This window comes from Pseudomonas sp. PME37.24/006, from assembly GCF_055556635.1.
Window position 1 is genome coordinate 946,763 of the sequence record NZ_JBVHNL010000003.1, and the last position, 56,753, is coordinate 1,003,515.

The following is a 56,753-nucleotide window of genomic DNA, read 5'->3' on the forward strand; positions in this document are numbered from 1 at the left end:
ACACCTCAGGGTGGCCCCAGGCCCACAGGAGGTTGACGTACATCATCGGGTTGCCACCAGCTTCGTTAGTGAAGAAGTGGAAATCCAGGTAGCGATCCAGAGTCAGCATGCCGAGTACGGCAGTCAGAATCGGGAAGGCGCCGCAGATGATCACGCTGGTGCACAGGATGGTCCAGGTGAAGATCGGCATTTTCATCAGAGTCATGCCAGGGGCACGCATTTTGATGATGGTCACGAAGAAGTTCACACCGGTCAGCAGCGTACCGATACCGGATATCTGCAAGGCCCATATGTAATAGTCGACCCCGACTCCCGGACTGTACTCGATGCCTGACAACGGCGGATACGCAACCCAGCCGGTCATGGCGAACTCGCCCACGAACAGCGAAATGTTGGTCAGCAGTACACCCACCACGAACAGCCAGAAGCTCAACGAGTTGAGGAACGGGAAGGCAACGTCACGCGCACCGATCTGCAGTGGCGTCACGATGTTCATCAGGCCGACCACCATTGGCATGGCCACGAAGAAGATCATGATCGTACCGTGAGCGGTGAAGATCTGATCGTAGTGGTGTGGTGGCAGATACCCTTCAGAGCCACCAGTGGCGATAGCCAGCTGGGTACGCATCATGATTGCGTCGGCGAAGCCACGCAGCAGCATGACCAGGGCGACGAGGATGTACATCACGCCGATTTTCTTGTGGTCGACCGAAGTCAGCCATTCATGCCACAGGTAGCCCCACTTCTTGAAGTAGGTCAGGGCGGCGAACAGCCCGAGACCACCCAGAACCACAGCAATCATCGTGATTACCAGGATGGGCTCGTGCAGCGGTATTGCGTCTAGCGTCAGCTTTCCGAACATCGTTTATTCCTCCGCACCTGAATCGTGCGCGGCTTCGCTCACGGGGTTGCTCTTGTAATCGATGTACTGGCCGAGGATCTGACGGAACAGACCTGGCTGAGCGTTGAAGTACTCGACTGGGTTGTTTTCACTCGCTTTGGACAGCAACTGATAGCTGCCATCGAAGGTCAGCGTGTCTGGCGACTGCTTGACCTTGGTCACCCACTGCTCGAACTCTTCGTTACTGGTCGAATGCACCTTGAACTTCATGCCCGAGAAACCATGACCGCTGTAGTTGCCAGACAGGCCGAAGAACTCGCCTGGCTCGTTGGCAATCAGGTGCAGTTGGGTGCGCATGCCGCCCATGGCGTAAACCATGCCGCCCAGCTGCGGGATGAAGAAGGTATTCATCACGCTCTGCGAGGTGATCTGGAAGCTCAGCGGGGTATTTTCTGGTATGTACAGTTCATTGACGGTAGCGATGCCCTGCTCCGGATAGATGAACAGCCATTTCCAGTCCAGCGAAACCACCTCAACGACCAGCGGTTTGACATCGGACTCGATTGGCTTGTACGGGTCGAGCTCGTGGGTAGTTTTCCAGGTGATGACTGCCAGCACGGCAACAATCACGCAGGGAACGCCCCAGACGATAACCTCGATCTTGTGCGAGTGAGCCCACTCAGGCGCGTAGGTCGCGTCCTTGTTCGAGGAGCGATAGCGCCAGGCGAACAGAATGGTCATGAAAATGACGGGTACCACCACGATCAGCATCAGCAGAGTGGCGGTAATGATGAGGTTGCGCTGCTCAATGCCGATCTGGCCTTTCGAATCGAAAAGAATCCAATCGCAGCCACTCAGGGAGACGGCCACGACAATCGTCAGAAGCGTGCGGAACAAGCGGTGGTACTTCTCTTCTCTCATTTCACGACCTTCAGCAAAGTGATATCCCACATAGCGTTCTGTTCAGCCTGATACCCAATACGGCAGGGCATGCCAGGAAAACGGTGCACAGGCGCACCGAAATCGTTTCAGCATCGAAACTACTAAACGGAGGGGGCGACATTTTCGGTTACGCAGCCAAAAAAACCAACCGCATAACGACGATGGGTCTACAAATAGTCGGGGTGTATAGCTCGCCCCGCAATGCCCCAGCCCTACACCGCCGGCCGCAACCCTGCGCCCGGTGACATCTCGCTTAACTCGCAAAGCCCCATATGACCGCACCTACAGCGCGAGACAAAACCGCGGCCCGCTGACGGGCTACGGATAAATGGATATGTTGCGACTCATAATAGTGGCTCATATCACCAGAATTGCGCGGCAATATGTCGCACAGCAATACCCCTTCAAAAGCCAGGGAATTGCCTGAAAATCAGGATCCTTCTGCCGGTTTCCAGTCGCAGTAGCAACCTACTGCCATGGTATTGGCTGCGGAAACGCTACGATTGGCTGAAAGCGCGTCGAGGATCGGTTCTACGAAACTGTTCGAGGAGTTGCACACCAGCCCCTCGCTATAAGGGCCGGCATAGGCCAGACGGCCTTGCTGATCCCAGATGGCGATGGCCGGGCTGGCCGGAATCGACTCCATACCTTCCAGAGACTCCAGCGGCGTGAGCTTGCCGCGCAGGAACGGCAGCATTTCGCCCTCGCTCCCCGGCTTTTGCACGCTGTAGAACTCGACCCCGGAGAAACGGTAGAGGCTGATCAGATAATTGAGGTGAGCGTCGGTTTCCTTGTGGCACGGGCACTGGGGATCCCAGAAATGCACCACGCGAATCTTGCCAGGCCCGGCGAGCTCGGCCGGCAGTTTGAGCCCGCCGCCCTGAAAGAATACCGCCTGTTCCTGATCGCCGAAGGGGCGCAGGTACGCGACACCAAAACGCCCCCACACCCACGCGCCGATCGCCAGCACGATGGCCAGCAACAGCAGGCACAGAATCAGCAGAAAGCGCTTCGACGGAGCGGTCTGATCCTTGATCATCTACTCGGGCTCACGACCGTATTTGATACGGAACTGCTTTTCCATTTCCTTGCAGCTATCGGTCGCGAAAGCGCGCGAGGTTGGCTTGGCCGTGGGGTCGTTTGCCTTGATCCAGCAAGCCTGAATAGCACTTAGTTCATTGGCTTGAATATCGGCAGTCTGCTCACGAGTGATGGCATAGATGATGATGCCGAAGACCAGCACGATAAAAGCCAGACCTAGCAGGGTCAGCCACAGGCAACCGCCGCGCTTGCCAGTATCCAGCTGCTCTGTGGATGGATTGCGTGCCTTATCGTCGCTCATGATCTACCCCTGCCGAAGAGGGTGCGGAACATAGCATTTTTACTCTGGCCGGGGCAGAGGCCAAAAAGCACACACAAAATGAAGGGCTAACACCCTCCCCTGTCTTAATAAGGCCTATAAAGCCTGCCATTGAAGGCCTCAGGGGCAAAGCACCACAAAGTCCATTACGCACAATCGACATACCTCGTTACGACCCATGGCCTAGTGCCGAGAACGCCTGGAGCATCCTGCCCACAGTGGCTATGGCAGGATCATCATGGCTCTCGACGAGGCGATGGCGGCAAACGGCAAATTTCTGGTCAAACCTATTGGGGTGAACTTCACTCATACCTTGTGAGGGCTGAATTGAATTGCGGAAGCCGCACGATCCAGACTGATCAGCTCTCGGATATCTCATACCGGCACGAATGCTGGAGCCAGAGGAGAAGAGTCATGATCAACCACATTTGGGGACTGCTGGCCAACCCAGGCAGCGAATGGCGCAACATCGACCGGGAAAAGGAGAGCATCACGCACCTTTACGCCCATCACGTACTGCTGATGGCGCTTATCCCGGTAATCAGTGCCTTTATCGGCACCACCCAAATCGGTTGGCAGTTGGGTGGAGAGGCTTACAAGGTAGCTGTGCCGACAGGAGCGGTACTGGGCCTCGTATTTTATATTCTGATGCTGTTCGGCGTCGCCATCATGGGTAATGTTATCCACTGGATGTCAGACTCTTTCGCCAGCCGCCCTAGTCGCCGCCGCTGCATCGTTTTTGCCGGCTACGTCGCTACGCCGCTGTTCATCGCTGGCATTGCACTGCTCTACCCGAAAGCCTGGTTGCTGCTGGTGGTTGGAATCATCGCTCTCGCCTACAGCGCTCGCCTCCTTTATATCGGCATGCCGGCATTCTTGCGCATCCCGGTTAATGAGGGGCTGACCATCTCTGGCGGTACCCTAGCCATCGGAGTGCTGCTGCTGGAGCTGATTCTGGCACTGACCGTAGCGCTCTGGGGGCTGGGCTTCAACGACTATGCAGTGAGCTGGTCACTGTTCCGTTAGGGCAGCGAAAAGCTTAGGGGCATGCGTAAAGCGTCAAGCTTGTGGCTTAGAACGTCTTCATAGAAACCAGCGATACTCGCGGGCACTGATGCTCTCCATGAACGCCAGGTGATCCTGGCGTTTGTTCTCGCAATAGACCATAACGAACTCCTCGCCCAACCCGGCGTTCACCGCCGGATGGTGACGCATGGCAGCGACCGCGGAAAGCATGTCCATGGGGAAGTCGATACCGCTCTGACGGTTCTCGTTCAATGGTGCGATGGGCTCAATGCGCTGCTCCAGACCATGTTCCATGGCCGCCAGAATCGCCGCCAGCACCAGATAGGGGTTGGCGTCGGCACCTGCCAAGCGGTGTTCGATGCGCAGGTTACGGGCGTCCGAATCGGGAATACGCACGCAGGCATCGCGGTCTTCATAACCCCAACTGGCACGACTCGCGGCATTCACCCGTGAGCCGTAGCGGCGATAGGCGTTGTGGTGCGCAGCGAAGATCGGCATGCAGTGCGGTAGCCACTCCAGGCAACCCGCCACCGCGTGACGTAGCGGGCGCTGCTCATCGACAGCCAGCAGGTTGTTGCCCTGCTCGTCATAGAGGCTGACGTGCACGTGCATGCCGCTGCCCGGAGCATCGAGGTAGGGCTTGCTCATGAAGCTGGCCCGATGGCCGTTCTTGAGCGCCACGCCGCGGGTAAGCCGCGTGAAGAGCGCCGCCCAGTCCGCCGCCTGCAGGCCATCATCACAATGGCCGAAGTTGATCTCGAACTGCCCGGGACCGATTTCCGCGGTGATCACGTTGGCATCGATGCCCTGCTCCTCGGCCGCCTCGACGATCTCGTGCAGCACTGTGGAAAACCGAGACAGCCGGTCGATGTGCAGAGTGGGCTGATCATCCTCATCGCCACACAGGGTGTCGCGCGGATACTGCGGCAAGCCGTCCTTGAGCGTACGGTCGAACAGATAGAACTCCAGCTCGAAGGCCACCACCGGGCGAATGCCCTTGGCCGCCAGCCGTTGCAGCACCCGCGACAGCACCTCCCGTGGCTCGAACTCAATGGGCGATTCGGTGCCATCGGAGCTGATCAGCATCTGACCCAGCGGCTGGCTTTCCCAGCGTACCGGCTTGAGCGTGCCGGGAATCAGCCGGCGCGTTGCGTCGGGGTCGCCATCGTTGAAGCAGTAGTCGCCGATCACGTGCAGGCCGCCCTGGGCGCCGAGCAGCACGCAGTTCTGCGGCAGCTTGAGCAGGCTGCCGGCCGCGACTTTCTCCAGCATGTCGATGGGATAGCGCTTGCCGTAGAAATGCCCGGGAATGTCCAGACAGATCAGATCCACATAACGGACGTCAGGGTGAGCGGCGCGAAAGATACGGACTTCGTCGAGCAGGTTGTCGGTGGTCATGGCGAGGTTCCTGTGTCCGCTCAGCGGAACACCCAGAGTACCCGTGCGGGCTGATCAGTGAGGTTGGCGTAACGAAAGTGGCGATGGGGCGGCAACTGGAAGCTGTCGTTGGGGCCCAGAGTGACGGGATCCGGCTGATCGTCCAGCCAGATGCTCAACTGCCCTTCGAGCACGAAGCCGCCCTGCTCGGAACTGTCGTTCAGGTGCCCGTCACCACTGGTGGCACCAGGCGCCAGGTGACTTTCCAGCATGGAGAACCCGGCCGACATGCTCGGCGAAACCAGCACATCGGTGATCCCACCGGCGTAATACAGCGTGCGGCGCTCGCCAGGCCGGGTAACCCAAGGCAACACGCGCGGCTTGGCGAGGCTATAGAAATAGGTGGTCGGCACCCCCAGAGTCTCGCTGATGGCGGTCAAATCGGCCACGGTCGGCCGCGACAGGCCGCGCTCGACCTGGGACAGAAAGCCCACCGAGCGACCGATACGTGCCGCCAGCTCACCCAGCGTCAGGTTCTTGTGCTTGCGCAGGTCGCGAATCAGGATCGCGAGCCCCTCGATTTCTTCTTGCATGTCCATGGCGCTGTCCTTCAGATACTGTCGCGCAGCCGGTACCAGGCCTTGCCCGCCGCTTCGAGCGGCGCAGCCAGCCAGGAGCCACCGGGAAAACGCGGATTGCCGACGCGTTGATAGAGCGCCAGCAACTGCTCATCGCCGAGAATAGAGTCGCTCACTGCCCGCGCCGCAGCCAGGGTCGGCAGCACGCCGTGCCCGGAGAACCCCTGCAGCCAATAACGCTGGCCCTGCCGGCCAATGTCGGGGGTGCGCTTCATGGTGACATCGATATGCCCGCCCCAGCCGAACTCGATATCTATACCGGCAAGCTGTGGGAACACCCGCTCCAGATAGGGCCGGGTCGCTGCAGGCACGTCCTTGGGCAAACCACCCAGGTAGGTGCAGCCGCCGCCGAACAGCAGGCGGTTGTCCGGCGTGAGGCGGAAATAGTCGGGGACGAACTGGTTGTCGATCACGCAACTGTCATGGGGCAGCAGCGAACGCGCCAGCTGAGTGTCGAGCACCGCCGTCGCCACCTGATAGGAGCCCACCGGCAGAATGCGCCGGGACAGGGATCTGTCCAGATCATCGAGATAGGCATTGCACGCCAGCACCAGCACATCGGCCCGCACTTCACCTCGAGCGGTACGCGCACGATAGCCGCCAGGCACCTCTCTGTAACCGAGCACCTGGCTCTGCTCGAAGATCAGCCCTCCAGCCTTTTCGATGGCCCTCGCCAGGCCCTGGGCCAATTTCAGAGGATTGAGATGAGCACCCCGGGCGTCATGCAGCGCCGCGATGTAGCGTGGGCTATCGACCCACCCGCGTAGCTCCTCGCCCTCGATCAGGCGCAAGTCTTGATAACCCCACTTGTGCTGCGCGTCGCTCTGGGCATCGCGCAACTGAGCGACACGGCGCGCCTGTACGGCAGTCCACAAGCTGCCGACCCGATAATCCACGTCGAAACCATGGCGACCAGGCAGCTCGCGCATTTCCTCGGCAGCCCAGCACATGCTGTCCCAAAGCCGCTGCGCGCCCTCCAGGCCAAGCGCCTTTTCCAGCGGCGGCATATCGCAGGACCAACCCAATAAAGCCTGCCCACCGTTACGCCCAGAGGCCGCCCAGGCGATACGGCTGGCCTCCAACAGCACCACACGTTTGCCGCTCAGCGCCAGCCGCAGGCCGGTATGCAACCCGCTGAAGCCGGCGCCGATGATCAGTACGTCACAATCGAGGCTAGCCTCCAGAGCAGGACGAAGTGGAATCGGGCCGGGGTAGGTGCCGGCATAGTAAGTACCGACATGCTGGGCGGATTGCTTGAACATAAAATGAAATTATCGAAATATATTTCATGAAAAAATACACGGTTAATTTCACAACGCCAAGCCGGTTCGACTTTTACCCAGATGAACGAACCGTTGAGCTGCAACCGGGTCGAACCCCCCACAACAATCGAAGCACTGGCGGCTGCGTGACCAGAACCGGTCACCGAGCACAGCCCGTCCTTGCCCTGGAGCCAAGCAATGAACCGACTTTCACACCTGACCACTCCCCTGTTGCTCGTATGCGGCATCCTGCTGATCGCCGGTTGTGCCAGCCGGGAAGATTCAGACAAGGCACCCGCCACCACCCAGGATCCAGCCGCAGCGGTGACGCCCGAACAGCAGGCAGGAGACGCCGACTTCCAGCGCCTGAGCAGCCTGGCGCAACGCGGCGACCTGGACAGCCAGTTCAAGCTCGGCAGTTTCTACTTCGTCGGCAACCCGAAAAAGGATCTCAAACAGGCCGAATACTGGTGGAAACAGGCAGCCGATCGCGGCCATGCCGAAGCGGCCGTCAGCCTCGCCTATCTGTACACCGGGCGCGACAACCCTGAGTTCGGCAACCCGCAGGCCATGCTCAAGTACCTGAACCAGTCCGCCAGCAGCGGCAATCCCATGGCTCAGCACATTCTCGGCAACCTTTATATGCGCGGCATCCAGGGCGTCGAACGTGACCCGAACCAGGCCCGCCGCCTGTTCCAGAGCGCCTGCCGGCAGAACTACGCGGCCAGTTGCAAGGCGCTGGACAGCAAACCGGGCGCCTAAAGTGACCGCAGCCCTGCGCAGGCAGGGCTAGAACGCCCAGCTAAGCCAACGCGTGCAAGGCGTCATCCAACGCCGAGACCAATAGGTCGGCATGCTCCTTCTCGAAGGCCAGCAGTGGGCGAATCTTCAGGATGTTCTCCAGCGGCCCGGCCGCGCTGATCAGCACACCAAGTTCACGCATGCCGTTGACCACCCGCCGCGTCTGCTCCGCCGCCGGGGCTTTGCTTTGCCGGTTGCTCACCAGTTCCACGCCGAGGAACATTCCGGCGCCGCGTACATCGCCGATCAGCTCGTGACGCTCGCTGAGCTTGCCAAGCTCGTCGAGCAGATAGCCACCGACCTGCGCCGAACGCTGCTGCAGGCCTTCGTCGCGAATCACATCCAGCACGGCCTGGCCAGCGGCGCAGGACACCGGGTTGCCGCCGAAAGTATTGAAGTAGCGCATGCTGCGCCCGAAAGGCTCGAGCACTTCAGGGCGCACCACTACGCCGGCAATCGGCTGACCATTGCCCATCGGCTTGCCGAGGCTGACCAGGTCGGGCTGCACGGCGTGCCGCTGAAAACCCCACATGTGTTCGCCGGTACGGGCAAAGCCGCACTGCACTTCATCGGCGATATACAGCAGCCCTTCGGCCTGGGCGATGGCCACTGCTTCGCTGATGCAGCCCTTAGGGCCTGGAAATATCCCATCGCTGGCGAAGATGCCGTCGATCAGCAGTGCCGCAGGCTTGATGCCGTTGGCGCGCAGATCGGCGATGGCCGCGCGCACGTCCTCGGCGAACAGCTTGCCCGCCTGCTCGGCCCCCAGACGATAGCCGTCCGGCGCGCGCACGATGCGCGCATGGACGGGCAGCTGGATGCTCGCGCCGAGCGACGGCGACAGAGCGGAAATATCGCCGGTAACGCCGTGGTAGGCGAACTGGGTGATGATCACCCCGGTGCCGCCGGTGTAATGGCGGGCAATGCGCAGGGCCAGGTCGTTGGCTTCGCTGCCGGTGCAGGTGAACATCACCTGCTGCAGGGCAGCGGGAAAGGTGGCGAGCAGGTTCTCGGCATAATCGAGAATGCCTTCCTGCAAATAGCGGGTGTGGGTATTCAGGCGCGCCGCCTGCTCGGCGATGGCCTGTACCACGCGCGGGTGGCAATGACCGATGGACGCGACGTTGTTGTAGGCATCCAGATAACCACGGCCGGTCTCGTCATACAGCCACACGCCCTCCCCGCGCACCGTGTGCAGCGGGCGCTCGTAGAACAGCCGGTAGGCAGGGCCAAGCAGCCGTTCACGGCGTTCGATCAGGCTTCTTTCTTTTTCGCTCAAACGCGCCGCATCGGCGGCGCTAAAACCGTTGATCATGCTCATGGCTGCAGCGCTCCCTGACAGGCCTGATGAATTCGCTCCCGCGCCGTATCGCTGGAGATGGCCGCCAGGCCACGCAGACTGGCACTCGCCTGGCGCACGTTGCGCAGGATGTAGTCGCGATTTTCCGGATGCAGGCTGGCCCGCCAGGCGGTAATGCTGATGGTCATCACCAGCCGCGTGGCGATCAGTTCGGCGAGGATATCCAGCTCGGCATCGCGTAGCGGATTGAGGTGGTGATAAGCGGCGATGAAGGTCAGCGCTGGCGCCAGCACGTCGCCCTCGCTGCCCAGCTGATAGGCGGCGGCCACGCCCACTTCATTGATCAGCGGCGCGTGCACCATATCGCCGAAGTCGAGGATGTTGAGCAGTCGCTCGGGATGCTGGGGATCGACGATGACGTTGTGCGGATTGAGATCGTTATGGATGACCTGCGCACGCAGCTGCGGGTAACGCGGCTGTGCCTGGCCCTCGAAGGCATCCAGCGCCCGCGTCACCAGATCGCGCAGTTCACCGTCATCGATGTGTTGCAGCAATGGCCGCAACCGCGTGGCTTGCTGCATGTCCCACAGCAGTTCATGGCTGGAGGCTGGATGGTGAAAGTCGCTCAGCGCGCGGTCGAGCCGCGCCATGGCCTCGCCCAGATTATGGCGAAGCGCCGAACTGCGCTGTGCCACCTGGTGCAGCGGCAAGCCCTCGACGAAGGAGAACAGACGCACCAGCATCTGCTGCCCGTCGATATCGACGGAGACCGCATAGCGCCCGTCACGCGCGGCATATACACGCTGCACGGGGAGCTCGGGATCGGCCCGCTGGATATGCAGCAAGGCCTGATTCTGGAAGTCCACCACCTGGGGATTTTCCAGGGGATGGGAAATTTTCAGCAGGTAGGATGAGCCGTCCGCACAAGACAGCTGGAAATTCAGGTCGCGCTCGCCGGCCAACGGCCGGATCGCGCCCAGCACGCCAAAGCATTCGCTGGCGATGGCGCCAGCCCGCACCGGGTTAACCCGGGCCGGCTGCGCCTGCAACAAGGGATCATGCACAACCAGGGTATTCAGCGACACATCCATATACTCCGCAATTGACTGCTTACTGGCGGTGCCCGACCGCTTCTAGCCGGCCGGGCACTGCGCGTTTACTTACTGGCCCAGGCGTTGAAACGCTGCTCCAGATCTTCGCCATGGTCGATCCAGAACTCGATATCCATGGCCCGAGCGTTCTTCAGGTTCTGCGGCGCCGTTGGCAGGCTGCTCTGGATCGCCGGATCGATCATCGCAGTCGTATGGATATTAGTCGGGCCGTAGGGAATCCCCTCGGCGTAGACTTTCTGCAGTTCCGGCGTGCTGGCCATGGCGATGAATTTCTCGGCCAGCTCCTTGTTCTTGCTGCCTTTGATGATCGCCCAGTGATCGAGGTCGTAGAGGCTGCCGTTCCACTGCATGACGAAATCGCGGCCTTCCTTCTGTGCGGTGGTAACCCGACCGTTGTAGGCCGAAGTCATCACCACGTCCCCGGCGGCCAGCCACTGCAATGGCTGCGCACCGGCTTCCCACCACTGAATGTTCGACTTGATCTGATCGAGTTTGCGAAACGCCCGCTCGACACCTTCGTCGGTGCCCAGCACCTTGTAGAGATCGGCCTGCGCCACGCCATCGGCGAGCAGGGCGAACTCGAGCGTGAACTTGGCGCCACGGCGCAGGCCACGCTTGCCGGGGAATGTCTTCACATCCCAGAAATCCGCCCATCCCGTCGGTGTGCCCTTGAGCTTGCTGCTGTCGTAGGTCAGCACCGTCGACCAGATGAAAATGCCGGCGCCACATTCGCTCACCGCCTCCGGGATGAAATCTTCACGCTTGCCGATGCTTGCCCAGTTCAGCGGCTCGAACAGCCCTTCACTGCAACCACGGATCAGTTCCGGGGTCTCCACTTCTACGACATCCCAAGTGACCTGACCGGTATCGGCCATGACCTTGATCTTGGCCATCTCGCCGTTGTACGCGGAGGCTTCGATACGCACCTTCTCGCGCTCTTCAAAGGGTTTGTAGAAGGCTTTTTCCTGAACCACCTTGTTATCGCCGCCGAAGGAAACCACGGCGAGCTTTTCCGCCGCTTGCAAGGTCGCGGCGCTGCAGGTGATGGCGATCAGTAATGCGGTTTTCTTGAACATTGAGGGTTGCTCCTGGCAGGGCCTCACTTGGCACTGGTTAGGTAAGGGCAGCTTCAAGGAAGAAACACCGATGCTTTACCGACAAGAACCACTAGGGTCTGTTGCCGTTTCAGCACAAGCCGCGTTGCAGCGAGAAATCTCGCCAGGCGAGGCGGAGGACGCAGGGAATGGCATTCCCTTTTCAAGTCCTCCAACGACGCATGGCGAGATTTCCCGCGCAACCCAAAGGGCCGGGCCCGTTTTGCCGCGATACTGCGTTTCTCGCCGGCTCATTTGGCCAGCCAAACTTCGCGGCTCGCGCCTTGCCTCGCGGCAAAACGGGCTTCGGCGCGGCAGTGCTGAAATGACAACAGACCCTAAGCACCTGGGGGTGGAGCGGGAGCCTAGCGCTGGGAGGCTGACAACGTTCATCAGGCCATCTAATTGTTGTTATTGGCTTGCACGGCAGGGCCATTAAAACACCCAGAAAATTATGATGCATCATATTTTTAATTGAGCCATGATCCATCCAGGCAGTTGTGCCTGAGCACGCCTTCTATTCCGGGAGATACGCAATGAGCGATCAGAAAACGCTGCTGCTGACCGGCGCCAGCCGCGGCATCGGCCATGCCACGGTGAAGCATTTCAACGCGGCCGGTTGGCGGGTGTTCACCGCCTCGCGGCATGACTGGGTGGCTGAATGCCCGTGGGCGGAAGGCAAGCTCAACCATATCCACCTGGATCTGGAGGACATCGAGCACTTGGAGGAGAGCCTGCCGCTAATACGCGAAAAGCTTGGCGGGCGCCTGGATGCACTGGTCAACAATGCCGGCGTGTCGCCCAAGGGCGACGAAGGCCAGCGCCTCGGCGTGCTGGGCAGCGACTACGCGACCTGGATCCAGGTGTTCAACGTCAACCTGTTCTCCACGGCCCTGCTCGCCCGCGGCCTGTTCGAAGAGCTGAAGGCAGCCAAGGGCAGCATCATCAACGTCACCTCCATCGCCGGTTCACGGGTGCACCCATTCGCGGGCTCGGCCTACGCTGCGTCCAAGGCCGCCCTCTCCGCCCTGACCCGGGAGATGGCGCATGAGTTCGGCTGCCACGGCGTGCGGGTCAATGCCATCGCTCCCGGTGAGATCGACACCTCGATTCTGTCCTCGGGTACCGAGCTGATCGTCGAACGCGACATTCCCATGCATCGCCTGGGCAAACCCGAGGAGGTGGCGTCGCTGGTGCATTTTCTGTGTACCTCGGGCGCGGGTTACGTCAACGGCGCAGAAATTCACGTCAATGGCGGGCAGCACGTGTGACGTTCGCCGCGGTAGAATCCGCGCGCCCGCGCTCCGGAAGTCACTGCCATGAAGTACCCCATCGATGGTCTCAGCCATGCCTACCTGGGCAGTGGCGTTTATGCATTGCTGCGCGAGGCGCTGATCACCGGTCGCTTTCGGCCTGACGATCGCTTGCGCATCCGCGACCTGGCCGAGCAGCTAGGCACCAGCGTCACACCGGTGCGCGACGCCATTCTGCAACTGGCCAAGGAAAAGGCCCTGGTTCTCAAAACGCCGCGAGATATTCGCGTGCCGGTACTGAGCCAGGAGCAGTACGCCGAGATCCGCAGCATCCGTCTGGCGCTTGAAGGTCTGGCGGCGGAAACCGCAGCCGGCAAGGTGACAGCCGAGCAACTGCAGATGCTCGAAAGCAATATTCGCGACAACCTGCAAGCCGTGCACAGCGGTGAACTGGTCGCTGCGCTGAAGCTCAATCAGGCTTTTCATTTTGCCCTGGCCGATATTGCCGGCATGCCGCTGCTGCGCGACGTGCTCGATAGCCTGTGGATGCGTACCGGCCCACTGATCGCCCTGGCCTACGGCGACTTCAACGAACGCATGGCCATCGAACATCATTGGGAAGTGTTGCGCGCCTTGGAAAAAGGCGACGGCGCTGCGGCGCGCCAGGCGATCTGCACCGATATTCTCGATGGCAATCAGAAGATGATGGAATTCATCGCCAGGCGCGAGACCACGCTGGTCTGAGAACAGAGTTACCAACTTTATGCGGTAGTTCGGCGCTACTGGCCACAGAGATACCTGCCCTGGCCAAGACTGTGGGAGCGCGCCATGCGCGCGAAATCACGGGCATCGACTGGGCGTCCCCACTCATTCCCACAGGCGGTGTGCTAACAGGATCGTGAACAGGTTCTGAAGAGACCGGTGCGCTTGTGGCGCACCGGGTGACGCTCAAGGGTAAGAACCGCGGTCAGGCTTGTGGCCCGGCGCGTATAAGCGAGGCCGCCGAGGCGACCCGCCTATTCGGTCAGAGCGCAGTGACCAGCTCACCACGCTCGATAAAGGCATCGAGATTATCGAACACCAGGTTCTCCATGGCCAGCCGGGTTTCCTCGGTGGCGCTGCCAACGTGGGGTAACAGCACCACGTTGGGCATCTCGAACAGTACTTCGGGCACTCGCGGCTCATCTTCGAACACGTCCAGCCCTGCACCGCCAAGAGTACCGGCCTGCAATGCAGCGACCAGCGCCTGCTCATCTATCACGCTGCCCCGGGCGATATTCACGACGATACCTTGCGGCCCAAGCGCCTCGAGCACCGCGGCATCGATCAGGTGATGGGTCGACGCCCCACCCGGACAGGCCAGCACCAGAAAATCGGCCCAGCCTGCCAGCGCTTTGAGATCGGCCTCGTAGCCATAGTCGGTGGTCGGATCGGGACGGCGATTGTGGTAGCGAATGTCCATGTCGAAACCGGCAGCACGCTTGGCGATGTCCTTGCCGATCCGGCCAAAGCCGACGATGCCCAGCTTCTTGCCACTGACCTTGCGGGTCAGCGGGTACTGGCCCTTGAGCCATTTGCCCTGCCGCACATGCTGATCGGAAGCGGAGAACTGCCGTGCGGTGTCGATGAGCAGACCGATGGCCGTGTCGGCGACACATTCGTTGAGTACGTCCGGCGTGGTGCTGATCGGGATGCCCCGCGCTTTCGCCTCATCGACGGCAATCGAATCGTAGCCGACACCGAAACTGCAGATGGCCCGCAGGTTGGGCATTTGCGCCAGTTGCTCGGCCGAGCAACCGTAGCGAGCCGAGGTGACCACGATGTCGATATCGGCACCGTGCTCGGCGAGAAAATCCTTGGGCTGTTCCCATAGACGGGTCAGCTGATAGTCGCGCTGCAGACGCTCGTTGAAGCGACTCGGGAAACGACCGACCTGAAGCACGTTGGGGCGACTCATGCAGCTCTCCTCTGATTCTGGCTGAGAAGCAGATGATACCTGCCACTGCGCAAGCGAAAGCAACGCGGCAGTGATCATCGCGCTATAAAACGAACCGACCTCAAGTCTTGCGAGCTAGAGCCCTGCAAGGCAAAAAGAGGCGAGGAAGCGGAGTGTACTTTTGTACATGAGCATTCCGAGCCTGTTTTTAACGCCGCAGGGCCGACGCGCAGCTGACTTTAGGCTGGTTCTCAGGTCACTGGAGCCGGATTGAAAAGCACCAAGTCGTTGTGCAGGCGATGCTTCTCCGCCCAGGTCTGCTTCCTGCCGCTGGCGACGTCCAGATAGAGCTGGAAAATGTGCCAGCCCATCTCATCGAGGGTCATGCGCCCTGAAGTGATCTGCCCGGCATCGACGTCGATCAGATCCGGCCAGCGCTCCGCCAGTTGCGTGCGTGTGGCCACCTTGATCACCGGCACCATGGACAGGCCGTAAGGCGTGCCGCGACCGGTGGTGAAGATGTGCAGGTTCATGCCGGCCGCCAATTGCAGCGTGCCGCAGATGAAATCGCTGGCCGGGGTGGCGCAGAAGTACAGACCTTTGCCACGAATCCGCTCGCCCGGCGAAACCACGCCGACGATGGGGCTGTTGCCCGATTTGGCGATGGAGCCCATGGCCTTTTCGACGATGTTGTTCAGGCCGCCCTTCTTGTTACCTGGCGTGGTGTTGGCACTGCGATCGGCCATGCCGCGTTCCAGGTAACGGTCGTACCAGTCCATCTCGCGGATCAGCGCATCGGCCACTTCGGTGGTCGAGGCGCGCGGAGTCAGCAGGTGGATGCCGTCACGCACTTCGGTGTTTTCCGAGAACATCACAGTGGCGCCAGCGCGCACCAGCAGATCCGAGGCTACGCCCAGCGCCGGGTTGGCGGTGATGCCGGAAAACGCGTCGCTACCGCCACACTGCATGCCGACCACCAGCTCGGAAGCCGGTACGGTTTCGCGACGACGCTGATCGAGCACCTTCAGGCGCGCCTCGATCATCGCCATGATTTCTTCGACCATACCGACGAAGCCGGTGCTGGAGTCCTGCAGGCGGAACAGCCACTCCTCCTCCTCCATACCGTTGGTCAACTGGTCGCCATCCATCAACTGGTTGGCCTGCAGTTTTTCGCAACCCAGGCTGATCACCAGCGCCTGGCCGCCGAGGTTGGGATTGCGGCTGATGTTGTAGAGGGTGCGGATGGGCACCACGGCGTCCGGTGCATTGATCGCCACGCCACAGCCGTAGCTGTGCGACAGCGCCACCACGTCGTCGACGTTAGGGTATTTGGGAAGGATTTCCTTACGTACGCGGTCGACGCAATGGTCGAGCACCCCGACCACACACTGCACCGTGGTGGTTACGCCCAGGATGTTGCGCGTGCCGACGGTGCCGTCCGGGTTACGGAAGCCTTCGAATGTGTAGCCTTCCAGCGGCGCCGGCGCAGGCGCCTTGAGCGTCGCCTTGGGCAGGTTGTCCAGCACTGGCGGTTCGGGCATGCGCAGCACCGCCTCGGTCACCCAGGTGCCGGCAGCGATAGGTTTCAGGGCATAGCCGATCACCTCACCGTAACGCACCACGTTGCCACCTTCGGGAATCGCCACCAGCGATACCTTGTGGCTTTGCGGTATGCCCTCCAGCGCCTCCAGGCCATCGGCGAAACGGCCACCGGCTGCCACACCCTGCTCGTTGACCACGACGCCGACGTTGTCGTCGGCGTGCAGGCGGATGTAACGCGGGGAGTCCAGATGTTGAATGAGTTCCATGAGGCTAATCCTTTTCTTGTTGTCTTAAACACGTTCAAGACCTCACCTAGCGTTGCCAGGCAAGGCCATGAGCGGAGTCAGGTTGTCAGCGAGGGCGACGCCTGATCATTGATCGCCAGGCCGTTTTCATCCCTCAACACCACGCGCTGGATACGCCCGACGATGAACAGGTAACTGAATACCGCCACCAGTGCGTTGGCGCCGACGTACACCAGCGCCCATTTGAACGAGCCGGTGGCACTGATGATGTAACCAATAACGATCGGGGTGGTGATCGACGCGATATTGCCGAAGGTGTTGAACAACCCACCGGACAGGCCGGCGATCTGCTTGGGCGAAGTATCCGATACCACGGCCCAGCCAAGGGCGCCGAGACCTTTACCAAAGAATGCAAGGGTCATGAAACCGACGACCATCCACTCGGCCGACACGTAGTTGCACAGCACCATGCTGGTCGATAGCAGCAACCCGAAGATGATCGGCAGCTTGCGCGCCAGGGTCAGGCTGTAGCCGCGACGCAGCAGCCAGTCGGAGATCACCCCACCGAGCACACCACCAAAGAACCCCATGATGGCCGGCAAGGAAGCGATGAAGCCAGCCTTGAGAATGGTCATACCGCGCTCCTGCACCAGGTACACGGGGAACCAGGTGAGGAAGAAATAGGTGATGCCATTGATGCAGTACTGGCCCAGGTAGACACCGACCATCATGCGATTGGTCAGCAGTTGGGCGATGTAATTCCACTTCGGCCCGCCCCCACTCTTCGCCTGATCCATGTCGACCAGACCACCGTTGCTGGCGATGTGCTCGACTTCAGCAGCACTGATGCGCGGGTGTTCCTTGGGGTTGTAGATGGTCTTCATCCATACACCGGCAAACATGATGCCCAGCACACCCATGACCACGAATACGTGCTCCCAGCCGTAGGTGTAGACGATCCAGCCCATCAACGGCGCGAACAGTGCAGTGGCGAAATACTGCGCCGAGTTGAAGATCGCCGATGCCGTGCCCCGTTCCGCCGTTGGGAACCAGGCAGCGACGATGCGCGCGTTCCCCGGGAACGACGGTGCTTCGGCAAAGCCGACCATGAAACGCAGCACGAACAGTGTCACCACGGCCCAGGCCACCGGCATCATGCCGACGAACCCCTGCAACAGGGTGAACAGCGACCAGATGAAGATGCCGGCGGCATACACGCGCTTGGAGCCGAAGCGGTCAAGCAGCCAACCGCCTGGAATTTGACCGATCACGTAGGCCCAGCCGAACGCCGAGAATACATAGCCGAGGGTTACCGCATCGATGCCCAGATCCTTCTGCATACTGGAGCCCGCGATCGCAATGGTCGCTCGGTCCGCGTAGTTGATCGTCGTCACCAGAAACAGCATCAGCAGTATCAGGTAACGGACGTGGGTCTTCTTAGCGTCTCCCATGGAGATTTCACCTCAAGCGTTATTTTTATTACTGAACGGTTGCCAACAAGCACGTGCGGACGCGCCAGCCGCCCGCGGGCGGAATCAACGAAGTTTTGAAAAAGCGGTGCCTGGGCTGCTATCCCGTGGCAGCAGCCGTCATGAAACCCGGGCTGGGTCTCAAGACAATTGGCGCAGAGGCGCGCCGGTGGACATTGCCCGCTGCGGAGCATGGAGAAGGTGTGCGGATACTGATGTTCACGGTTTTATTATCCTTATTGGCTGACGGCGCCCCCCGCTCAGTGACCGGCAACTCTATGATTGCGCAATCAAACCAGCAGATAACAAGGCACCACGCAGTTCGCTACAGAGCCGACTTTACTATGATTGCGCAATCATTCAAGCAATTTCTTGTTACGTTGTCAGTTGTCTGATGAGAGGTTAGGTGGTGGCGCGATCGACCAGCGTGAAACCGGTGTCGAGGCGTATCGGTTGCTGCTCGGTGTCGTCGCGAAAACGCTGAAGAAGCGCGCTGGCGACCAGCTTGCCCATGCGCGCGCCGTCGACATTCACCGTCGACAAAGACGGGTGAAAATGAGCGGCGCTGGACAGGTCGCCAAAGCCCATCACCGCCAACTGACCGGGAATTTCGATGCCCTGACACGCCGCTTCGGCCAATATGCCCTGGGCCACGGTGTCCGAACTGCAGACGATCACCTGCGGTTCATGCCCCGCGTCGAGCAACTGGCGCAGCCCTTCCCGGCCACTCTGCATGGTGGCAGGCGCCGCCAGAACGGACATGGGCACTTCATCGATACCCAGCGTGTTGAGTTGCGCGACAACGCTGCTGCTACGCCGGAGGGCTCGGACGTCATCGACCGAGACGATGGCGAAACGGCGATAGCCCTTGTGATACAGATGATTGGCAATCGCCTGGCCAACCTTTTCGTGGGAGAACCCTACCTGCATGTCGATGGGCAACGCGCCCAAGTCCCAGGCCTCGACCACAGGAATACCGGCGGCCTGCAAGCGCAAGCGGCTTTCCTCGGTGTGCAGCGTGCCGGTCAGCACGATGCCGTCAGGCCGGCGGCCCAGTACCGCGCCAAGCAGGCGCTCTTCCTGCTCGGCGGAATAGCCGGTGAGGCCGATCATGGTCTGGTAGCCAGCGGCAGTCAGATGATCCATCAACGACTGAACCGTCTCGGCGAAGATCGAGTGAGCGATGGTCGGCACGAAGATGGCAATCAGGCGGCTCTTGTTCGAGGCCAGGCCGCCGGCCAGCATGTTCGGCACGTAGCCGGTCACCCGCACGGCTTCGAGCACTTTCTTGCGGGCATCCTCGCTGACCACCTCGGGCCGGTGCAGCGCCCGCGATACGGTGATCGGCGAAACGCCAGCCACCTTGGCCACATCGATCAGGGTAACGCTCGCGCCCTTGTTGGACGGGGCAAGAGAAGATGAGGAGCGAGAGGATTTCTTTGCCATGAAGGGCCGCAGACTGTGCAAGTGAAGCCGCATCTTAACCAGCGGATCGGACGGCAACTAGCGGCAAGCGTACATAGCACTGTAATCGGCTATTGCTCCCTAGAAACCAAAAAGCCCGGGCAATAGCGCCCGGGCTTTCAACACCTCAGCGAGGTGGTCGTACTTACTGCGGGCCTTGCTTCTTGATCAGTGCAGCCAACTGCTCGTACTCGGCCGGCAGCAGGTCGGTCAGCGGCGCGCGAACCGGACCTGCGTCGTAACCGGAGATTTTCGCGCCGGCCTTGACGATGCTGACCCCGTAACCGGCTGTCAGGTTGCGGATATCCAGGTACGGCAGGAAGAAGTCATCGATGATCTTGCCAACGGTGGCGTGGTCTTCACGGGCGATCGCGCTGTAGAAGTCCATCGCGGTTTTCGGAATGAAGTTGAACACCGCAGACGAGTAAACCGGTACGCCCAGTGCTTTGTAAGCAGCGGCATAGACTTCAGCAGTCGGCAGGCCGCCCAGGTAGGTGAGACGATCACCCAGACGACGGCGAATCGAGACCATCAGTTCGATGTCACCCAGGCCATCCTTGTAACCGATCAGGTTCGGGCAGCGCTCGGCCAGTTGCTCCAGCAGCGGAGCGGTCAGGCGGCAGACGTTACGGTTGTAGACCACCACACCGATCTTCACCGACTTGCACACTTGCTCGACGTGCGCAGCAACACCTTCCTGCGAGGCCTCGGTCAGGTAATGCGGCAGCAGCAGCAGACCTTTGGCGCCCAGGCGCTCGGCTTCCTGTGCGTACTGGATGGCCTGGCGAGTGGAACCACCTACGCCAGCGAGGATTGGCACGCTACCGGAGCAGGTGTCGACGGCAGTTTTGATAATCGACGAGTACTCGTCGGCCGCCAGAGAGAAGAACTCACCGGTACCGCCAGCGGCGAACAGCGCGGTGGCGCCGTACGGGGCCAGCCACTCGAGGCGACGAACGTAGCCTGCCGGGTTGAATTCACCAGCGGCATCGAAGTCGGTCAGCGGGAAAGACAGCAGGCCGGAGGAGAGGACGGTTTTTAATTCTTGTGGAGTCATTCTTCTTACACCTTGGATGAGGACATGAAGGCCGTTACCGGCAACTGAAGTCATACGTTATCGTACAACTATAAAAATTCCAAGTCCCCGGAAGCATTTTCCTGCTAATTGCCCCGTTTCAGGGCAATAACCGTAAAGTCCAACGAAATGTCCAAAAAACAGGAAAAACCTCGGTAAATCTCCAATTACATTGGAAATTTCATCCTTTAGATTGGCGAAAAGTCGCTTTCTGGCGAAAAAATGTTCCTTCAGCTGGCATGCCAAAGAACATCTGCAGCCAACCAGTCGTACGACAACACCAGCCAGAGAGCCGTTACGAAACGACAATGACAAAGGTGCGCGACATGACGACACCCATACCTAACGCCTACAGCATCGCCCTCCGTTACGCCGAATCGCGATGCTCCGCACGCAGCGTCTGTCCCACCACGACGCCTTCCCCGATCAACAACATGCAATCGCTCGCGAACTAGAACGCGGCTCTCCAGCTGTTCGATCACGTACCACACCGCTCCGGTGGCCCCATCGGCTCGAATCGCTGGAGCCACTCGGCTTGCGCCCCCTTCGCGACACAATAACAAGAGAAGGAAATACCCATGCGAACCACCTCCCTACGCACCGCCATAAGCTTGCTGGCCGCCCTCACCTTCAGCACGGGCGCGGGACTCGCCCAGGCTGACGATAGTTACCCGGCCAAGACCATCCAAATCGTGGTGCCCGTATCACCGGGTGGCGACACCGATACCAACGCCCGCTTATTCAACAAATACCTGGAGAAAGAGCTGGGCCAATCGCTGGTCGTCGTCAACGTCGACGGTGGCGGTGGCACCATCGGTATGCGCCGCGTCATGTCGGCGAAGAAGGACGGTTACACCGCGATGTTCTTCCACGGCGAAGCCATGGTTCCCAAGCTCGCCGGGATTGTAGATGTCGGTATCGATTCGCTGGAAATGGTCGCCATCGCCCTGCTGGACAACACTACCGTGCTGGCGACCCACAAGGACGCGCCCTTCAAGACCATGCCCGAGCTGGTCGAGTACGCCAAAGCCAACCCCCGCAAGGTCGATTTCGGCATGCTCACCGGCGGTTATCCGCACCTGGTGGGGATTGCTGCGCAACAGCAATTGGGCATCGACATGAACCTGGTCGACGTCGGCGGTAACTCGGCGAAAATCGTTGCCCTGCGCGGGCACAAGGTCAACCTGATCAACGTTCAGTACGGCATCGCCAAGGACTATTTCAGCTCCGGCGACTTCATCAACCTGGGCCTGCTGTCCCCTGAACGCAACCCACTGATGCCTGATGTCGCGACCACTGGCGAAGCGGGCTTCCCCATGGAGTTCAACAAGTTCTTCTTCTTCGCCATGCCCAAAGGCACTCCTCAGCCAATCGTCGAGACGTTTTCTGCGGCGGTGAAACGCGTCGTGGAGAACCCCGAGTATCAGCAAGACGCGAAGAAGTTCTTCCTCACGCCCACCTACATGGCACCGGCTGCTGCGACTGATTATGCGCAAAAGCAGTACAGCTACTTCCAGCAGTTCCAGAAGCTGTTCACCGGGCAGTAACAAGTGCCAGGTCGCCCCGACGCGTTCAAGTACCGGGGCGACCGTCGTGACGAGGAAAAGACAATGCATGTAGCGAAACGATTAGCCAGCCCGGATCTGCTGACCGGGATTTTCTTCCTGGCCCTCAGCGCCCTGCTGTTCTGGGCCTGCATGAACATCAGGGAATTTGCCGCCATCGGTGTCGGCTCGGCGTTCGTGCCGCGCCTCACCGCGGCACTGCTGTTGGTCGTGGGCGTGATACTGATCATCGATGGCTGGCGCCAAAAATCCGCGCCAGACGCCCCGAGCGCAGACCAGCCAAGCACACCGACGCCCATGTTCGTAGGCTTGCCCGCCGTTGCAGCGAGCGCGGTCATCATGGGTATCTACCTGGCGTTGCTGGAGCCTCTGGGCTTTCTGCCGGCGTCCGCGCTGTATGGCTTTTTGCAGATGCTGATCCTGGCCAAGGACGCCAAGCGCACCTACCTGAAGTTCGCGGTCATCGCCCTGCTGCCGGCCGCCTGCTTCTACTACCTGTTCGTCAACGTATTCGATATCAGCCTGCCCGCTGGAATTCTGGGCTGAGGAGCAACACATGCTTATAGAAGGCATTCTTTCCGTACTCAATATGCAAACGCTGCTATTGATTACCGGCGGCACCCTGCTGGGTATCGTCATCGGCGCCATCCCTGGTTTGACGGTGACCATGGGCGTTGCGCTGTTTCTTCCGGTCACGTTCGCCATGTCCCCTGTGGATGGCCTTTCGCTGCTCATGGGCCTGTATATCGGCGGCACATCGGGTGGACTGATTTCAGCGATCTTGCTGAAGATTCCCGGCACGCCCGCCTCGATCGCCACCACCTTCGACGGCCACCCCATGGCCTCGCGAGGTCAGGCCGGTAAAGCCTTGTCGGTGTCGATCATCTGTTCATTCCTGGGCGGTATCTTCAGCCTCGCCGTACTGTTCTTCGTCGCACCCAAGCTGGCTGAAGTAGCGCTGCAGTTCGGCCCCTATGAATACTTCGCTATTGCGCTGTTCTCGCTGACCCTGGTCGCGGGCCTCAGCGGTGGTTCGCTGGCGCGCGGCCTGGGTGCTGCCGCCGTTGGCCTGGTGATCTCCTTCATTGGCATGGCGCCCATCACTGCATTCCCGCGGTTCACCTTCAATTGGGCGGAGCTCGATGGCGGTATCGCCCTGCTCCCGGCACTCATCGGTCTGTTCGCCGTTTCCCAGGTGCTGGAAGAGGCGGAGTCGCGAGACAGCAGCAAGCCTCCGGCAGCGGCCAACTACAACCTGCGCCAGATGGGTTTTTCCGTACGCGCCGGCTTCAGCCATTTCGGCAACTGGTTGCGCTCTTCGTTAATCGGCACGGGCATCGGCATACTCCCCGGCCTGGGTGGCTCGGTGTGCAACCTGCTGGCGTATGGCGCCGCGAAAAAATACTCCAAGCACCCAGAGAAATTTGGCACAGGCATCACTGATGGGCTGGTTGCCAGCGAGTCGTCCAACAACGCCTCTACAGGCGGTGCGCTGGTGCCGTTGATGACGCTCGGGATTCCCGGCGACAACACCGCAGCGATCCTGCTGGCCGGTTTCATGATTCACGGCATCACCCCGGGCCCGATGTTGTTCGAAACCCAGGGGCTGCTGGTGTATGGGATTTTCACCGCGCTGGTGATCGCTAACCTGGTGATGGTGGTGGGCCTGTTCAGCTTCATGCGCGGCTTTGTGCGCCTGTTGTCGGTGCCCAAGCACATCCTCCTGCCGCTGATCATGATGCTCTGCGTGATCGGCGCCTATGGCATCAACAATCGTCTGTTCGATGTCGGCTGCATGCTGCTTTTCGGGCTGATTGGCTGGCTGATGAAAAAGGCCTCGATTCCCGTCACGCCCCTGCTGCTCGGCTTCATTCTGGGGCCAATCATCGAGGTCAACCTGCGCCGCGGCCTGATGAGCAGCCAAGGCGATCTGCTGCCCTTTATCACCGAACCGATTTCCGGAGTTGTACTCCTGGCCGCCCTGATCGTGGTGCTCGTGACCGCGTACAAAGAGTTTGCCAAATCGCGTCCCCCTCAAGCACGCCCATTCACTGACGTCTGATCAGAGGAGCAAGCGATGACTGCTGAAGTTCTACAACTCTGCCCACTCTCACCCACGCTCGATACTGCATTGGCGAGCGACTTCCTGATTCACCGCCTGTGGGAGCAGGCGGATGCGCTGCGCTACCTTGAGGAACATGGCCAGCGCATTAGCGGTATCGCCACCGCCGCCCCGACTGGAGTACCCGAGTCGATCATGGCGGCTCTGCCTGATCTTAAAGTGATCTCCTGCCGAGGCGTCGGCCTCGACAAAATCGACCTGCCCAGTGCACAGCAGCGTGGCATACAGGTGGCCGGAACCTTCGGCACCCTGAGCGATTGTGTCGCGGACATGGCCTTCGCCCTGCTGCTCGATTGCGCACGGCAACTCAGCGCAGCCGATCGTTACGTGCGTGCCGGCCAATGGCCGCAAGCCCGCTACCCGTTGACGACACGGCTGAGCGGCAAGCGCCTGGGCATTGTCGGCCTCGGTCAGATCGGCCGCCTGGTGGCCAAACGAGCCAGCGGCTTCGACATGCAGATCGCCTACACCAACCGTAAACGGATCGACGATCTGGATTATCGATTCGAAGCGCAGCTCGTGGAGCTCGCGCGCTGGAGCGATTTTCTGGTGATCACCGTGGCGGGCGGCGCCGAGACCCGTCACCTGATCGATGCGCAGGTACTCCAAGCGCTTGGTTCGAAGGGCTTTGTGATCAACGTTGCCCGTGGTTCAGTCATTGATGAAGCGGCTCTGGTCGAGGCCTTGGCGCAGGGCACCATTGCCGGTGCCGGGCTCGATGTATTCGAGCATGAGCCGGATGTGCCCCAGGTATTGCTGACACTCGACAACGTCGTCTTGGCGCCGCATATGGGCAGCGGCACGCGAGAGACTCGCGAGGCCATGGAAGACCTCGTGCTGGAAAATTTGCGTGCGTTCTACACCAAAGGCCAGGTACAGACGCCAGCGTTCTGACCCTCGATGCTGCCAAGCTGCAGCCGCGCTATCCGGGACTGCATAGGCATCGATAACTAACCGCAGCGCCGATCATTGAACACTCACCGTCTTCGACGGACGCGTTTACACCCTCCGCCAGTCGAAAAGGGAGTAGATGTCGACGCATTGATTGGTCATGTTCGGCTAACCCCCTGACGGGAGACGCGAGCACCGAAAAATGCAATACAAACACGCACACCCGAAGGGCGGCATGCAGCGAGAAAGGAAGCATTGCGTACCCTGTTTGCTTTTTACAGGGCATTGAAAGAAACAACACCCGCTTGCTGCCGCAAAAGGGCAGCAAGCGGGTTTAAAGCATTGTCAAAGAAGGCTTACTGCGGGCCTTGAGCCTTGATCAGCGCTTCCAGCATCTGGTATTCGTTGGGCAGCAGGTCGGTCAGCGGCGCGCGAACCGGGCCTGCATCGTAGCCGGAGATCTTCGCGCCTGCCTTGACGATGCTCACGGCATAACCGGACTTGCGATTGCGGATGTCCAGGTACGGCAGGAAGAAGTCGTCGATGATCTTGGCGACGGTGGCGTGATCGTCCTTGGCAATGGCGTGGTAGAAGTCCATCGCGGTTTTCGGGATGAAGTTGAACACCGCCGACGAGTAGACCGGTACGCCCAGTGCCTTGTAGGCAGCGGCATAGACTTCAGCGGTCGGCAGGCCGCCCAGGTAGCTGAAACGATCGCCGAGACGACGACGGATCGACACCATCAGCTCGATATCGCCCAGACCGTCCTTGTAACCGATCAGGTTCGGGCAGCGCTCGGCCAGTTGCTCGAGCAGCGGAGCGGTCAGGCGGCAGACGTTACGGTTGTAGACGACTACGCCAATCTTCACCGATTTGCAGACCTGCTCAACGTGCGCGGCAACGCCTTCCTGCGACGCTTCGGTCAGGTAGTGCGGCAGCAGCAGCAGGCCTTTGGCACCCAGGCGCTCGGCTTCCTGCGCGTACTGGATAGCCTGGCGAGTGGAACCGCCTACACCAGCGAGAATTGGCACGCTGCCGGCGCAAGTGTCGACGGCAGTCTTGATGACAGACGAGTACTCGTCGGCAGCCAGGGAGAAGAATTCACCAGTACCGCCAGCGGCGAACAGAGCGGTAGCGCCGTACGGGGCCAGCCACTCAAGGCGACGTACATAGCCTTCTGGGTTGAATTCGCCTTGGGCATCGAAATCGGTCAGCGGGAAAGACAGCAGACCGGAGGAGAGGACAGTTTTTAATTCTTGTGGGGTCATTCTTCGAACACCTGTAAAGCGAGCTGAAATGGAGGGCAGCCTCGGCTGCTAGAGATACGTTATCGTACGACAAAAATGAAAGCGAATACTTTCTCCTGAACAACGCCGACCCACTCATGAGGCTTCGCAGAAGCCGGCCCCACGTTGTTGACAAGCTCAGAATTGGCTGAGCAAACTCCGTCATATGACGACCTACAACACGACAGGTACGCCACGCGTTAACGCCCCTTTCCCATTAACCCAAGGCACATGCCGCTCTCCTGCTAGAACCTGCGCTCATTTTGCTGAACACATCGTCATCCAGTTCCCTGACAACAACAAGAAAGGACATGACCATGAAACTCAGACGCACCCTGCTGTCGACCGCACTTCCCCTTGCCTTGCTGCTCCCCTCCCTGGCAAGCGCGATGACCTTGCAAGTTGCCGATACGCAACCCAAGGGCTACCCAGCCATTACAGCCATTGAGCATATGGGGGAAAAGCTCAGCGCCGCGACCAACGGTGAAATCACCATGAAGGTATTCGCCGGCGGCGTACTGGGCGGAGAAAAAGAAGCCATCGAACAGACCCAGATCAACGCCATCCAACTGACGCGTGTCTCCCTGGGTGTTGTGGGCCCTGTGGTACCGGACGTGAACGTCTTCAACATGCCCTTCGTGTTCCGCGACAGCGCACACATGCGTAAGGTCATCGATGGCGAAATCGGCCAAGAGATTCTCGACAAAATCACCAATTCCCAGTTCGAACTGGTTGGCCTGGCATGGATGGACGCCGGCTCGCGCAATTTCTACAGCAAATCTCCCGTCCGCTCGCTCGCCGACCTGAAAGGCAAGAAGATGCGCATGATGGAAAACCCACTGTTTCTCGACACCATGAATGCCCTAGGCGGCAGCGGCATTGCCATGGGCACCGGGGAAACCTTCAGCGCCTTGCAGGCAGGCGTGATCGATGGCGCCGAGAACAATCCTGCGGTCATGCTCGCGCAGAACCACCAACAGGTGGCCAAGTACTTCAGTGAAACCAGCCACCTGATAATTCCCGAACCCTTGGTGATGTCGAAGAAGGCCTGGGAAGCGCTCAGTGCCGAGCAGCAAGCGCTGGTGAAGAAGTTCGCCCGAGAGGCTCAGATCGAGCAACGCGCCCTCTGGGACAAGCAAGTGGCAGAAAGCGAAGAGAAGCTGAAGGCTGCGGGGGTCGAGTTCATCCAGGTGGATCGCAAGCCGTTCTATGACGCCACGGCAGCCGTCCGCGAGAAATACGGCGCACCTTACGCCGAGCTGATCGAGCGTATCGAAGCCGTTCAGTAAACCGGGCATCCGCTGCGGCCACTCGCCGCGGCGGGTCACTGCAGCACAGCAAGAGCCAAAGCCGATGACTCTCCCCATGGACATGATCTGTGATTGCCACGCGCATATTTTCGGTGATCACAGCCGTTACCCGCTGGCAAGCGGGGCTGACTACCGACCGCCTACCGCCACCGCAGACGACTACCAGGCGCTGCTCAACAGCCTGGGTGTAGAACGCTGCGTACTGGTGCAGCCGAGCGTATACGGCACCGATAACCGTTGCATGCTCGATGCGCTCACCCAGCTTGGCCCCAAGGCGCGAGGCGTGGCTGTCATCGCCCGCGATACGCCACTCGAACAGCTACACGTCATGCACCAACTTGGCGTTCGCGGCGTACGCCTCAATACCCTTGCCGCCAATGGCCCCACACTGGAACAGCTTGCCGATGTCGAAGAGCAGATCAGCAGCCTGCAATGGCACCTGCAACTGCTCCTGAAGCCTGAAGCCCTGCCCAGCGCACTCGAGCACATCGAGCGCCTTGACGGCCCGGTGGTACTGGATCACTTCGCATCCTGTTCACCCACGACGGATGCGGGCACCCTCGACGCGCTATTCGACCTGGCGAAACGCAAGAAAAATCTGTGGATAAAGCTCTCAGCACCTTATCTGTTCAGCGATTGCTCCGCGTCCGCGCTGGGCCATTATCAAGCCTTCACCGAACGCGCGGCAGCGCTCATACCCGATCGCCTGTTATGGGCAACCGATTGGCCACATACCGCCCGCGACGATACCAGCCTCAGCACATATCAACTCCAGCAATTGCTTTTCGGTTGGCTCGCAAGTCACGAGATGCGAGAGAAAGTTGCCGTGCACAACCCGGCAGAACTTTACGGCTACTGAACCAGGGAGACCGCTAATGGCAAGAATTCTGCTCACCTACCCGCCGTCCAGCGTGAAGATGTGGTACGGCGAAAAAGCCATGAGCGAACTGGCGGAGCTCGGCGAGTTGGTGCTGAGTTCAAAAGAGGGGGTACTGAGCGAGAACGAATTGATCGAACTGGCCAACACCTGTGACCTGATCATCTCCGACAAACCGACCGCCGGGACAGAACGACTGTTTCGCGAAGTACCAAGCTTGCTGGCCTACATACGCTGTGCCATGGACACCAAGAGCATCGATATCGATGCCGCCTCCCGGCACGGCGTACTGGTCACCCAGGCCGGGCCGGGTTTCACTAATGCGGTCAGCGAATGGATCGTCGCCCAGATGATCAACCTCGCACGCCGGCTGCCACATTACTTCAGCGCGTATCAGCATGGCCAAATCCCCGCGCAGCACATGGGCCGCCAGTTAGCCGGTGCAACGGTCGGGATCATTGGCTTTGGCAATATCGCTATCGCCCTTGCACCGGTTCTCCAGGCGCTGGGCATGCAGATCCTTGCCTATGACCCTTACCTGACCAGCAGCCCGGAGGGTATCGAATGCGTTGGTCTCGACACCTTGCTTGAGCGCTCCGATCAGGTGATTTGCCTGGCGCGCTACAGCAAGGAAACTGACAACCTGGCCAACGCGGATTTCTTCGCAAAGATGAAGCCTGGTGCGTTTTTCATCAACGCCTCCCGTGGCGGCCTGGTCGACGAAGCGGCCCTCAGTGAAGCGTTGAGCAATGGTCATCTGGCGGGTGCAGCTGTTGACGTAGGGCGGGGCCATGATGATCACCCCACCACAACCCTGGCCCAACACAGTGAGGTCATTGCCACACCGCACATTGGCGGCATGGTGCCGGAAGCGATTACCTACCAAGTGCAGAGAACCGTGCAGCAGGCACGTGCGATTCTTGCCGGCCGCTTCCCTGAAGGCGCATTGAACCCTGAAACGGCCAGACGCCTGATCGCGCGCATGCGCTGACCCAGCGACTCACGAGCGTCGCATCCAGACGCCAAGTTGTCTGACAACCTAGACTTAAGAAGGAGCACGCAATCAATTTGCCAGCAGCGCTGCAAAAACCTGCACAAGCCGCTCTACATCAGGCCAAACAGCCTCATAGAGCGCCTCGATCACACGATATCGTAGTTTTGTGACCGCGTTGACAAACGAATAGATGGATGCCGATAATCCAACCCATGTCATACGACAACAGATGACAATCTCTAAATAACAACAAGCAGAGAACAGGCCTCCCGCCCATGACTACGACTTCCAACGCCCAAGTACCCTTCAATCGTCTGCTGCTCACTGGCGCAGCTGGCGGGCTGGGCAAGGTACTGCGCGAACGTCTGCAGCCCCTGACCAAGATCCTGCGTCTCTCGGACATCGTCGAAATGGCGCCGGCCGAAGGTGAGCACATCGAGGTGCAGCTCTGCGATCTGGCCGACAAGCAGGCCGTTCATCAGCTCGTTGAAGGTGTCGATGCGATCCTGCACTTTGGCGGGGTGTCGGTTGAACGTCCATTCGAGGAAATCCTCGGCCCGAACATCAGCGGCGTTTTCCACATCTACGAAGCCGCACGTCGCCATGGCGTCAAACGTGTGATCTTCGCCAGCTCCAACCATGTCATAGGTTTCCACAAGCAGACCGACACCATCGACGCCAACGCCCCGCGCCGTCCCGATGGTTACTACGGACTGTCGAAGTCCTACGGCGAGGACATGGCCAGCTTCTACTTCGATCGCTACGGTATCGAAACCGTCAGCATCCGCATCGGTTCCTCGTTCACCGAGCCGCTCAACCGCCGCATGATGAGCACCTGGCTGAGCTACGACGACCTGGTGCAACTGATCGAACTTGGCCTCACCACGCCGAATGTCGGCCACACCGTGGTTTACGGCGCGTCGGCGAACAAGACCGTGTGGTGGGACAACAGCAAGGCCGCTCACCTGGGCTACGCGCCCAAGGACAACTCCGAAGTATTCCGCGACAAGGTCGAGACCCAGCCAGCAGTGGCGGCAGACGATCCCAACGCTCTCTACCATGGCGGCGCATTCACGGCAGCCGGCCCGTTCGGCGACAACTGATACCTCGCATACTCGATAACAATAAAAGAGGTCGGACATGCCCAAGCAAGCCGAACTGATTCTCGATGCCCGCAACAGCGTGGGCGAAAGCCCGGTGTGGAGCGTGCAGGATCAGGCCCTTTACTGGACCGACATCCCCAACAAGCGCCTGTACCGCTGGAACCTGGCCGACGCCACCACACAAAGCTGGGAAGCCGACGAGATGCTCGCCTGCATCGCCCGGAGCGCTGACGGCAGCTGGATAGCTGGCATGGAAAGCGGCATCTTCCAGCTAAGCGCCGGTGACGATGGTCGGCTGACCGGCGAACGCCTGGTCGAAGTCAGCCATGCTCGCGAAGGCATGCGCTTCAACGATGGTCGTTGTGATCGTCAGGGCCGTTTCTGGGCAGGCAGCATGCTTCTGGACATGGCGGCAGGCGCCAACGTCGGCGCGTTGTATCGCTATGATGGTACGGGGCAAAGCACCCTCCCGGTGTTGCTCGATGACCTGATCGTTCCCAATGGCCTGGGCTTCAGCCCGGACGGCCGCACCATGTACCTGTCCGACTCGCACCCGTCGGCGCAGCTCATCTGGGCATTCGATTACGACATCGACAGCGGTACGCCGCACAACCGTCGCCTGTTCGTCGACATGAACGACTACCCCGGCCGCCCTGATGGCGCCGCAGTGGATGCCGATGGCTGCTACTGGATCTGCGGCAACGATGCCGGCCTGATTCACCGTTTCACGCCAGCTGGTCGCCTTGATCGCTCGCTGGAAGTGCCGGTGAAGAAGCCGACCATGTGCGCCTTTGGAGGCCCCAACCTCGATACCCTGTACGTCACTTCGATTCGCCCGGGCGGCAACCTGGACGATCAACCTCTGGCCGGTGGTGTTTTTGCGCTGCAGCCAGACGTTAGTGGCCTTGAAGAAACACCGTTGCGATTCTAATTTCCAACATCCGAGGAACCCGCACACGAAACGGGTCACCCCGGAGCTTCAATCCTGCACGCATACAACAACAAAACGGAGCTTCACAATGAACCTCAAACGCAAGTTTCTCCTCGCTGCACTTCCTCTGGCGCTTGGCCTGTCTAGCGTAGCCAACGCTCTTGAAATCAAGTTCGCCGAAGTCCATCCGGCCGGTTACCCGACCGTGGTCGCCGAAGAGAACATGGGCAAGAAACTGACCGCTAGCGATAGCGATATCACCTTCAAGATGTTCGCCGGTGGCGTGCTCGGCTCCGAGAAGGAAGTGGTTGAACAGGTGCAGATCGGCGCTGTACAGATGACTCGCGTCAGTCTGGGTATCGTCGGCCCGGTAGTACCGGATGTAAACGTGTTCAACATGCCGTTTGTGTTCCGTGACCAAGCCCACATGCGCAAAATCATCGATGGCGAAATCGGTCAGGAAATCCTCGACAAGATCACCAATTCCGAATTCAACCTGGTCGCCCTGGCCTGGATGGACGGCGGTACCCGTAACCTTTACACCAAGAAACCAGTACGCAAGATTGAAGACCTGAAGGGTATGAAGATCCGCGTACAAGGCAACCCGCTGTTCATCGACATGATGAGCGCCATGGGTGCCAACGGTATTGCCATGGATACCGGTGAAATCTTCAGCGCCCTGCAATCGGGCGTGATTGACGGTGCAGAAAACAACCCGCCAACCATGCTTGAGCACAACCACTTCCAGAACGCCAAGTACTACACCCTGACTGGCCACTTGATCCTGCCTGAGCCAATCGTCATGTCCAAGGCAACCTGGAACAAGCTGACGCCAGAACAGCAAGCCCTCGTGACCAAGGTCGCCAAGGAAGCCCAGCTGGAAGAGCGCCAACTGTGGGACGCCAAGTCCGCGGCCAGCGAAGAGAAGCTCAAGGCCGCCGGTGTTGAATTCATCACTGTCGACAAAAAGCCCTTCTATGATGCGACCGCCCCGGTACGTGCCAAATACGGCGCGCCGTATGCTGACCTGATGAAGCGCATTTCCGAAGTCCAGTAATCCCCCTCGCGAATGCGTGGTGCCGACATGCTGTCGGCACCACGCCACCGGTGAAGTCTCATGAAAAACCTGGTTCTAGGCGTCAATGACGCCATTTACCGTGCCTGTATCCTGACTGCCAGCCTGGCAATCGTGATCATGGCTACGATCATCCCCTGGGGCGTCTTCAGCCGTTACGTGCTGGGTCAAGGACTGGGCTGGCCCGAGCCCATCGCCGTGTTGCTAATGGCAATATTCACCTTCGTCGGTGCTGCTGCTGGCTTCCGCGCAGGTGCTCACATGGCTGTGACTTCACTAACCGATCGGCTGCCGGCAAACCTGGAATCGCTGATCACCCTGTTCGTTCGCCTGACCATGGGTGCCGTTGCCCTGTTCATGCTGATTTGGGGCTACAAATTGTGCGTGGCGACCTGGAACCAGTACCTGAGCACCTTGCCATCGGTTCGCGTGGGCATCAGCTACATGCCAATTCCAGTGGGCGGCTTTATCACGTTGCTGTTCGTTATTGAGCAACTGCTCTACGGCGATCAAAGCAAACGCCGCGTCGTTGATTTCGAAGCGGTCGAAGACTCCAAGGAGGCTGTGTAATGGATGCCGCCATTCTCGTAGGCAGTTTCATCGCACTGATCCTGCTACGCGTTCCCGTTGCTTATTCGCTCGGCATCTCGGCTCTGATTGGCGCCTGGTGGATCGATATCCCACTGCATGCCGTAATGATCCAAATCGCTGGTGGCGTGGGCAAATTTTCACTGCTAGCCATTCCCTTCTTCGTTTTGGCCGGTGCGATCATGGCTGAAGGTGGCATGGCTCGTCGCCTGGTCGCCTTTGCCGGCGTACTGGTTGGTTTCGTGCGCGGCGGTCTGTCACTGGTCAACATTACCGCGTCGACATTCTTCGGTGCCATTTCCGGCTCCTCGCTGGCCGATACCGCGTCGGTGGGCTCGGTGCTGATTCCTGAAATGGAGAAGAAGGGCTACCCACGTGAGTTCGCCACTGCCGTGACCGTTGCCGGTTCGGTGCAGGCGCTGCTCACTCCGCCCAGCCACAACTCGGTGATCTACTCGCTCGCCGCTGGCGGTACGGTGTCCATTGCCGCGCTGTTCATGGCCGGCATTGGTCCAGGCCTGCTGATGAGCGCCACCATGGCGGCGCTGTGCCTGTGGTTCGCCAAGAAGCGTAACTACCCGAAAGGTGAAGTGATCCCGCTGCGTCAGGCGATCAAGATCTGCGTCGAAGCCCTGTGGGGTCTGATGACCATGGTCATCATCCTTGGCGGCATCCTCTCTGGCGTGTTTACCGCCACCGAGTCGGCTGCCGTAGCGGTGATCTGGGCATTCTTCGTGACCATGTTCATCTATCGCGACTACAAGTGGCGTGAGGTGCCGAAGATGCTGCATCGCACCGTACGCACGCTGTCGATCGTGATGATCCTGATCGCCTTCGCCGCCGCGTTCGGCTACATCATGACCTTGATGCAAATTCCATCGAAGATCACCACCGCGTTCCTGGCCTTCTCGGACAACCGCTACGTGATCCTGATGTGCGTCAACTTCATGCTGCTGGTTCTGGGCACGCTGATGGACATGGCGCCGCTGATCCTGATCCTCACCCCGATCCTGCTGCCGGTGGTGACCTCGTTCGGCGTCGACCCGGTACACTTCGGCATGATCATGCTGGTCAACCTGGGTATCGGGCTGATCACACCGCCAGTGGGCGCGGTGCTGTTCGTCGGTGCGGCGATCGGCAAAGTGACCATCGAGAACACCGTGAAGGCTCTGCTGCCGTTCTACGCGGCTCTGTTCATGGTGCTGATGGCCGTGACCTATATCCCGGCAATCTCGCTGTGGCTGCCTAGCGTCGTACTCTGATACTGCTACACCCGCGGCGGGTCGCGTGTATAACGCGACCCGCCGTTTTTTTTAGCGAGGCAGAACGGTCACCAAGCCGTCACAACACCTCACTAACCGGCTCAATCAATATGGGAATTGCTGCCAATGACTGCCCCTGCCCTGTTTCCCCGCCATATCGCCGTGCTGTTGCTAGCCCTGCTGGCGTGCTCCTTCGCTGGTAACCACATCGCTGCACGCATCGCTTTCGACAACGACACTGGCCTGCTCCTGGCAATCCTGTGCCGTTCCGGTGTCACCATGCTGGTGCTGCTGGGCATCGTTCTCTGGCAGCGCCAAGCGCTGCAGATGCCACCTGGCGCCTGGCGCTGGCAACTGCTGCTGGGGTTGCTGATCGCCACCCAGAGCATCTGCCTGTACTCCGCCGTGGCGCGCATTCCGGTGGCGCTTGCGCTGCTGATCGGCAACACCTTCCCGATCCTGCTCGCCCTGCTCACCTGGGCACTGGGTGGCTCGGCGCCGACACGGCGCACGGTGATGCTCATGGGCCTGATTCTGCTCGGCCTGGTGTTCGCCCTGGATCTTCCAGCACGCCTGAGCGCCAGCGAGCCGGCTGGCCCGGAATGGGTGGTTGGAGTAAGCGTGTCGTTCCTCGCCGCCTGCGTATTCGCCTGCGCGCTGTGGATTACCGACCACAAGCTGTCGAGCCTGCGTGGCTCGGTGCGCAGCATGCTGACCCTGATGATCGTGTTCAGCAGCATGGCACTGGCTGGCAGCGCCGACCTGATCCCTGGCGGCATGAACCTGCCGGGCAACGAAACCGGCTGGATCGCGCTGGGTGCTCTGGTGCTGCTCTACGGCATCGCCTTCTGCATGCTGTTCGTCACCGTGCCGCGCCTGAACATGGCCAAGAACGCACCGGTGATGAATATGGAGCCCATCGCCACGCTGCTGTTCGGCTGGCTGCTGCTGGATCAAGTATTGAGCGGTATACAGATGATCGGCGGCGCGATCGTGCTGGCGGGGATTGTTCTACTGACCTATCGCAAGGACGCCTGAGTATCTACCTGCGATCAGTTGTGCGTCGGTACTGCGGTGCTGAAAACGGGCTGGATCACCAGCCCGCTTTTACCTTGCAGGGCTCACGCCTGCTTGACGACCACTTCCGCGGCCTCGTGGGCCTGACGCAGCCGCTCACGGCTGTTGGTCAGGTGCAGGCGCATGGCGGCGCGTGCCGCATCGGAGTCCTGGCGGGCGATGGCCTCGAAAATCTGCTCATGCTCGCGCTCCAGGCGCGCCATGTAATGAGAGTGATCGTCATGGGCGATACGCGCCGAGTTCAACCGGGTGCGCGGAATGATGCTGGTGCCCAGATGGCTCATGATATCGGTGAAGTAGCGATTACCGGTGGCATGAGCGATCTGCAGGTGAAACTGGAAATCGGACGACACCGCATCACTTTCGTGGGCGGCGCCTTCATTCAGCGCATCGAGCGCCTGGCGCATGGAAGCCAGCTGCTCAGGGGTACGTCGTTGCGCAGCCAGGCCAGCCGACTCGACTTCCAGGCTGATGCGCAGTTCGAGAACGGCGAGTACTTCACGCAGGGTGACGATGGTCGCCGGATCGATGCGAAAGCCACCCGGATTGGGTGTATCCAGAACGAAGGTACCGATGCCATGGCGGGTTTCCACCAGCCCGGAAGCCTGCAAACGCGACAAGGCCTCGCGCACTACGGTGCGGCTGACGCCCTGCTCTTCCATGATCGCAGACTCGGTCGGCAACTTCTCGCCACGCTTGATCACTCCATCGCGAATGCGCTCGGACAACTCCGCGACCAGCTCCTGAGCCAGGCTGCGATGCTTACGGCGCGCACGTGGTGGTGTGTTCTGATTTTCCATAGCAATCGATATCGTCTGGATGGTCAAACCGCATCATATAACAGGCGGTTGTATGATGACACGTTCTTCGTTTATCTCCGGCAAATGACTCGTTAACTGCACAGGTACCGCACTATGCCGCTCGACACATTGCATCTGCAGGATCGCTTTACCCAGCTCACATTGGCGCCTCGGACTGGCGGCAGTATCGCCAACTGGATGGTCAAAGACAGCGCTCAGCCCCTACTGCGCCACAGCGATGAGCAAGCCCTGCAAGCCGGCACGCCTCGCCAGCTTGGCTGCTACCCGCTGGCACCCTGGTCGAACCGCATCACCGAGGGCGGTTTCGACAACCCCAAAGGCTGGCTCGCGCTGGAGGCCAATGCCGACAACTCGCCACTGCCGATCCACGGCAGCGCCTGGCAGCAACCTTGGCAAGTAGTCGAGCACAGTGAAGATTCGGCACTGCTGCGCCTGGAAAGCCAGACACCGTTCGCTTACATCGCAGAGCAACGCATCCGTCTGCACGAAGGCCGCCTGGACATCCAGCTGCAGGTCACCCACAGGGCCGACGCGCCAATGTGGCATGGGCTGGGCCTGCACCCGTATTTCCCCCGTACGCCGGCGACCCGCCTGCAGGCCCGCGCGAGGCAGGTCTGGAATTGCGACGCGAACAGCCTGCCAACGCAACTGAGCGACCTGCCGGAACATTGGGACTTCAACGAAGCGCGTGATCTCCCGGCGCAGCACACCGACAACGCTTTTATCGATTGGAACGGTCAGGCGCGCATCCTGCAGCCTGACGCCGGCTACAGCCTGGAAATAAGCGCCACAGGCAGCGACCTGTACTTACTGTTCTGCCCGGAGCAAAAGCCGTTCTTCTGCTTCGAACCAGTCAGCCACCCGGTCAACGCACACCATATGCCAGGCAAGCCCGGGCTGGTGCTGTTGCACAAGGGACAGAGCCACAGCCTGACGTTCAGCCTGCAGTACCGCACGCTGGCCTGACACAACATGGGTCACAACTCGCGGCGACTGCGCTGGACTTTCGCTGCACTTTGACGATAATCAGCCACTGTCCCCCTGACTTCCCGCTGCGCTTGATGCCAATAGCCGGAACTTTAGTAGGGGCAAGCGCTTCAAACAGATGTGGCGACCGTATCAGTAAGACCGCCCGGTCTTACGTTGTCGCCCTTCTCCTATCAGAAACCATGGGTACTATCGTGACGAAAGACGAACTGCGCGCCGAACTCGAGCGCCAGGCGCAGCGTTACAAGGATGTATACGGCGGAGAGGTCATTACTTACGCCGCCCAACCGGATCCGGAACGCAAGCCTTGGCGCAAACGAGCCAGCCTGCTCGATCAGGCATTCGATAAAGAAATCGAGAAGATCGAGAAAGACTTGTCCAGCAAGGAAGAAGCCAGAGCCGAAAGCGCCTGAGCCGCTGACCGGTGCCGGCTGGCGTGCCCGAGCACACCGCCGGCGGTGCAGTATTCAGCGTCGCTTGGACGTGGACTTGCCGCCCAGCAAAGACCCCAGCACACCGCGAACCAGCTGCCGACCGAGTTGATTGGCGACCTGACGCATGGCGCTTTTCATTGCCTGACCAGCCAACCCGCCGAGGAACTCGCCAGCCACGCTGACAGTGGACGGCGGTGCCTTGCCCGCTTGCACCTGCTCACTCGCTTGAGTCGCACGGGCGGTCAGAATCTCGTAGGCCGACTCTCGGTCGAATGCCTTGTCATAGCGCCCCGCCTGTGGTGACTGGCGAATCAGGCCTGCGCGCTCGCTTGCCTCCAGCGGCCCGATACGCGATTGCGGCGGGGCGATGGCGACACGCTGCACCATCGCCGGCGTGCCTTTATCCTCTAGCGTCCCCACCAGGGCCTCACCGATACCCAGCTCGGTCAGCACCGACAGACAGTCGAACGCCGGATTGGGCCGAAAGCCGTCAGCCACTGCGCGCAGCGCCTTCTGCTCCCGGGTGGTGAATGCCCGCAGACCGTGCTGGATACGCAGCCCCAGTTGCGCCAGCACATCGTCCGGCAGGTCACTCGGCGACTGGGTGACGAAATACACGCCCACGCCTTTCGAACGAATCAGCCGCACGACCTGCTCCAGCCGCGCCTGCAGGGCCTTCGGAGTATCGGCGAAAAGCAGGTGGGCCTCGTCGAAGAACAGCGCCAGAACCGGTTTGTCCGCATCTCCGCGCTCGGGCAGTTGCTCGAACAATTCCGCCAGCAGCCACAACAGGAAGGTCGCATAGACCTTGGGCGCTTCGTGAACCAGGCGGCTGGCATCGAGCAGGTGAATGCGCCCGCGACCATCACGATCCGGCTGCAGGATGTCTTCGAGCTGCAGCGCCGGCTCACCGAAAAGTGCCTCGCCACCCTGCTGTTCCAGGCTGGCCAGACGCCGCAACAACGCCTGCGCGGAGGTATTGGTGAACAGCGCGCTGTCGGCGCCCAGCACCTGCGGCTGTTCTTTCAGATGAGTCAGCAGGGCTTTGAGGTCTTTCAGGTCGAGCAGCAGCAAACCTTCACGATCGGCCACCTTGAACGCCGCATACAGCGCTGCCTGCTGGCTGTCGGTAAGTTCGAGCAGTGCGCCGAGCAGCAGCGGGCCCATTTCACTCAGGGTGGTACGCAGCGGATGACCGCTTTGCCCGTGCACATCCCACAGAGTGACCGGATAAGCCTTGGGGCTGTGCGCCAGCCAGGGCATGCTGGCGATACGTTCAGCGATCTTTCCTTGAGGAGCCCCGGCGGCGCCAAGACCACACAGATCCCCCTTCACATCCGCGGCGAAGACCGCGACGCCCGCATCACTGAAGTTCTCGATCAGGCGCTGCAGGGTCACCGTCTTGCCGGTTCCCGTGGCGCCTGCGATCAGGCCATGGCGGTTGGCCAGACGCAGTGACTGACCAACTGCCTGGCCATCGCCGCCATCACCCAAAATGAACTGCTGATTCAACGACATGATTCCGTCCTCTGGACTAAAGCTTTGCTACTTCAATGCCGACATAAACGCCGGGCGATGACCGATCAGCCTTCACCGATCCTCCGCCCCGCTCCACTCGCCAGATGGCGACGCCCCCAAGACTGGTTCCAGTGACTTCCGGACGCAAGATGCCATGACGAGAAACCTGCAGTTCAGCCACAAGATTCTGCTGGCCGCCACCTTGGTGGTCACGGTCGCCTTCGCCTTGTTCAGCCTCTATAACGATAGCCGCCAGCGTAACAGCATCCAGCAGGCACTCCAGAACAACCTGAGCCAGGCCAGCAACGCTGCGGCAGGCAATATCGAAAGCTGGTTGTCGGGCCGTATTCTGCTGGTCGAGAGCCTCGCCCAGAACCTGGAATTGGCCATTGCCCAAGGCAACCTGCAGGAGGTCATCTCCCGCCCGGTGTACAAGAGCGCTTTTCTCTCCACGTATATCGGCCTGGAAAGTGATGGACGTTTCCTTTCCAGCCCGCCCACACAGATGGCCGCCGGCTACGACCCGCGTACACGTCCCTGGTACAAGGACACCGCCCAGGCCAGCCGTACAGTCCTCACCGCTCCCTACGTGGATCAGATCACCAACTCGCTGGTGATTTCGCCAATCGCACCCGTGCGCGGCCCGGACGGCAAACCGTTCGGCATGACCGGCGGCGATGTCAGCCTGGATACGCTGGTGAAGATCATCAATTCCATCGAGCTCGGTGATCTCGGTTACGCCTTCCTGGTCAGCAAGGACGGCACCGTGCTGGTTCACCCCCAGGCTGACCTGGTAATGAAAAACCTGCGCGACCTCTACCCCAATACCAGCATTGGCCTCGACAGCAAACTGACCGAGGTCGAACAGGATGGTCAGGATCGGCTGCTGACATTCGCACCGGTCAAGGGCCTGCCCGATGTGCAGTGGTATGTCGGCCTGTCCATCGACAAGAACCTGGCCTATGCGGAGCTGGATGAATTCCGCCTGTCAGCGGCCATCGCCACGCTGATTGCAGTGGCATTGATCATCGCTCTGCTCGGCGTGCTGATCCGTGTACTGATGCAGCCGTTGACCACCATGGGCAAGGCCATGGAAGACATCGCCCGCGGCGAAGGCGACCTGACCAAACGCCTGGCCATTCAGTCCAACGACGAGTTCGGCGCTCTAGCCAGTTCGTTCAACCGCTTCGTCGAACGTATCCATGCGTCCATTCGCGAGGTGTCCTCGGCCACTGCCCAGGTCAACGAAGTCGCCAAACTGGTGGTCAACGCCTCCAACTCGTCCATCGTCAATTCGGACGAACAGGCCAGCCGCACCAATAGCGTTGCAGCAGCGATCAACGAGCTCGGCGCCGCCGCCCAGGAGATCGCCCGCAACGCCGCAGACGCCTCCAATCAGGCGTCGGCCGCCCGCCTGCAGGCCGAGGATGGTGGCAAGGTGGTGCAACAGGCGATCAAATCCATGACCGAGCTGTCGACCAAGGTCATCGACGCCCGCGCCAAGATCGAGATGCTCAACGGCAAGACAGTGGACATCGGGCAGATACTCGAAGTGATCAAGAGCATCTCCCAGCAGACCAACCTGCTCGCTCTCAACGCCGCCATCGAAGCGGCACGCGCCGGTGAGGCAGGTCGCGGTTTCGCAGTGGTCGCCGACGAAGTGCGCAACCTCGCCCACCGCACCCAGGAATCGGCGCAGGAAATCGAGAAGATGATCGCAGAACTGCAGATCGGCTCCCGCGAATCGGTCACCACCATGACCGAGAGCCAGCGCTACAGCGAGGAAAGCGTGGCAGTCGCCAACCAGGCTGGCGAGCGACTGGGCAGTGTTACCACGCGCATTGGCGAGATCGACGGCATGAACCAGTCAGTGGCAACCGCTACGGAAGAACAGACCTCGGTGATCGAGGCGCTGAACATGGACATCACCGAAATCAACACCCTCAATCAGGAAGGCGTGGAAAACCTCCAGGCCACCCTGCGGGCATGCGCGGATCTGGAGCAGCAGGCCGCTCGCCTGACGCATCTGGTCGGTAGCTTCCGCATCTGATCGCTGCAAACGAAGAAGGGCGCCAATGGCGCCCTTCTTCGTTGATGTCCGACCTACTTGTCCGACGTAGCGTCATGCTCACGCTGCAAGCGCTGCCATAACGCCTCGGCACCTTCGAACTCGGTGCCATCCTCCTCGCTCAATGCCTCAGGATCGTAACGCCGCACGCACCCTTCACCCAGTGTGGGCGGTGGCGTTGCAGTACCGGGCTGGCGAGGCGTGTCGTCGCTCATGGCCGATCAGCAGTGCTGGTTGTCTTGCTCATACGAGAGCCTCATCACAGAGAGGCACCGATGCAGCACTGTTCGGCCACCTCGACATAGATCAATCGAACACAACGGTCTTGTTGTTGTGCACCAGTACCCGATCTTCCAAGTGATAGCGCAGACCACGGGAAAGCACCATCTTTTCGACATCTTTGCCGAGGCGCACCATCTCTTCGATGCTCTCGCGATGACTGACGCGCACCACGTCCTGCTCGATGATCGGGCCCGCATCCAGCTCTTCGGTCACATAGTGGGAGGTCGCACCGATCAGCTTGACGCCTCGCAGCGAGGCCTGATGGTAAGGCTTGGCTCCCACGAACGACGGCAGAAAGCTGTGGTGAATGTTGATCACCCGGTGGGCATAGTCCTGACACAATTTGGGCGGCAGTATCTGCATGTAGCGGGCCAGCACGATGGCATCGGCACGGTGCTCTTCCACCAAGCGCGCGACCTCATCGAAGGCCGGCTGCTTGTTCTGCGCATCCACCGGCACGTGGATGAACGGAATGCCGTGCCACTCGACCATGCTGCGCAGGTCGTCATGGTTGGAGATCACGCAGGGAATATCGCAATCGAGTTCGTTGCTGTGCCAGCGGTACAACAGGTCGGCAAGGCAGTGTGACTCGCGGCTGGCCATCAGCACCACACGCTTCTTCTGCGCCGAATCGGTGATCCGCCACTCCATGGAGAATTCCCGAGCGATCGGCGAAAACGCCTGATTGAAGCCATCGAGATCGAAGGGCAACGAATCGGCGCGAATTTCATGACGCATGAAGAACCAGCCGCTCTGCGTATCCGAGTGGTGGCTCGCCTCGGTAATCCAGCCGTTGTAGGTCGCCAGAAAGTTACTGACCTTGGCGACGATGCCGGTACGGTCAGGGCAGGCGATGACCAGCCGAAAAGTGCGCATGAACAACTCCAGAGAAATAGCGAAGGCGCGCATTTTAGCCAGACTAACGAAAAACTGCAGTAGCCCTACTGCACTTACCGCAATCCCTTCGTCTGCATGCCCCACAGGCACTGAAAAAAACCTCGCAGATGGGAGTAATAATGCGCTCGCCGTGCGCTGAAAACAGGATTAATTCCCGCATCTTTCAAGTGCCAATAAACAGTGAATTCGTGCCGCAGTTTGCAACTTAATTTTTTATAACAACACGCTTTACTACAAAGCGGTTTACTTACAATTAACCGATGTCTACTATAAGCAACACTTGGCCACTCCCCTAGATTAAAGGTAAGCACATGTCGTTGATCACCGAATACCGCAGCCTCGAAGAAAACATCAAAGAACTGCAAGAGCGCCTGAAGAACCTGTCGCAAGACGACAAACTGAAAAAAGAACTGGAATTCGAAGGCAAGCTGCGCACCTTGATGGGCGAATACCAGAAGTCGCTGCGCGACATCATCGCTCTGCTGGATCCAGATGCCAAAGCCGGCAAAACTACCCGTAATGCCAAAGCTGCAACAACTGGCACCAAGCGCGCTCGTAAAGTTAAGCAGTACAAAAATCCGAATACCGGCGAAGTCATCGAAACCAAAGGTGGCAACCACAAGACGCTGAAAGAGTGGAAAGCCAAGTGGGGCGCTGACGTCGTTGAAAGCTGGGTTACCCTGCTGGGCTGATGCCATGCCGGGGCGGTGAGTCCATGAAAAACGCCAGCACTGCTGGCGTTTTTTATGGGCGCGCTTAAGTTAATCCCGTAGCAAGGATCACCATGAACAGAGCCAGGTTAGCTCAGCGTGCGCTGATCCACAGCCCCATCCTGCCCTTTGCTCACCGTACTATCCATCTATAGATTTACAGCGTGTAACGCTGGCGCAAGTGTTCGGCATACTCTCTCCACCCCTGCAATACCACTCGCTGAGCATCTGTCGCTGTGGCCAGATACTGCACCATTTCCGCCTCGAAACTCGCCAGCGTATTAGGCGCACCGAACTCAGGCTGGCTCAGGCGCCGCTGACAGAGTTCGCGCCAGCGCTGCCGCTCCTCGTTATTCAAGGTCAGGGGAAAGTTGCGAGCCCGATAACGGAACAGCAATTCGGGCAACCGATGATCATCGAAAGGCCAGCGTTGAGTTGCTAGCTGTTGTGGATCGCAATTGCGCACTTGCTCACACAATCGTCGATCACGATCTCCGATAAAGCCGTCATACAACTGCTGTTCCGGATCAATCCCGGCGGCAAAACTTTCCTCCTCGTAGACCTGCGACAATTTGTCCTGCCACTCGGGCTGACAATCGATCAGACGCTGTGCGCGAGCCATGTAATCGGCTTTATCCAATTGCAGCCGCTGGCAATCCTCAGGGCGTAGCACGCTCAAGGGAGCAACCACCGGACAACGGTTGATATGGATAAGTTTGAGCGGCACCGGTTGCTGACCTTCAGCCAGCTCGTCTCGACGGGTGTAAAGGCGGCGGCGCAACGTTTCGCCATCTTCGCTCAGCAACGGAGCGGCATCGAGGTGTAAGTCGCAGACGATCAGTGCGTTCCGATTACGCGGATGCCAGGCCAGCGGCAATACGATTCCCAAATAGTGACGCGCCCCGGCAAACCTCCCGGACACGTGCACCAACGGCTGCAACAGGCGTATTTGATCCAGCACTTTCTGCTTACCGCGCAGCCCATACAGGTAATCGTAGAGTTTTGGCTGGCGCTCACGCACCAGGCGCGCCAGGGCAATGGTCGCGCGCACGTCGGACAGCGCATCGTGGGCCTGACCATGCGCGATACCGTTGGCAGCGGTCAGTTGCTCGAGTTTGAGACTGACCCCCGTTTCGCCCTGCGGCCACTCGATGCCCTCCGGGCGCAGTGCGTAGGCGGTTCGCACCATGTCGATCAGATCCCAGCGACTATTGCCGCCCTGCCATTCCCGCGCATAGGGATCGAAGAAGTTGCGATACAGACTGTATCGCGTCACCTCGTCATCGAAACGCAGGCTGTTGTAGCCAACCCCGCAGGTGCCAGGGCGCGCCAGTTCGGCATGCACGCGCGTCATGAACTCGGCCTCGCCCAGCCCGTCATTGGCCAGCCGATCAGGGCCGATGCCGGTAATCAGGCAGGCGGCAGGGTGCGGCAGGATGTCATCACTGGGCTGGCAATATAGGTTGAGTGGTGCCTCTATTTCATTGAGCTGTTCATCGGTGCGGATACCAGCAACCTGCAGTGGCCGATCACGGCGCGGGTCGATGCCGGTGGTTTCATAGTCGTACCAGAAGAGGCTGGTGGGCACGAGGTGCTCCTATGGCGATTGAGCGCTGCAGTCTAGGTTCGTTACAGGTTCATCACAAACCACAAACACGATGAAAAGCTTGACCGACCTCACGCCTGAGCAAAGCGGCAGGGCGCTTGCCCTTGTGACGCTTTAGCCTAGCCATTAATATTACGAAACAATCTTACTCACACTCGCCAAGGATGAATCATGAGTGACACTCTCTCCACGAACCCCTACGCCGTTCCCACCAGCGAATTGCAGGAAACGTCCAACAGCGATCATGCGCCGAGCATCGAGCAGGCCCTGAGCCGTGGCTACGATTTCAGTATCAGCGCGCTGATCAGCGAAGCCTGGCAACTGACCAAAGGCACCAAAGGCATCATCGTCGGCGGCTTTCTGATCTTTTACGTGGTGATGTTCGTCGCCATGTTCGTGATTGGTGGCGCACTCGGCATTTTCACAGTATTCAGCAATAACCTGGCGCTGATCATCATCGGTCAGATCGTTACAACCGTTCTCGCGTCTGCGGTGACCTACCCCTTCATCGCCGGCCTGAACATGATCGGCATTCGCCGCGCTGCAGGCCAGCCATTCAGTTTCAATGAAATCTTCGCCCATTTCGGCCGCACCGTACCGCTGCTGATCGCAGCCGTACTGATGATGCTGCTTATCTACCTCGGCATGATCCTGCTGCTGATTCCGGGCATCTATCTGGCAGTCGCCTACATGCTGGCAATTCCGCTGATCGTCGAGCGTGGCCTGTCGCCCTGGCAGGCCATGGAAGTGTCGCGCAAGGCCATCACTCAGCACTGGTTCAAGATATTCGGCCTGTTCCTGCTGCTCGGCCTGATCCTCGCCATCAGTGCCATCCCGGTGTTCATCGGCCTGATCTGGACCGTACCGTTGTTCGTAATGGCCATCGGCGTGTTGTACCGCACCATCTTCGGCGTGTTGCCAGCTACTCGCTAAGCACCTCCTCACCTGGCCGCGTTTCTCGCGGCCAGGTTGCTTCCTGACTCGCTGCTGGCTAGCATCGGGCTTTGCTCATATGACGTGACGATGCCGCCCTCTTCTATTTCCCCTCTCACTCGACAACAGCACCCGGTGCTGGACACGCGCTATCAGGTGGAAACTCCGGAAGGCATCGACTTGGCATTGCGCCCAGCCGGCCTGGTACCACGGGCGCTGGCCTTTACCATCGACCTGCTGATCCGCGGCGCGATTCTCGCGGTCGTCTACCTGACGCTAGGTATGTTCGGCCAACTCGGCATGGGCCTCGCGACCATCGTGCTGTTTCTGGTGACCTGGTGGTACATGGTGCTGTTCGAAGTGCTCAACCAGGGCCGCTCACCCGGCAAGCAACTACTCGGCCTGCGCGTGGTACATGACGATGGCACACCAATCGGCTGGCCGGCCTCGCTGACCCGCAACCTGTTGCGCTTCGTCGACCTGCTGCCATTCGCCTATACCCTGGGCATCATCAGTTGCCTGAGCAATCGCGCTTTCAAACGTCTCGGCGACATTGCTGCCGGTACTCTTGTGGTCTATCGCGATCAGTCCATCGAACGCCCCAATCTGCCCGAGGCCGAAGCATTGCGTGCGCCCTTCCCTCTCGACTTCGCCGAGCAGCGCGCCATGCTCGCCTTCGCCGAACGCGGTGAAGGGCTATCGACTGCTCGGCGCACCGAGCTGGCGGCCATTCTCGCCGCGCCCCTGCAGGTGGATGCCGAGCAGGCGGAAGGCAGAATCAACGGCATCGCCCGCAGCTTGCTGGGTCCGACATGAAGCAGAGTCTTTTCGAATCCAGGCACCAGCCCCAGTGGCAGGCATTCAGCGAGCAGTTAGGTCGATTGGAAAAAGGCAGCGCCGAAGCGGAAAAAAGCCGTACCTTCGCCGCCGACTACCGGCGCCTCTGTCAGCACCTGGCGCTGGCCAGAGAACGCGGCTACAGCAACCACCTGATCGATGAGTTGCAGCAACTGGCGTTGCGCGGCCACCAACAGTTCTATCGTCACCACAGCGCCATCGGGCCGCAATTGATCGGCTTCGTACTGGCTGGGTTTCCGCGCCTGGTACGTGAGGAATGGCGCCTGGTGACGATCGCCAGCCTGCTGTTCTTCGGCAGCCTGGCTGTCATGGGCACCCTCGTTTACCTGTTTCCGGATCTCGTCTACAGCGTCATGGATCCCGGCCGGGTCAGCGAGATGGAGAGCATGTACGACCCCGACACCTCGCGCCTCGGACGCTTCGGCGAACGCGACTCCGGCGATGACTGGATGATGTTCGGCTACTACATCATGAACAACATCGGCATCGCCTTTCAGACCTTTGCCAGCGGCCTGCTGTTCGGCGTCGGCAGCCTGTTCTTCCTGCTGTTCAACGGGCTGATGATCGGTGCTGTGGCCGGTTACCTGACGCAACTGGGCTACAGCGAAACCTTCTGGTCATTCGTGATCGGTCACGGTGCCTTCGAGCTGACCGCCATCGCCCTGGCCGGCGCCGCGGGCCTCAAGCTCGGTTGGGCGCTGCTCGCCCCCGGGCGCCTGCCGCGTGGCGAAGCCCTACGCCTGGCCGCGACGCGCGCGGTACGGCTGCTTGGCGGCGCGGCGCTGTTTCTGTTGATCGCCGCCTTTATCGAGGCTTATTGGTCGTCCATGACCTTCGCCACCGCGCATATAAAATACGCGGTGGGCGCCGGACTCTGGACGCTAGTGCTGGCTTACCTGTGTCTGGCCGGTCGGGGGCAGCATGCGCCTGACTGATGCCAGCGTGGCGATCCGCCCGCGTACGCCCTGGGAAGCCATCGATCTCGGTGTGCTCATGGCCGGCCGTCATCGCGGCCTGCTGATGGCCAGCTGGGCGGCCGTCACCGTACCGATTTTCGCCCTGCTCTGTGCGCTGCTGTGGCAATACCCCACCTGGGCCATATTGGTTTTCTGGTGGCTGAAGCCAGCCTACGAACGGCTACCGCTATACATCCTCTCGCGCGCTCTGTTTGGCGATACGCCGACCTTCAAACAGGCACTCAAGGCTTTCCCCGGCCTACTCAAGCCGCAGTTGCTGGCCAGCCTGACCTGGCGACGCCTCAGCCCGTCGCGCAGCTTCGACCTACCGGTACTGCAACTCGAAGGTCTCAAGGGCAAGGAGCGTACGCAGCGCCTCAACGTATTGGCGCAACGCGATGCCGGCGCCGCAATCTGGCTAACCGTGGTTGGCGTGCACCTCGAAACGGCTCTTTGGATCGGGCTGGGCAGCCTGGTCTATTTGCTGATCCCCACCCAGGTATCCACCGAGTGGGACTGGCAGAGCCTGATCAGTGGCGATACCAGCGACTGGTTCTGGCTGGAGCACCTCTCCAACCTGGCCTACGTGCTACTGCTGATTCTCTGGGAGCCGATCTACGTCGCCGGTGGTTTCAGCCTTTACCTGAACCGTCGCACCGCGCTGGAAGGCTGGGACATCGAACTGACCTTCCGCCGCCTGCGCCAGCGCCTAACTGGTGCCGCCTACGCGCTGCTACTGGGTTGCGGCGTGCTGTTGCTGCACACACCAACGCCAGCCCTGGCAGACACGCCGCACAGCTGCCCGCTGCCCAGCGAAGACCCGAACGGCCCACAGGCTCCACGCATGCTCGCCCAACCGCTCAGCAGCGAGGCCTCGCGCGAATCGGTGCTGGCGATTCTCGACGAACCACCCTTCGAGAACCGCGAGACGGTAACCCGCTGGCGCTTTGGCGACGAAGCCAAGCAGGAAGAACCCTCGGAAGACACCCGTAAGGCTCTGGAGAGCCTGTTCGAGATGCTCGAGAACTGGACGGCCTTGAAAGGCATCGCGCTGTTCTTCGAAGCCCTGCTGTGGGCCTTGCTGATCGGCATCATCGGCCTGGTACTCTGGCGCTACCGCGAATGGCTGAGCACCTTCGCTGGCCGTACTCGGCTGCGCATGCCGGTAAAAAATCAATCACCTGACCAACTGTTCGGCCTGGAAGTACTGCCACAGAGCCTGCCGGACGATGTCGCCAGCACCGCCGAACGTCTCTGGCAGGACGACCCACGGGCAGCCCTGGGCCTGCTTTACCGTGCCCTGCTCAGCCGCCTGATTCACGACCACAAGTTGCCGCTCAAGAGTTCTCATACCGAAGCCGAGGTGCTGTCCCTGGTCGACGGCCTCGACGATCCGGAACTCAGCAACTTCAGCCAGACCCTGACCCGTCACTGGCAGAACCTCGCCTACGGCCACCGCCTGCCGCCGACAGAAGCGCACCCGGCCCTATGCAATGACTGGCGACGCCTGATCGAACACGGTGGCAGGCCATGAACCGCACCGCACGTTTCGTTATCGGCGCGCTGCTGGTTCTGGGCCTTGGCCTGCTCGGCAGCTATCTGCTGAGCCGTGCCGAGCCCTACGAAGATATAGTGAGCCACGGGCCATCCCCGGAGGCACGTGCCAACCCCTATCTGGCCGCCGAGCACTTCCTGCGCAAACAGGGCCTGGACGTTGCGCGCGCCGACAATCTCGCCGGCCTGGCCGAACTGCCCAGCCGCGGCCATACCCTGCTGCTACTCGGTAACCGCAGCAACCTGACACCACGCCAGAACGAGCGCCTGCTGCAGTGGGCAGCCCAGGGTGGTCATCTGCTGTTCGTCGCCGAACGCATGTGGGACGAAGAGCAAGGCAAGAGCGGCGACCTGCTGCTCGATGCCTTGAACGTGCAGCAATACCCGGTCGAGAAGCTCGACGAAGACGAGGAAGAAGCAGACAGCGCTGCCGACGAGGAAACCGCGGAGCCGAACAGTGAGGAAAGCCAGGAAGAGCCGACGGATGCTTATCCGCAGTTGACCAAGCTGTATCTGGAGAACGAGCAGGCACCCGCCTATGTCGGTTTCGATACCGACTTCCATCTCTACGACGCCAACAACCTTGCTCATGTCTGGGCCAACAGCAGCGAAGCCACGCACCTGCTGCAGATCTATCACGGCGAGGGGCTGATCAGCATCGTCACCGACGCCTGGGTCTGGCAGAACGCCAACCTGGCCGATTACGACAACGCCTGGCTACTCTGGTACATGACCCAGGACAGCGCGGTGACCCTGGTCTACAACGCCGACCGCGACAACCTGCTGACCCTCTTGCAGCGCCATTTCACTCCGGCTCTGCTGGCTCTCGGCCTCCTGCTGGTGCTGGTGCTGTGGCACGTGGGGCAGCGTCACGGCCCGCTGCTGCAGCCGCAAACGGCGAGCCGCAGGCAGCTGCAGGAACACCTGCGCGGCGCGGCCGACTTCCTGCTTCGCCACGGTGGTCAGCAGCGCCTGCTGAACAACCTGCAGCAGGACATCCTACGCCGCGCCCGACGCCGTCATCCCGGCTTCGAGCGCCTGGGCGTCGCCGATCAGTGGCAGATTCTCGGCCGCCTCAGCCGCCAGCCTTCCGCAGCCATCAGCCAGGCCATGCGCCCGCTGAGCAAGAAACGCCTTTCCGCCAACGACTTCACCCGTCAGGTCGCCCACCTGCAAACACTCAGGAATGCCCTATGAGCGAACATACGCCCGACCAGCCGAGCAGTCCGATCAGCGAGCCTGCCAGCAGCACCTCCGTACCAGCCGTCAGCAATATCGCCCAGCAGCGCCAGCGTGCCAGCCAGTTGGCCCAGGCCTTGCGCCAGGAGCTGCAGAAGGCGGTAATCGGCCAGACGGCAGTCATCGATGACGTGCTCACCGCACTGATCGCGGGCGGTCACGTACTGCTCGAAGGCGTGCCCGGCCTCGGCAAGACGCTGCTGGTACGCGCCCTGGCCCGCTGCTTCGGTGGTGAGTTCGCACGCATCCAGTTCACCCCGGATCTGATGCCCAGCGACATCACCGGCCATGCCGTATACGACCTGCAGAGCGAACAGTTCAAACTGCGCAAGGGGCCGATCTTCACCAACCTGCTGCTTGCCGATGAGATCAACCGCGCACCGGCCAAGACCCAGGCCGCGCTACTGGAGGTCATGCAGGAGCGTCAGGTGACCCTGGAGGGCCGTCCGCTGGCGGTACCGCTGCCGTTCATGGTGCTGGCCACCCAAAACCCCATCGAACAGGAAGGCACCTACCCGCTGCCGGAAGCCGAACTCGACCGTTTCATGCTCAAGCTGCACATGGATTACCCCGAGCAGGACGAAGAGTTGAGCATGGTGCGTCAGGTATCGCGCTCGACCAAGGCCGACATGCTCGAAGTCACGCCCCTGCGCACCCTGCTGCAGGCCAAGGACGTGCTGATCATGCAGAAGATCGCCGGCGATCTACCGCTGGACGAACAGGTACTCGACTACGCTGTGCGCCTGGCCCGTGCGACCCGCAGCTGGCCGGGCCTGGCCATCGGCGCCGGTCCCCGCGCCTCCATCGCCCTGGTACGTTGCGCACGCGCACGCGCTCTGCTGCGTGGCGGCGATTTCGTGTTGCCCGATGACATCAAGAGCTGCGCCCTGGCCGTGTTGCGCCACCGTGTACGCCTGTCGCCGGAGCTGGATATCGAAGGGCTGTCCATCGATCAGGTGCTGCTGCAGTTGCTTGATCAGGTTCCCGCGCCCCGTCTATGAACACCTCGATCCTGGATAGCGCGGCATGAAGCCCTCCTCCCTCCTGCTCCGCCTGCTGGCCGGGCTGTTGGTGGTCGCCATCGTACTCGGCGCGCTGGATGCCCTGTCCGTCGCCGTGCCGGAGCGCCTCGTCGCGCTGTGGTGGGGTGCCTTGCTGTTACTGGCGGGCGCCGCGCTGATCGACGCCCTGCGCCTGTACCGCCAAACGTCGCCGCGCCTGCAGCGGCACCTGCCAGGCAACCTGCCGCTGGGTCGCTGGAGCGACGTACAACTGACCGTCCATCACGCGTACCCGCGTGCGCTGCACATCCAGGTATTCGATCATGTCCCGCAGGACATGGCCGTCGAGCATCTGCCGCAACAGGTCGAACTGCGCCCAGGCGAACAGACCACCTTCAGCTACCGGGTGCGCCCGCTGCTGCGTGGCCATTTCGTCTTTCCACGCTGCGAGGTCAGCCTGCCCAGCCCGCTGCGTCTTTGGCAGTCGCGGCGCTATCTGGACGTGCGCGACGAAGCACGCGTCTACCCGGATTTCGCCCGCCTGTACGGCGCTCAACTGATGGCCGTGGACGACTGGATCGCCCAGTTGGGCGTGCGCCAGCAACAACGTCGTGGCCTTGGGCAGGAATTCCATCAGCTACGCGAATTCCGCGATGGCGACACCCTGCGCCAGATCGACTGGAAGGCCACTGCCCGCAAGCGCACGCCCATCGCCCGTGAGTATCAGGACGAACGTGACCAGCAGATCCTGTTCCTGATCGACTGCGGCCGGCGCATGCGCAGCCAGGACGGCGAGCTGTCGCATTTCGACCACGCGCTCAACGCCAGCCTGCTGCTCAGCTACGTGGCGCTGCGCCAGGGCGATGCCGTGGGGCTGATGACTTTCGCCGGCGAGCAAAGCCGCTACCTGGCGCCGGTCAAAGGGCAGGCTCAGGTCAACGTGCTGCTCAACGCGGTCTACGACCTGCAGAGCACCCAGCGCCCGGCCGACTACGCCGCGGCGGCGGATACCCTGCTCAGCCGCCAGAGCCGACGCGCCCTGGTGGTATTGATCACCAACCTGCGTGACGAAGACGACGAGGAGTTGCTAGGCGCGGTGAAACGCCTGGAGCGTCGGCACCGGGTGCTGATCGCCAGCCTGCGCGAGGAAGTGCTCGACAGTCTTCGACATACCCAGGTGCGCGACCACGAGTCGGCCTTGAACTACTGCGGCGCCGTGGATTACCTCAACGCACGCAACACCCTGCACGAGCGCCTGGCGGCTCAAAACGTCCCGGTGCTGGACGCCCGACCGGGCGAACTCGGCCCCGAGCTGGTCAACCGCTATCTGGCGTGGAAAAAGGCAGGGGTGTTGTAAAGCACGCCCTTGGTAGCCAGTGTCGAGCGCAGCGATACCCGTAAGATCGCGCCCTGGGTATCGCTGCACTCAACCGCAGGCTACGGGGGAGGGTTGTTTGTTTCTGGCTACTGCCCTGAAACTCGGCATTCCTTATACTGCGCTCCATCGATTTCGCCTGTGGAGCGTACGCCTGTGAATTTTTCTTCCTGGACACCCAAGGAGCGCCTGATTTCCGGGGCATTCTTCGCCGTGGCCATCGGTTGCCTGCTGTATGGCTTCACATCGGGCGTACCACCCATGAGTAGCGAGTTCTTTTCGATGTTCGCCGTGGTGTCGCTGGTGATCGGCCTGGCGCTGACGCCGCAGTTCATGCTCCAGCCGCTGCGCGAAAGCCTGGGCAGCAATCTGTCGAAGCCGATGCGCATCGCCTTGGGCTTCTTCTGTGCCTTCCAGCTGATCGCGGTCATTCGCGTAATTCTCGGCTGAGCCCCACAGCCCGCCACTCAGCGGGCTGACACGCTCAGTTGGCTGGCAACGGCATGACCGTCACCTGCACCTCGGGATCATGATCACCGCCACCGAGAATCACCCCACGCAACGGGGAAACATCGGAGAAGTCGCGGCCCCAGGCCAGGGTGATGTGTTCCAGCGCCGGCAGGATGTTGTTGGTCGGGTCGAAGTCCACCCATCCATTGCGCGGGCAATACACCGACACCCAGGCATGCGAGGCATCGGCACCGATCAGACGCGGCTGGCCGGGAGGCGGTTGGGTGAGCAGATAGCCGCTGACGTAACGTGCTGCCAGGCCTCGGGAACGCAGGCAGGCGAGCATCAGGTGGGCGAAGTCCTGACAGACCCCACGACGCTCCTCGAGCACCTTGAGCAACGGCGTCGCCACCTGAGTGGCTTCGGCATCGAAGGTGAACTCGTCGAAGATTTTCTGCATCAGCGCGCGCACCGAGAGCAGCAGCGGCTGATCGGGCAGGAAGCAATCATCAGCGAACAGGCTGAAGGCGCGCTTCAGGCGCACGTAGGGTGACTGAAAGCGGTAGCGGGTGGCGTCCAGCAACTCCGGCTCCCACGGCCGTCCGTGATACCCCAAGGCTTCACAGGTGGACTCCCAGGACGGTGAATCCTGCAGATCGAGATATGCCCGCGGCAGCACTTCGACATTCAGCTTCGCACAGACCTTCAAGGCGTCATGGGGCCGCTCGAAGGCCAGGCGGGTCAACGGATTGCCGAATACATCGACGATATCGTGACGTTGACAGGGCTGCGGGGTGATCTGCAGATGGCGCTCCTCGCAACGTTGCCAGGCACAGTCACGCGGCCACAGATGGGCCAACTGCTGGGCCAGGGATACCGGCGAAGCGTAGCGATAATGGGTGTCGTGCAACACCTGATAACGTGCACTCATGACGACCGGGTTCCCTGGCTGGCGGCAACGTGCACGAAAAAGCGCAGGCCCAGCTCATCCGATGCCTTGCCGGACGCCTGCCCAATGGCCTCGAGCAGATCGGCCAGGCCGTCGAGTACCGCGCGAATGCCCCGGGCGCCGAACAGCGGGTTTTCCAGGCTGTGCAGATCGACGGCACTCAACTGCCGTTCGAGCTGTGCCAGTGCCGGCGCCTCAGGCAGATGGAAGCGCTCGGCCAGGCGCTCCAGGGAGCGCAACAGCGTACGCACCTGAAACAGTACTGCGTGGGGATTCTGCTCATCGAGCAGTAGCAGGTCGAGTACCGGAATCAGTTGTGCCGACGCCATGTAGCGGGTGCGGTAGGTGATGCTGCTGTTACCCAGTTCCAGCAGCCACTCCAGAGCCGATTGATCATCCGGCGTACTGCTACGCAGGAAGCTGCCGACGCTGTCGCAGAGGAACTGCAGGCGTTCGATGCAGCGGCCGATCATCAGGAAGCGCCAGCCATCGTCACGGGTCATGTCGTCCAGCGCGAAACCGGAGAGCGCCGCCAGCGACATCAGCAGGCGATTAAGAAAATCCAGCAACTGCCCAAAGTCGCCGCCACGGGCTTCCAGATTCTGCGCATCGCGCTGTAGCTCCACCAGCGCTTGCCAGTTGGCCTGGGACAGCTTGCCACGCACGCTGCCGGCGGTCCATTGCAGGCGTTGCAGATTGGTACGCAGGCTGGCCGGCCATTCGTCCCCAAGCACCGCCTCAAGCAGCCGGGCATCCAGCGCGCCGTGCTCTTCATCCGGCAGCAAGCCGAGACTTTCGCCCAGATCCAGCGCAGCCTCCAAGGCCTGCGGGTCATCATCGTCGTCGACGTAACGGCCGAGCATGATGCGCAGCAGCCGCGCGTTGTTCTCGCAGCGCTCGCTGTAGCGACCGAACCAGAACAGGTTTTCCACCACTCGCGACGGCAGATAGGGGTCGCTGCGCACCAGATCGGCGGCGCCCAGCGGGCGCATGCCCTGCCAGGGCTCACCAGGGCCGTGGCGCTCGCCGAGTACCCAGGTGTCCTTGCTGGCTCCGCCGCGCTGCATCGACACCACCTCGGCGTCGGCTTGCGCAGCGACTCGGGTCAGGCCGCCCGCCATCACCCGGTAACCGTCGGCACTGGCCACGGCGAACACGCGCATGCCGATGGCCCGCGATTGCAGCTTGCCTTCCTCGGCTTGCCAGACCGGTGCCTGGGACAGTTGCGCCAGCGCCTGAGCGACATAGGCATAAGGGCGCAGCCGCAAGCGTGCGGTCAGTTCAGCACGCTGCGCAGCATCCAGATCACGGCCAAATACCGGGGTGAAACTCTGTGACGGGAAGCTCGGCCGGATCAGCAGCTCCGGTAATTTCTCCAGCGCCTCCTCCAGTACCGGCGGCTCGCCGCACCACCAACTGGCAATGCTGGGCAGCAGCAGCGGCTCACCCAGCAGCTTCTCGCTGATCGCCGGCAGGAAGCCCGGCAGGCCCGGCGCCTCCAGCACGCCACTGCCTAGGGCATTGGCAACCAGTACACGGCCCTGACGCACCGCCTCCAGGAGACCGGGCACGCCCAGAGCAGAGTCGGTACGCAGCTCGAGGGGATCGCAAAAATCGTCGTCGAGACGGCGCAGTACCGCATGCACGCGGCGCAACCCGGCCAGCGTCTTGAGATACAGGGTGGCGTCACGCACGGTCAGGTCGCTACCTTCCACCAGCGGATAACCGAGCTGACGGGCCAGGTACAGGTGTTCAAAGTAGCTCTCGTTGAATCGCCCAGGGGTCAGCACCACCACCAGCGGCGTCTCGCCATCGGCGGGTGCCTGACGCGCCAGGGTGTCCTGCAGGGTGCGGAAGAACCCGGCCAGGTACTGCACGCCAAGATCCCGGTACAACTCGGGAAAGGCGCGGGAAACGATCTGCCGGTTTTCCAGGGCGTAACCGGCGCCAGAAGGCGCCTGGGTGCGATCGGCCGTCACCCACCAGCGGCCATCGGGGGCCCGCGCCAAGTCAACGGCATACACATGCAGGAAGGTGCCACCCGGTGGTTGCAAGCCCTGGCAAGGCCAGAGAAAGTTCTCGTGACCGAACACCAGCTCTGGCGGCAGCAGGCCGTCGGCCAGCAGCTGTTGTGGTCCGTAGAGGTCGGCCAATACCTTGTCGAGCAACGCGGCACGTTGCGCCACCCCGGCAGCGATGGTCTGCCACTCGGCGGCGGGAATCAGGTTGGGCAGCAGATCCAGTTCCCAGGGGCGATCCGCGCCATCAGGATCGGCGTAAACGTTATAGGTAACGCC

At 60.8% G+C, this 56,753-nt stretch carries 52 protein-coding genes (2 of these 52 running past the window's edge); 29 read left to right on the forward strand and 23 right to left on the reverse strand.

Annotated features, from left to right (window positions below):
* The 4 genes from cyoB to ACZ3GY_RS15410 form a co-directional block, all read right to left on the reverse strand.
* Positions 1-862: the start of a cytochrome o ubiquinol oxidase subunit I gene (gene cyoB, locus ACZ3GY_RS15395; RefSeq protein WP_463562089.1), read on the reverse strand. 1,112 nt of this gene lie to the left of the window's left edge; only the first 862 of its 1,974 coding nucleotides appear in the window; its start codon is at positions 860-862; its stop codon lies off the left edge, out of view.
* A gap of 3 nt (positions 863-865) precedes the next feature.
* Entirely contained in the window at positions 866-1,762 is an 897-nt protein-coding gene (gene cyoA / locus ACZ3GY_RS15400; RefSeq protein WP_463562090.1) for a ubiquinol oxidase subunit II, read from the reverse strand.
* A 451-nt stretch (positions 1,763-2,213) separates the two neighbouring features.
* Complete coding sequence (locus tag ACZ3GY_RS15405) at positions 2,214-2,822, reverse strand: DUF6436 domain-containing protein (protein WP_465910875.1); 609 nt, start codon at positions 2,820-2,822, stop codon at positions 2,214-2,216.
* The gene (locus ACZ3GY_RS15410; protein ID WP_463562092.1) at positions 2,823-3,125 is read right to left on the reverse strand and encodes a hypothetical protein; all 303 of its coding nucleotides are present in this window, start codon (positions 3,123-3,125) and stop codon (positions 2,823-2,825) included.
* Between the two features lie 432 nt (positions 3,126-3,557).
* On the opposite strand from ACZ3GY_RS15410, the gene ACZ3GY_RS15415 reads away from it, so the two are divergent.
* Positions 3,558-4,169: a Yip1 family protein gene (locus ACZ3GY_RS15415; protein WP_463562093.1), complete on the forward strand. Its 612-nt coding sequence runs from the start codon at positions 3,558-3,560 to the stop codon at positions 4,167-4,169.
* 57 nt (positions 4,170-4,226) lie between these two features.
* Here the strand turns inward: ACZ3GY_RS15415 and ACZ3GY_RS15420 are convergent, their stop codons facing one another.
* The 3 genes from ACZ3GY_RS15420 to ACZ3GY_RS15430 are packed head-to-tail and all read right to left on the reverse strand — an operon-like array spanning position 4,227 to position 7,446.
* Positions 4,227-5,567, reverse strand: a complete 1,341-nt coding sequence (locus tag ACZ3GY_RS15420; protein ID WP_465910877.1) for a glutamine synthetase family protein — start codon at positions 5,565-5,567, stop codon at positions 4,227-4,229.
* 20 nt (positions 5,568-5,587) lie between these two features.
* A complete protein-coding gene (locus tag ACZ3GY_RS15425; RefSeq protein WP_225838830.1) occupies positions 5,588-6,145 on the reverse strand; it encodes a helix-turn-helix domain-containing protein in 558 nt (185 codons plus the stop codon).
* Between the two features lie 11 nt (positions 6,146-6,156).
* Positions 6,157-7,446 carry an NAD(P)/FAD-dependent oxidoreductase gene (locus ACZ3GY_RS15430; protein ID WP_465910879.1) on the reverse strand — a complete coding sequence of 430 codons (1,290 nt, stop codon included), beginning with the start codon at positions 7,444-7,446 and terminating at the stop codon, positions 6,157-6,159.
* Positions 7,447-7,644: 198 nt separating this feature from the next.
* Here ACZ3GY_RS15430 and ACZ3GY_RS15435 point away from each other — a divergent pair, with 198 nt between their 5' ends.
* Positions 7,645-8,208 (forward strand): tetratricopeptide repeat protein, encoded by a 564-nt coding sequence (locus ACZ3GY_RS15435; RefSeq protein WP_465910880.1) that lies wholly within the window; start codon positions 7,645-7,647, stop codon positions 8,206-8,208.
* Between the two features lie 40 nt (positions 8,209-8,248).
* Here ACZ3GY_RS15435 and ACZ3GY_RS15440 read toward each other — a convergent pair whose 3' ends face one another.
* The 3 genes from ACZ3GY_RS15440 to ACZ3GY_RS15450 all read right to left on the reverse strand — a co-directional run bounded on the left by ACZ3GY_RS15440 (position 8,249) and on the right by ACZ3GY_RS15450 (position 11,735).
* Entirely contained in the window at positions 8,249-9,568 is a 1,320-nt protein-coding gene (locus ACZ3GY_RS15440) for an aspartate aminotransferase family protein (RefSeq protein ID WP_465910882.1), read from the reverse strand.
* On the reverse strand, positions 9,565-10,632 hold the full coding sequence (locus ACZ3GY_RS15445) for a phosphotransferase (RefSeq protein ID WP_465910883.1): 1,068 nt from the start codon (positions 10,630-10,632) through the stop codon (positions 9,565-9,567). The genes ACZ3GY_RS15440 and ACZ3GY_RS15445 overlap by 4 nt, the downstream gene beginning before the upstream one ends.
* A 71-nt stretch (positions 10,633-10,703) precedes the next feature.
* Positions 10,704-11,735, reverse strand: a complete 1,032-nt coding sequence (locus ACZ3GY_RS15450) for an ABC transporter substrate-binding protein (protein WP_465910884.1) — start codon at positions 11,733-11,735, stop codon at positions 10,704-10,706.
* A 554-nt stretch (positions 11,736-12,289) separates the two neighbouring features.
* On the opposite strand from ACZ3GY_RS15450, the gene ACZ3GY_RS15455 reads away from it, so the two are divergent.
* Entirely contained in the window at positions 12,290-13,024 is a 735-nt protein-coding gene (locus ACZ3GY_RS15455; RefSeq protein ID WP_225838817.1) for an SDR family NAD(P)-dependent oxidoreductase, read from the forward strand.
* Between the two features lie 48 nt (positions 13,025-13,072).
* On the forward strand, positions 13,073-13,750 hold the full coding sequence (locus ACZ3GY_RS15460; RefSeq protein ID WP_463562102.1) for a GntR family transcriptional regulator: 678 nt from the start codon (positions 13,073-13,075) through the stop codon (positions 13,748-13,750).
* Between the two features lie 280 nt (positions 13,751-14,030).
* Here ACZ3GY_RS15460 and ACZ3GY_RS15465 read toward each other — a convergent pair whose 3' ends face one another.
* From ACZ3GY_RS15465 to kdgD (ACZ3GY_RS15485), 5 genes are all read right to left on the reverse strand, one after another.
* Entirely contained in the window at positions 14,031-14,963 is a 933-nt protein-coding gene (locus ACZ3GY_RS15465) for a 2-hydroxyacid dehydrogenase (protein ID WP_465910886.1), read from the reverse strand.
* A gap of 230 nt (positions 14,964-15,193) precedes the next feature.
* Positions 15,194-16,750, reverse strand: coding sequence for a galactarate dehydratase (gene garD, locus ACZ3GY_RS15470; protein ID WP_465910887.1), 1,557 nt, complete (start codon positions 16,748-16,750; stop codon positions 15,194-15,196).
* A 77-nt stretch (positions 16,751-16,827) separates the two neighbouring features.
* Positions 16,828-18,180: an MFS transporter gene (locus tag ACZ3GY_RS15475; RefSeq protein ID WP_465910888.1), complete on the reverse strand. Its 1,353-nt coding sequence runs from the start codon at positions 18,178-18,180 to the stop codon at positions 16,828-16,830.
* Positions 18,181-18,600: 420 nt separating this feature from the next.
* A complete protein-coding gene (locus ACZ3GY_RS15480) occupies positions 18,601-19,644 on the reverse strand; it encodes a LacI family DNA-binding transcriptional regulator (RefSeq protein ID WP_465910889.1) in 1,044 nt (347 codons plus the stop codon).
* Positions 19,645-19,807: 163 nt separating this feature from the next.
* Positions 19,808-20,719 (reverse strand): 5-dehydro-4-deoxyglucarate dehydratase, encoded by a 912-nt coding sequence (gene kdgD, locus ACZ3GY_RS15485; protein ID WP_463562107.1) that lies wholly within the window; start codon positions 20,717-20,719, stop codon positions 19,808-19,810.
* Positions 20,720-21,315: 596 nt separating this feature from the next.
* Here kdgD (ACZ3GY_RS15485) and ACZ3GY_RS15490 point away from each other — a divergent pair.
* From ACZ3GY_RS15490 to ACZ3GY_RS15505, 4 genes are all read left to right on the forward strand, one after another.
* On the forward strand, positions 21,316-22,284 hold the full coding sequence (locus ACZ3GY_RS15490; RefSeq protein ID WP_465910890.1) for a tripartite tricarboxylate transporter substrate binding protein: 969 nt from the start codon (positions 21,316-21,318) through the stop codon (positions 22,282-22,284).
* Positions 22,285-22,347: 63 nt separating this feature from the next.
* On the forward strand, positions 22,348-22,848 hold the full coding sequence (locus tag ACZ3GY_RS15495) for a tripartite tricarboxylate transporter TctB family protein (RefSeq protein WP_465910891.1): 501 nt from the start codon (positions 22,348-22,350) through the stop codon (positions 22,846-22,848).
* Between the two features lie 10 nt (positions 22,849-22,858).
* The gene (locus ACZ3GY_RS15500) at positions 22,859-24,364 is read left to right on the forward strand and encodes a tripartite tricarboxylate transporter permease (RefSeq protein ID WP_465910893.1); all 1,506 of its coding nucleotides are present in this window, start codon (positions 22,859-22,861) and stop codon (positions 24,362-24,364) included.
* Between the two features lie 15 nt (positions 24,365-24,379).
* Positions 24,380-25,318, forward strand: a complete 939-nt coding sequence (locus ACZ3GY_RS15505; protein ID WP_465910894.1) for a 2-hydroxyacid dehydrogenase — start codon at positions 24,380-24,382, stop codon at positions 25,316-25,318.
* A 353-nt stretch (positions 25,319-25,671) separates the two neighbouring features.
* On the opposite strand, the gene kdgD (ACZ3GY_RS15510) is transcribed toward ACZ3GY_RS15505, so the two are convergent.
* Positions 25,672-26,583 carry a 5-dehydro-4-deoxyglucarate dehydratase gene (kdgD, locus tag ACZ3GY_RS15510; protein ID WP_463562111.1) on the reverse strand — a complete coding sequence of 304 codons (912 nt, stop codon included), beginning with the start codon at positions 26,581-26,583 and terminating at the stop codon, positions 25,672-25,674.
* 335 nt (positions 26,584-26,918) lie between these two features.
* Between kdgD (ACZ3GY_RS15510) and ACZ3GY_RS15515 the strand changes: the two genes are divergently transcribed.
* From ACZ3GY_RS15515 to ACZ3GY_RS15555, 9 genes are all read left to right on the forward strand, one after another.
* A complete protein-coding gene (locus ACZ3GY_RS15515; protein ID WP_463562112.1) occupies positions 26,919-27,890 on the forward strand; it encodes a TRAP transporter substrate-binding protein in 972 nt (323 codons plus the stop codon).
* Positions 27,891-27,954: 64 nt separating this feature from the next.
* Positions 27,955-28,770, forward strand: a complete 816-nt coding sequence (locus ACZ3GY_RS15520) for an amidohydrolase family protein (RefSeq protein ID WP_465910895.1) — start codon at positions 27,955-27,957, stop codon at positions 28,768-28,770.
* A 16-nt stretch (positions 28,771-28,786) separates the two neighbouring features.
* Complete coding sequence (locus ACZ3GY_RS15525; protein WP_465910896.1) at positions 28,787-29,779, forward strand: NAD(P)-dependent oxidoreductase; 993 nt, start codon at positions 28,787-28,789, stop codon at positions 29,777-29,779.
* A 278-nt stretch (positions 29,780-30,057) separates the two neighbouring features.
* Positions 30,058-30,885, forward strand: a complete 828-nt coding sequence (locus ACZ3GY_RS15530; protein ID WP_465910897.1) for an NAD-dependent epimerase/dehydratase family protein — start codon at positions 30,058-30,060, stop codon at positions 30,883-30,885.
* A 37-nt stretch (positions 30,886-30,922) separates the two neighbouring features.
* Complete coding sequence (locus ACZ3GY_RS15535; RefSeq protein ID WP_463562116.1) at positions 30,923-31,816, forward strand: SMP-30/gluconolactonase/LRE family protein; 894 nt, start codon at positions 30,923-30,925, stop codon at positions 31,814-31,816.
* An 88-nt stretch (positions 31,817-31,904) separates the two neighbouring features.
* Positions 31,905-32,873, forward strand: coding sequence for a TRAP transporter substrate-binding protein (locus ACZ3GY_RS15540; RefSeq protein ID WP_463562117.1), 969 nt, complete (start codon positions 31,905-31,907; stop codon positions 32,871-32,873).
* Positions 32,874-32,933: 60 nt separating this feature from the next.
* The gene (locus ACZ3GY_RS15545) at positions 32,934-33,461 is read left to right on the forward strand and encodes a TRAP transporter small permease (RefSeq protein WP_463562118.1); all 528 of its coding nucleotides are present in this window, start codon (positions 32,934-32,936) and stop codon (positions 33,459-33,461) included.
* Entirely contained in the window at positions 33,461-34,741 is a 1,281-nt protein-coding gene (locus ACZ3GY_RS15550; protein ID WP_463562119.1) for a TRAP transporter large permease, read from the forward strand. Before ACZ3GY_RS15545 ends, ACZ3GY_RS15550 begins: the two co-directional genes overlap by 1 nt.
* Positions 34,742-34,867: 126 nt before the next feature.
* On the forward strand, positions 34,868-35,779 hold the full coding sequence (locus ACZ3GY_RS15555; protein ID WP_463562120.1) for an EamA family transporter: 912 nt from the start codon (positions 34,868-34,870) through the stop codon (positions 35,777-35,779).
* Positions 35,780-35,862: 83 nt separating this feature from the next.
* Here the strand turns inward: ACZ3GY_RS15555 and ACZ3GY_RS15560 are convergent, their stop codons facing one another.
* Entirely contained in the window at positions 35,863-36,618 is a 756-nt protein-coding gene (locus ACZ3GY_RS15560; protein WP_463562121.1) for a FadR/GntR family transcriptional regulator, read from the reverse strand.
* Positions 36,619-36,732: 114 nt separating this feature from the next.
* Here ACZ3GY_RS15560 and ACZ3GY_RS15565 point away from each other — a divergent pair, with 114 nt between their 5' ends.
* Together ACZ3GY_RS15565 and ACZ3GY_RS15570 are read left to right on the forward strand one after the other, a co-directional pair.
* Positions 36,733-37,605: an aldose 1-epimerase gene (locus ACZ3GY_RS15565; RefSeq protein WP_463562122.1), complete on the forward strand. Its 873-nt coding sequence runs from the start codon at positions 36,733-36,735 to the stop codon at positions 37,603-37,605.
* A 215-nt stretch (positions 37,606-37,820) separates the two neighbouring features.
* Positions 37,821-38,039 (forward strand): hypothetical protein, encoded by a 219-nt coding sequence (locus tag ACZ3GY_RS15570; protein WP_042556287.1) that lies wholly within the window; start codon positions 37,821-37,823, stop codon positions 38,037-38,039.
* A 54-nt stretch (positions 38,040-38,093) separates the two neighbouring features.
* On the opposite strand, the gene ACZ3GY_RS15575 is transcribed toward ACZ3GY_RS15570, so the two are convergent.
* On the reverse strand, positions 38,094-39,578 hold the full coding sequence (locus ACZ3GY_RS15575) for a helicase HerA-like domain-containing protein (RefSeq protein ID WP_465910901.1): 1,485 nt from the start codon (positions 39,576-39,578) through the stop codon (positions 38,094-38,096).
* A gap of 154 nt (positions 39,579-39,732) precedes the next feature.
* Between ACZ3GY_RS15575 and ACZ3GY_RS15580 the strand changes: the two genes are divergently transcribed.
* Entirely contained in the window at positions 39,733-41,628 is a 1,896-nt protein-coding gene (locus ACZ3GY_RS15580) for a methyl-accepting chemotaxis protein (protein WP_465910902.1), read from the forward strand.
* 53 nt (positions 41,629-41,681) lie between these two features.
* Here ACZ3GY_RS15580 and ACZ3GY_RS15585 read toward each other — a convergent pair whose 3' ends face one another.
* Together ACZ3GY_RS15585 and purU are read right to left on the reverse strand one after the other, a co-directional pair.
* On the reverse strand, positions 41,682-41,861 hold the full coding sequence (locus ACZ3GY_RS15585) for a hypothetical protein (RefSeq protein WP_465910903.1): 180 nt from the start codon (positions 41,859-41,861) through the stop codon (positions 41,682-41,684).
* A 91-nt stretch (positions 41,862-41,952) separates the two neighbouring features.
* Positions 41,953-42,804 (reverse strand): formyltetrahydrofolate deformylase, encoded by an 852-nt coding sequence (gene purU / locus ACZ3GY_RS15590; protein WP_463562126.1) that lies wholly within the window; start codon positions 42,802-42,804, stop codon positions 41,953-41,955.
* Positions 42,805-43,136: 332 nt separating this feature from the next.
* Here purU and mvaT point away from each other — a divergent pair, with 332 nt between their 5' ends.
* Positions 43,137-43,517, forward strand: a complete 381-nt coding sequence (gene mvaT / locus ACZ3GY_RS15595) for a histone-like nucleoid-structuring protein MvaT (protein ID WP_225838763.1) — start codon at positions 43,137-43,139, stop codon at positions 43,515-43,517.
* 175 nt (positions 43,518-43,692) lie between these two features.
* Here mvaT and sbcB read toward each other — a convergent pair whose 3' ends face one another.
* The gene (gene sbcB / locus ACZ3GY_RS15600) at positions 43,693-45,123 is read right to left on the reverse strand and encodes an exodeoxyribonuclease I (RefSeq protein WP_465910905.1); all 1,431 of its coding nucleotides are present in this window, start codon (positions 45,121-45,123) and stop codon (positions 43,693-43,695) included.
* A 189-nt stretch (positions 45,124-45,312) separates the two neighbouring features.
* Here sbcB and ACZ3GY_RS15605 point away from each other — a divergent pair, with 189 nt between their 5' ends.
* The 8 genes from ACZ3GY_RS15605 (at position 45,313) to ACZ3GY_RS15640 (ending at position 53,507) form a co-directional block, all read left to right on the forward strand.
* On the forward strand, positions 45,313-46,074 hold the full coding sequence (locus tag ACZ3GY_RS15605; RefSeq protein WP_465910906.1) for a DUF2189 domain-containing protein: 762 nt from the start codon (positions 45,313-45,315) through the stop codon (positions 46,072-46,074).
* Positions 46,075-46,164: 90 nt separating this feature from the next.
* Positions 46,165-46,890, forward strand: a complete 726-nt coding sequence (locus tag ACZ3GY_RS15610) for an RDD family protein (RefSeq protein WP_465910907.1) — start codon at positions 46,165-46,167, stop codon at positions 46,888-46,890.
* Positions 46,887-47,867: a stage II sporulation protein M gene (locus ACZ3GY_RS15615; protein WP_465910908.1), complete on the forward strand. Its 981-nt coding sequence runs from the start codon at positions 46,887-46,889 to the stop codon at positions 47,865-47,867. Before ACZ3GY_RS15610 ends, ACZ3GY_RS15615 begins: the two co-directional genes overlap by 4 nt.
* On the forward strand, positions 47,854-49,422 hold the full coding sequence (locus ACZ3GY_RS15620; protein WP_465910909.1) for a DUF4129 domain-containing protein: 1,569 nt from the start codon (positions 47,854-47,856) through the stop codon (positions 49,420-49,422). Before ACZ3GY_RS15615 ends, ACZ3GY_RS15620 begins: the two co-directional genes overlap by 14 nt.
* The gene (locus tag ACZ3GY_RS15625) at positions 49,419-50,639 is read left to right on the forward strand and encodes a DUF4350 domain-containing protein (protein WP_465910910.1); all 1,221 of its coding nucleotides are present in this window, start codon (positions 49,419-49,421) and stop codon (positions 50,637-50,639) included. The genes ACZ3GY_RS15620 and ACZ3GY_RS15625 overlap by 4 nt, the downstream gene beginning before the upstream one ends.
* A complete protein-coding gene (locus ACZ3GY_RS15630) occupies positions 50,636-51,682 on the forward strand; it encodes an AAA family ATPase (protein WP_465910911.1) in 1,047 nt (348 codons plus the stop codon). Before ACZ3GY_RS15625 ends, ACZ3GY_RS15630 begins: the two co-directional genes overlap by 4 nt.
* Positions 51,683-51,707: 25 nt before the next feature.
* The gene (locus ACZ3GY_RS15635; protein WP_465910912.1) at positions 51,708-53,039 is read left to right on the forward strand and encodes a DUF58 domain-containing protein; all 1,332 of its coding nucleotides are present in this window, start codon (positions 51,708-51,710) and stop codon (positions 53,037-53,039) included.
* Positions 53,040-53,213: 174 nt separating this feature from the next.
* On the forward strand, positions 53,214-53,507 hold the full coding sequence (locus ACZ3GY_RS15640; protein WP_225838744.1) for a hypothetical protein: 294 nt from the start codon (positions 53,214-53,216) through the stop codon (positions 53,505-53,507).
* A 34-nt stretch (positions 53,508-53,541) separates the two neighbouring features.
* Here ACZ3GY_RS15640 and ACZ3GY_RS15645 read toward each other — a convergent pair whose 3' ends face one another.
* Both ACZ3GY_RS15645 and ACZ3GY_RS15650 read right to left on the reverse strand, forming a co-directional pair.
* A complete protein-coding gene (locus tag ACZ3GY_RS15645; protein ID WP_465910913.1) occupies positions 53,542-54,438 on the reverse strand; it encodes a transglutaminase family protein in 897 nt (298 codons plus the stop codon).
* Positions 54,435-56,753: the 3' portion of a circularly permuted type 2 ATP-grasp protein gene (locus ACZ3GY_RS15650; protein WP_463562136.1), read on the reverse strand. The gene runs 174 nt beyond the window's last position; the window shows 2,319 of its 2,493 coding nt (coding positions 175-2,493); the start codon falls outside the window, past its right edge — the gene reads right to left on this strand; the stop codon is at positions 54,435-54,437. The genes ACZ3GY_RS15645 and ACZ3GY_RS15650 overlap by 4 nt, the downstream gene beginning before the upstream one ends.

Coding starts and splice junctions, on each gene's coding strand:
- cyoA (WP_463562090.1), bottom strand. CDS start 1,762: ATGAGAGAAGAGAAGTACCACCGCTTGTTCCGCACGCTTCTGACGATT.
- ACZ3GY_RS15405 (WP_465910875.1), bottom strand. CDS start 2,822: ATGATCAAGGATCAGACCGCTCCGTCGAAGCGCTTTCTGCTGATTCTG.
- ACZ3GY_RS15410 (WP_463562092.1), bottom strand. CDS start 3,125: ATGAGCGACGATAAGGCACGCAATCCATCCACAGAGCAGCTGGATACT.
- ACZ3GY_RS15415 (WP_463562093.1), top strand. CDS start 3,558: ATGATCAACCACATTTGGGGACTGCTGGCCAACCCAGGCAGCGAATGG.
- ACZ3GY_RS15420 (WP_465910877.1), bottom strand. CDS start 5,567: ATGACCACCGACAACCTGCTCGACGAAGTCCGTATCTTTCGCGCCGCT.
- ACZ3GY_RS15425 (WP_225838830.1), bottom strand. CDS start 6,145: ATGGACATGCAAGAAGAAATCGAGGGGCTCGCGATCCTGATTCGCGAC.
- ACZ3GY_RS15430 (WP_465910879.1), bottom strand. CDS start 7,446: ATGTTCAAGCAATCCGCCCAGCATGTCGGTACTTACTATGCCGGCACC.
- ACZ3GY_RS15435 (WP_465910880.1), top strand. CDS start 7,645: ATGAACCGACTTTCACACCTGACCACTCCCCTGTTGCTCGTATGCGGC.
- ACZ3GY_RS15440 (WP_465910882.1), bottom strand. CDS start 9,568: ATGAGCATGATCAACGGTTTTAGCGCCGCCGATGCGGCGCGTTTGAGC.
- ACZ3GY_RS15450 (WP_465910884.1), bottom strand. CDS start 11,735: ATGTTCAAGAAAACCGCATTACTGATCGCCATCACCTGCAGCGCCGCG.
- ACZ3GY_RS15455 (WP_225838817.1), top strand. CDS start 12,290: ATGAGCGATCAGAAAACGCTGCTGCTGACCGGCGCCAGCCGCGGCATC.
- ACZ3GY_RS15460 (WP_463562102.1), top strand. CDS start 13,073: ATGAAGTACCCCATCGATGGTCTCAGCCATGCCTACCTGGGCAGTGGC.
- ACZ3GY_RS15465 (WP_465910886.1), bottom strand. CDS start 14,963: ATGAGTCGCCCCAACGTGCTTCAGGTCGGTCGTTTCCCGAGTCGCTTC.
- garD (WP_465910887.1), bottom strand. CDS start 16,750: ATGGAACTCATTCAACATCTGGACTCCCCGCGTTACATCCGCCTGCAC.
- ACZ3GY_RS15475 (WP_465910888.1), bottom strand. CDS start 18,180: ATGGGAGACGCTAAGAAGACCCACGTCCGTTACCTGATACTGCTGATG.
- ACZ3GY_RS15480 (WP_465910889.1), bottom strand. CDS start 19,644: ATGGCAAAGAAATCCTCTCGCTCCTCATCTTCTCTTGCCCCGTCCAAC.
- kdgD (WP_463562107.1), bottom strand. CDS start 20,719: ATGACTCCACAAGAATTAAAAACCGTCCTCTCCTCCGGCCTGCTGTCT.
- ACZ3GY_RS15490 (WP_465910890.1), top strand. CDS start 21,316: ATGCGAACCACCTCCCTACGCACCGCCATAAGCTTGCTGGCCGCCCTC.
- ACZ3GY_RS15495 (WP_465910891.1), top strand. CDS start 22,348: ATGCATGTAGCGAAACGATTAGCCAGCCCGGATCTGCTGACCGGGATT.
- ACZ3GY_RS15500 (WP_465910893.1), top strand. CDS start 22,859: ATGCTTATAGAAGGCATTCTTTCCGTACTCAATATGCAAACGCTGCTA.
- ACZ3GY_RS15505 (WP_465910894.1), top strand. CDS start 24,380: ATGACTGCTGAAGTTCTACAACTCTGCCCACTCTCACCCACGCTCGAT.
- kdgD (WP_463562111.1), bottom strand. CDS start 26,583: ATGACCCCACAAGAATTAAAAACTGTCCTCTCCTCCGGTCTGCTGTCT.
- ACZ3GY_RS15515 (WP_463562112.1), top strand. CDS start 26,919: ATGAAACTCAGACGCACCCTGCTGTCGACCGCACTTCCCCTTGCCTTG.
- ACZ3GY_RS15520 (WP_465910895.1), top strand. CDS start 27,955: ATGACTCTCCCCATGGACATGATCTGTGATTGCCACGCGCATATTTTC.
- ACZ3GY_RS15525 (WP_465910896.1), top strand. CDS start 28,787: ATGGCAAGAATTCTGCTCACCTACCCGCCGTCCAGCGTGAAGATGTGG.
- ACZ3GY_RS15530 (WP_465910897.1), top strand. CDS start 30,058: ATGACTACGACTTCCAACGCCCAAGTACCCTTCAATCGTCTGCTGCTC.
- ACZ3GY_RS15535 (WP_463562116.1), top strand. CDS start 30,923: ATGCCCAAGCAAGCCGAACTGATTCTCGATGCCCGCAACAGCGTGGGC.
- ACZ3GY_RS15540 (WP_463562117.1), top strand. CDS start 31,905: ATGAACCTCAAACGCAAGTTTCTCCTCGCTGCACTTCCTCTGGCGCTT.
- ACZ3GY_RS15545 (WP_463562118.1), top strand. CDS start 32,934: ATGAAAAACCTGGTTCTAGGCGTCAATGACGCCATTTACCGTGCCTGT.
- ACZ3GY_RS15550 (WP_463562119.1), top strand. CDS start 33,461: ATGGATGCCGCCATTCTCGTAGGCAGTTTCATCGCACTGATCCTGCTA.
- ACZ3GY_RS15555 (WP_463562120.1), top strand. CDS start 34,868: ATGACTGCCCCTGCCCTGTTTCCCCGCCATATCGCCGTGCTGTTGCTA.
- ACZ3GY_RS15560 (WP_463562121.1), bottom strand. CDS start 36,618: ATGGAAAATCAGAACACACCACCACGTGCGCGCCGTAAGCATCGCAGC.
- ACZ3GY_RS15565 (WP_463562122.1), top strand. CDS start 36,733: ATGCCGCTCGACACATTGCATCTGCAGGATCGCTTTACCCAGCTCACA.
- ACZ3GY_RS15575 (WP_465910901.1), bottom strand. CDS start 39,578: ATGTCGTTGAATCAGCAGTTCATTTTGGGTGATGGCGGCGATGGCCAG.
- ACZ3GY_RS15580 (WP_465910902.1), top strand. CDS start 39,733: ATGACGAGAAACCTGCAGTTCAGCCACAAGATTCTGCTGGCCGCCACC.
- ACZ3GY_RS15585 (WP_465910903.1), bottom strand. CDS start 41,861: ATGAGCGACGACACGCCTCGCCAGCCCGGTACTGCAACGCCACCGCCC.
- purU (WP_463562126.1), bottom strand. CDS start 42,804: ATGCGCACTTTTCGGCTGGTCATCGCCTGCCCTGACCGTACCGGCATC.
- mvaT (WP_225838763.1), top strand. CDS start 43,137: ATGTCGTTGATCACCGAATACCGCAGCCTCGAAGAAAACATCAAAGAA.
- ACZ3GY_RS15605 (WP_465910906.1), top strand. CDS start 45,313: ATGAGTGACACTCTCTCCACGAACCCCTACGCCGTTCCCACCAGCGAA.
- ACZ3GY_RS15610 (WP_465910907.1), top strand. CDS start 46,165: ATGCCGCCCTCTTCTATTTCCCCTCTCACTCGACAACAGCACCCGGTG.
- ACZ3GY_RS15615 (WP_465910908.1), top strand. CDS start 46,887: ATGAAGCAGAGTCTTTTCGAATCCAGGCACCAGCCCCAGTGGCAGGCA.
- ACZ3GY_RS15620 (WP_465910909.1), top strand. CDS start 47,854: ATGCGCCTGACTGATGCCAGCGTGGCGATCCGCCCGCGTACGCCCTGG.
- ACZ3GY_RS15625 (WP_465910910.1), top strand. CDS start 49,419: ATGAACCGCACCGCACGTTTCGTTATCGGCGCGCTGCTGGTTCTGGGC.
- ACZ3GY_RS15630 (WP_465910911.1), top strand. CDS start 50,636: ATGAGCGAACATACGCCCGACCAGCCGAGCAGTCCGATCAGCGAGCCT.
- ACZ3GY_RS15635 (WP_465910912.1), top strand. CDS start 51,708: ATGAAGCCCTCCTCCCTCCTGCTCCGCCTGCTGGCCGGGCTGTTGGTG.
- ACZ3GY_RS15645 (WP_465910913.1), bottom strand. CDS start 54,438: ATGAGTGCACGTTATCAGGTGTTGCACGACACCCATTATCGCTACGCT.